Consider the following 56,690-nt stretch of genomic DNA (forward strand, 5'->3'; position numbering starts at 1 on the left):
AGTCCGGCCGCACCAAAATCGTCTCGAAGTGAAACCGGAGAACCCATGGCAAACCTCCATCCGTTTGCCATCTTGAATCAGAAAAACACCGTTCCGGAAAGCCCCTATATGAGTCCCACTCACAGAGACTTGGTATAAGTCTTCGGGATTGTGACGGCCGCTGTCGCCGCGGAACGACGGGTCCGAAGATCCAGGGATCGCCGGCTTGCCGTCGATCTCGGTGCGGTAAGCCCGCGAATAGGTCTCGTAGTCGAAGCCCGGCGTATCGCCCGGACCGTCCCAGGTGATGGTCGCGCTGTAACTATGCGTTTTCGGTTCGCTCATCGAAACCCCTCCGGAGCCGCGTGGCTCCCCCTCTATTCGTCCGTTTCTTCGCGCAGTCGTGCGGCTTGGCGCTCCAATTCATCGGCGGCGGCGCGGCGACCCTCGGCGTCGAGCTTGTTGAGGTCGACATGCAAACGCAAGGCCTCGCTCTCGGCATGAATAAACGATGGTCCCGAATCGATGTCGTCATAGATGCCGGTTACCGCATAGGTTCGCACCGGATGGGGAAAGCCCTTGACCGTGATCGGCTCCTGCTCTTCGGCGGCAATCTCGTTCTTGACCAAGGCGTGGGTTTCGTGGGCCATCATGATGCCATCGACCGGGGCCGCGCCTTCGAGGCGCGCGGCGAGGTTCACTTCGCCGCCGATGATGGTGTAATCCATGCGCTCCTCGCTGCCGAAATTGCCGACATTGCAAAAGCCTGTGTTGATGCCGATGCGCACGTGAAACCGCCGCTCGAGGCCGCGGTCCCGCCATTTCGCCCGCACGCCCACCATGCAGCGCTGCATCGCGATCGCCATGCGCACGCAGGCCAGCGCGTCCTCCTGCACACCCTTCGTCGTCGGGTCGCCGAAGAACAGAAGCATGGCATCGCCGACGTATTTGTCGATGGTGGCGCCGTGAGCGAGTGCGATTTCGGACATCTCGGTCAGATAATCGTTGAGCAGATACGCCAGTTCCTCGGGCTCGAGATCGTCGGTGGTGGCGGTGAAATCCTTGATATCGGAAAAAAAGACCGTGAGCTTCTTGCGCGTGGTCGAAATCGCCACCTCCTGCTCGCCGCGGAAGATCGACTCGTAAACCTGAGGTGACAGGTACTTCGACAATTTCGATGACAGTTCGGCCAGCACCCGGTTCTTTTCGTCGAGCGCGTCGATCGCCGCCTTTCGTTGTTCGACCATCTTGTTGAAGGCAAGACCGAGCTTGCCGAGTTCGTCGTCGGCCTTGATCTCAATGCGGTGATCCAAATTGCCTTCCGCGTATTGATCGATACCGAATACAAGCAGCCAAAACGAGCGAACGATCTTTCGCGTCGTGACCCAAGTCGACAGCCCGACGACGGCGAGGATGAATAGGGCCATCACCAGGATGACCAGGAGGGCCGTCCAACTGGCGCCCTGGGTCTGGGCATGGGCCGTCATCTTACGATCGAGGACGACCATCTGGACGTGATCGTCCATGACGTCGTCGAATTCCTCGATCTCGCCCCGGAAACGGGCCAGCGTATCGTTCAAGTGATCGGTCTGCTGAATCATCACCGTACCCAGGGCGGCCGCGGCGGCGAACTCCGCGCTGATATGGTCCAGGACGTTGGTCTCGGCGCTCGACATGGGGGTCGTCCGATATTGCGATTCGAAGCGCTGGAAATCGGACATCGCGTCTTCGAACTCGCGTCGCTGCTCTTCGTCCGGTTCGTGCATATAACTCTCGACCGCGGCGAAGGCCTCGTCGGTGTTGATCTCCATCTCCAAAGCCGCAGCGAGTTTCGTCACGTGATCCGGGTCCGACCGTTCGAAGCCCGGCTGCAGCGTGTCGTCGATCAGCGCATCGATCTCCCTAATCTTCTGACGCACGGTCGTCAGATCGGCGGTTCGTTTGGCGACCGTGGCGATGATCTCCTCTCCGGACTGCTGGTAAGCGCGCTGCAGCGCAAGAACCGAATCTCCGAGAGCCTCGTCGGGACCGCCTTTCGTCAGGGTAGAAAACTGTTCGGCGTAGCGGGCGAAATCCATGTTCGAATCTTCGAACCGATCGATTTGACGCGGATCCGGATGGGTGACGTAGTTGAGTATCGAGTAGGTCGCCTCGCCGGCGTTGATTTCCATCTCCAAGGCCGCCCGCTCCAAAGGATCCTCAACCTCGATGATCTGGCGCACGATGTTGACGATGCCAAGAAGCAAATAACCGGACACGATGGCGCTGACCACCAGCACGACGAGCAGCATTGCGAGCGAGCGCCACATCTGTCGGACGATCGACTTGTTGCCGCGATCCTGGTCGGCGGACGGCGGTTTCGTCCCGGCCGGCCCCGGCCCCTGCGATGTCACGTCCGTTTCGGCACCCATTTGTTCATTGGCCGTCAGCAGCGGTGCAATCCCCCTGAACCTAGCGCCCAGGGAATCCGACGGGCAAACGAATTCCGGACGAGAGCCTTATCGAATCATACGGAACCATTCTGCCGCCGGCATTTTTCGCCGTGACCAGGAAAGCGCCGCAGAGCGTATCCCGCATCCGGTCAAGGCGGTTGACGCCGTCATGGCGAAAAAGGCCGCGGCCCGACGGGGTTGCGTTTGGGCGGCCATCCGCGGCGTTGCCGCCCTCACCCGATGCTTCGGCATCGCGTTTCGGACGGCGCCTTGCGGCCTGGCACGCCCAAACCGCAACAGAATTGATCCCGTATGATTCGATAAGGCTCTAGGCCGGTCAAGGGGTCGAGTCTATACATCCCGGATGGCGGTAGCGGAAATTCTCGAAATCCTGATCTACATTGCCTTGGCGGGTGTCGTCGCCGCGCTGTTGATCGGCGTGGTATCGATGTTTCGTGGCGGTGACTTCAACCGCAAGTACGGCAATCACTTCATGCGCTGGAGGGTCGGCCTGCAAGCCACCGTCGTCCTGCTGCTGGTGTTGCTATGGCTGGTCAATCGCAGCTAGCCCGGGTTTCTCACCACGGATCGCGGTCGTGTCGCGGATCAACCAGCACAGCGCAACGATGGCGCACGGGATCGTCGGCTCGATGTGCCGGGGCACGTTGTCGGTGATCAAAGCGTGGCTGACGACGACGTAGAGCGACGGCAGCAGAAAGACGAGGACCGGCCGGCGGCGTCGGCGCCAGGCCCTGATCGCGGCCCACACCATCGCCGGCAACAGCAACACCGAGAACATTCGGGCGGCGAAACCGATTCGCCGATCGACGGCATCGATCCCAGTCCATTTTCCGGCGGTTTCGTAGGCCATCCCCCGCCACATCAACAGCCCGGACACGGCGACGTGCTTGACCGGGTTCTCCGCCATCACCTGCAGCGGCGTCAGCATCTTGACCAGGTTGCGATAGCGCCCGCCCAGAGCATCGATGTTGGCCTGCTGACGCGCATTGACCACGCCGCGGTCATATTTGATGCGCACGTGATAACCGTCGACGTTGTGGGTCGACAGCATTTCGTATTGGCCGGGCTCGAGATAGGCGGCGGCCAGGTCCTCGCCGACATAGGGCGCGTAATAGACCAATCCGGCGAACGCCTCGTCCCAGGTCATCATGTCGTATTCGGCGCGGCGCAACAGCAATCCATGGCCGCGCTGGGTGAATTGGACCGTATCGACGACGACGATATTGCGCGCCACCCATGCCGAGGCCATGGCGAGCGCGATCAAGACGATCCAGGAGAGCGGAACGAACGCGGCGCTGTGGCGACCGCGGCTGAAAAACGTCATCGCAATGAGAATGGCGAGGCCGCCGAAAATATAGAATAGGAAGATCGCCTTGGTCAGCACCAGGAGGCCGAGGCTGACCCCGGCCACGATCGCGACCCAGCGGCGGCCGGGATTCTGCGCCAGCAATGCGATCGCGAAGGCATGGGCGGTCAACAAGAGGGTGGCCAAGGGTTCGGATACGAAGGTCGCCGCGGCATAAAAGATCGCGTTGCCTTGGAAAAGAAACAGGGCCACGGCCAATACCGCCAACCAGCCGCGACCGCAGAGCCATACCGCCGCCGCGTAAATCAGCAGCGCGATGGCGACGAGCAGGAACATGTGCATGAAAACGAGCCCGTCCCGGAGGTCCGGACAGCTCGACGGAGATTCGAGCAGGCACGCGATATCGGGCGGCGGCGCCCCGAGCAGAGCCGCCATGCCTATTGCCAAATATGCCGGATAGGCAGGTTCGCGGATGATCGTCGGCTGCGCCTCGCCGTCATCGGTGGCACGCCAGGCGAAGCTGCCGGTGGTCGCCAGGTTAAAGGCGATGTCGGTAAATTGACCGCTCAGATCGAAAACCGAGCGCCGGTCGATGTTGGTCCAGGTGACCAGCAGAACGCATGCGATGAGAATCGCAACCGCAACGCGGTCGGCGCCAATTGCCCGAAACCGTTTCTGATCCGCGTGCATCAAGCGGCATACTCGACATGGTCGCGCTAGCGCCGAGACTTATGCATTATTCCCCGGCACGGGAACAGGCGAGTCTCGCCACTCAACGAAAGGGCGCAGCATGGTCAAGCTCGACAAAATCTATACCCGCGGCGGCGACGGCGGTGAAACCTCCCTCGGCATGGGCGCGCGGGTCGCCAAACACGACCCGCGGGTCGCCGCCTACGGCACCACCGACGAAGCCAATGCGGCCGTCGGGCTCGCCCGTCTCCACACCGGCGGCGACACCGACGCTTTGCTGCGGCGGATCCAGGACGATCTGTTCGATCTCGGCGCCGACCTTTGTGTGCCCGACGACGGGTCGGACAAGTCCGCCAAGGCGCTGCGCATCTCGGCCGCCCAGGTCGAGCGTTTGGAACACGAGATCGACGACATGAACGCCGCACTCGAACCGCTGAGTTCGTTCATTCTACCCGGCGGCAGCGCGGCGGCGGCCCACGTCCATGCGGCACGCACCATCGTTCGGCGCGCCGAGCGGCTGATGACGGAACTCGCCACCAGCGAGCCGGTCAATGCCTACGCGCTGCAATACATCAACCGTTTGTCGGACCACCTGTTCGTGCTGTCGCGCCACCTCAACGAAGACGGCCGCGGCGATGTGCTGTGGCGACCGGGCGCCAACCGGTGACGTCGGCGACGCGTTTGGCGGCTACTGCGCGCGGCGGCGCAGGTAGTTGAGCAAATCGATGCGGGTGACCAATCCGCGATAGGCATCGCCCTGGAAAATGAGCGCGACATAACCGTCGCGCAGCAACGCCACCAGGTCGCCGAGCGGCGCGCTGCATTGCAAGGTCTCGAGCCGCGTCGTCATCGAATCGCGCAGCGGCTTGGCGAAATCCCGTTCGTGGCCGAACACCGCGCTCAGCAGGTCCATTTCATCGATGATGCCAACGATCGCGCCGTCCTCGAACACCGGCAGCTGAGACACGTTGTACAGTTTCATCCGTCCGTAGGCGGCGAGCAAAGTATCGTCCGGGGTGACGGTAAAGTCCTCGTGGCCCTCGTGCCGGCGTGCGATGAGGTCGCACAGATTGCCTTCCTGCTCGCGCTTGACGAAGCCCTGATCGAGCATCCAATAATCGTTGTACATTTTGGACAGGTACTTGTCGCCGCGATCGGGAATGATGACGACGACGCGTTTCGGTTCGCTCTGCTCGCGGCAATAGCGCAGCGCCGCCGAGACCAAGGTACCGGTCGACGAACCGCCCAGCACACCCTCTTTGCGGACCAGTTCGCGCGCCGCCGCGAAGCTTTCGGCATCGCTGACCCGGTAGGCCTTGTCGATCAGGGACAGATCGCCGATCGGCGGCAGGTCGTCTTCGCCGATACCCTCGACCAGCCACGCCCCCGGCTCGATCAGCTCCCCGGTTTCGACATAGTCGACCAGGATCGAGCCAACGGGGTCGGCCAGCACGACTTCGATATCCGGCTGAACGCCCCGAAAATACCGGCCGAGACCGGTCAGCGTCCCACCGGTGCCAACACCGAGGACGAGGGCATCGATATCGTGATCCATCTGGGCCCAGATCTCCGGCCCGGTGCCTTTTTCGTGCGCCCGCGGGTTATGTACGTTGCCGTGTTGATAGACGTAGAACGCGTTCTCCGTCTCATCGGCGATACGTCGCGCCATGGTTTGATAGTTTTCGGGGTGTCCGGGCGGCACATCCGAGCGCGTCACGATGACCTCGGCGCCAAACGCGCGAAGGTGCTGAATCTTCTCCTGGCTCATCTTGTCGGGGATGACGATGACCATGCGGTAGCCCTTGAGCGCCGCCACCAGCGCCAGCCCCACGCCGGTATTGCCCGACGTCGCCTCGACCAAGGTGCCACCCGGCTTGATTTTTTCCTCCCGTTCGGCGCCCTCGACCATGGTCATGGCGATGCGGTCCTTGATCGAGCCGCCCGGGTTGTATTGTTCGAGCTTGCCGAACAGCCGACAGGGTCCGGTATCGAGGTTCTTGAACTCGACCACGGGTGTGCCGCCGATCATCGCCAGCGCGTCGCTGACGACCGGAGGAGGAGGTCCCTTCACCGGCCGGGCCGTCTGCTTTTCGTTATCACCATTCGCTTCCCACGCCGCGTTCGAAGGGGACGATTATAGCCATCGCGGCGGCGCCGGACAGAGGCGATTCGACGGCTTGAAAATCGGCCCGCCGTTGATTGACACGCATTTGTCATCGACTTATTGTGCACCCGCGAAAAGGCTGCTGGGACGCGCGCGTTTGGGGCTCCGGTGGCGTCCTTTTCCAGTACAATCGAGGAAATTGCGTAGAGGCGGGAGATGAAAGTCCTCGTTCCGGTCAAGCGGCTGATCGACTACAACGTCAAGATCCGCGTCAAACCCGATGGCTCCGGCGTCGAGACGGCCAACGTCAAGATGTCGATGAACCCATTCGACGAAATCGGCGTCGAGGAGGCGATACGCCTCAGGGAAGCCGGCGTGGCCGAAGAGGTCATTGCCATCTCGCTCGGTATCCAGCAGTGCCAGGAAACGATTCGCACGGCGCTCGCGATGGGCGCCGACCGCGGCATCTTGGTGCATACCGACGATGAATTGCAGCCGCTCGCGGTGGCCAAATTGCTCAAGGCGATCGTCGACAAGGAAGGCCCGTCACTGGTCATCCTCGGCAAGCAGGCCATCGATGACGATTCGAATCAGACCGGCCAGATGCTGGCGGCGCTGCTGGGCTGGGCGCAGGGTACCTTCGCCTCCAAGGTCGTGATCGAAGGCGATACCGCCAAGGTGACCCGCGAGGTCGACGGCGGTCTCGAAACAGTGTCGCTCAAGATGCCGTGCATCATCACCACCGACCTCCGCCTCAACGAGCCGCGCTACGCCTCGCTGCCCAACATCATGAAAGCGAAGAAGAAGCCGATCGACGTCTTGACCCCGGCGGATTTGGGCGTCGACGTGGCGCCGCGGCTGAAGACTCTCAAAGTCGGAGAGCCGCCCAAGCGCGAGGCCGGCATCAAGGTCGAAAGCGCGGCCGAACTGGTCGATAAACTCCGCAACGATGCGAAGGTGATCTGATGGGCATTCTCGTCCTCGCGGAACACGACAATGCGTCCCTGTCGCCGGCGACGCTGAACGCGGTTACCGCGGCGCGGCAGATCGGCGGCGACATCGACATCCTGGTCGCCGGAGAGAATTGCGCCGGCGCCGCGGAAGAAGCCGCCAAGGTCGCGGGCATCGCCAAGGTCTTGGTCGCCGACGGCGCCCATTACGGGCACCGGCTGGCCGAGAATCTGGCGCCGCTGGTAGTCGAGCTGGCGCCCAATTATAGCCATGTCCTGGCCGCCGCGACCACCTCCGGCAAGAACGTCCTGCCGCGCGCCGCGGCCCTGCTCGACACCCAGATGATCTCCGAGATCATCGCCGTCGAGGCACCGGATACGTTCGTCCGTCCGATCTATGCCGGCAATGCCTTGGCCACCGTACAATCGACCGACGCGGTCAAAATCATCTCGGTCCGCGGCACCGCCTTCGAGCCGGCCGCCGCGGACGGCGGTGCGGCGACGGTGGCGGCGATCGACGGCGCAGGCGATGCGGGACTATCCTCATTCCTCGGCCAGGAGCTCACCGAATCGGTGCGCCCCGAGCTCACGACCGCACGGATCGTGATCTCCGGCGGCCGCGGCATGCAAAGCGGCGACAATTTCAGCCTGCTTGACGGAATCGCCGACAGGCTCGGCGCGGCGATCGGCGCGTCGCGGGCCGCGGTCGATGCCGGCTTCGTGCCCAACGACTACCAAGTCGGCCAAACCGGTAAAGTGGTCGCGCCCGATCTTTATATCGCCGTCGGTATTTCGGGAGCGATCCAGCACCTCGCCGGCATGAAGGACAGCAAGGTTATCGTCGCCATCAACAAGGACGAGGAAGCGCCGATCTTCCAGGTCGCCGATTACGGCCTAGTCGCGGACCTTTTCAAGGCGTTGCCGGAACTCGAGGCGGAGCTCAACAAATAGCCGGTTGGACGGCAACGACAGCATCTGGGTAATCGAGCCATGATAGAGAAAATCGGGGTGATCGGCGCCGGTCAGATGGGCAACGGCATCGCCCATGTCTGCGCGCTGGCGGGTTTCGACGTCGTCTTGTCCGATATCGATGACGCCAGGCTCCAGCAGGCGATGCAATCGATTGAAAAAAATCTCAAGCGGCAAGCCAAACGCGGCACTATCGGCGACGGCGATGTTACCGCCGCCCTTGGCCGGATAGGGACGACAACCGGTTTCGATGATTTTGGCGCTTGCGACGTGGTCATCGAATCGGCGACCGAAAACGAAGAAGTGAAACGCGACATCCTCAAGTCGCTGTGCCCGGGTCTGAAGCCCGAGGCGCTGCTGGCATCGAACACCTCGTCGATTTCGATCACCCGTCTCGCCGCGGCCACCGACCGGCCGGAAAAATTCATGGGCATGCATTTCATGAACCCGGTGCCGGTGATGGCCCTGGTCGAGTTGATCCGGGGGCTGGCAACCTCGGACGAAACCCACAAGGAGATCCGCGCCCTGGCCGACAAGCTGGGCAAGACGGTGGCCCTCGCCGAGGATTTTCCCGCCTTCATCGTCAATCGCATCCTGCTGCCGATGATCAACGAGGCGGTCTACACGCTTTACGAGGGTGTCGGCACGGTCGATTCGATCGACAAGGCGATGCGACTCGGCGCCAACCATCCGATGGGGCCGCTCGAGCTCGCCGATTTCATCGGCCTCGACACCTGCCTGTCGATCATGAGCGTGCTCTATGACGGTCTCGCCGACAGCAAATACCGACCGTGCCCGCTGCTCGTCAAATACGTCGAGGCCGGTTGGATCGGCCGCAAGGCGGGGCGCGGCTTCTACGACTATTCCACCGACACCCCGGTCCCGACCCGCTGACCGCCGGGGCGTCGCCCGCCGCGCCTCACCACAACATCAGCGCGCCCTGGCCGGCGGCGAGGGCATAATAAAGCCGCAACCGCAGGACGTATTGCCGGCCGCGAACCATGCGCGTTTCGATACGGGCATTGAAATCGCTGCCGCTGTCGTCGTCGCCGGCGACATAGGCCGGCGCGCCATCGCTGTCATCGAACAGCACCATGATGCTGTCGAAGGCGCCAAAGGTCTGGATCACGTAGCGACGGCTCTCCTCGGGGTGGATTCTGAAATTCAGCTGTTCGCCGGCGCCGATGGCGACCGGCGTCGATTCGAAGGCGGTCAATTCGGGAAGCTCCGCGTCCTCGAGCGGCGGGTAGAATGCCTTGACCCGATCGGTGTCGATCGGAGATAGGCCTGGCTTCGGCACCAGGGCGAATTTCTTGAACGTCGCCGGCTCGATAATCAGGCCCGATGGAAACGAATAGTGCATGACCGAGTCCTGGTCCCACACCGAGCCCTCAACCTCGGAAACGTCGATCTTTCGGATGATGTTGAAGAAGGTCTTGCTGCGGCTCCAATTGTTGGGCGGACCGGCGAACGTTTGGTAGACCTTTTCTTCGTCCCAGACGATGCCGGAATTGGGATTCTGGTGCTCGTGGGGGAAGCCGAGCGCATGGCCGATCTCGTGAAGCGCCGTGTCATGGCCGTGCAGCGTGGTCAGGTCCCAGCCCAGGTTCATTGTCCGGTCGTGGGGGTCGGGCACGAGATCGATGATGTCCCGGCCGACATAGGACCACGACACGCCGGGCTCGAAGGCGATGCGGATTTCGGCGTCTTGCGGATCGTCGACCTCGGCGAAGCGGAGGCCGATGCCGAGGTCCTTCCACTCGCGGAACGCATCGCGCATCGCCTTTTTTTGCTTGTTGTTGCCCTTCCACGCCTTCGGTGCGTCGAGGAAGTGATATTGCAGCGCAGTACCGTTTACCCACTTCTTCTCGATATCGCGGATGAGCGACATGCGTCGCGGCCCGAGCCCATCGGGCAGGGCGCGGTCGGGGACCGGCGGCAGCTCGCAAAGCTGAACGGCCTTTGCCTTGCCGGGTGATTTCCTGGTGGCGGCCTTCTTCTTGGAAGCCATGGTATCCTCCTCAATCACCGGCATCTGGACGACGGCAGGGAGTGTAGCCGATCCGGGTACGATCCGAAAATGTGCAACTTAGGGCCGTCCCGGGCGGCAACAGGGATTCATCTGTTTTCCCACCGCCGGTCTGCTACAGTTGGGCGGCAACGTGCCTGCCCGGATCGGCGGGGCGGATCGCAGGTATTCGGTACGGAAATTTCAAAAGAGGAATAAATTGATGCTGAACTACGCCAAACGCGGTCTCGCCGCCCTACTCCTGCTCGCTCTCGCTGGTTGTTTGAGTTCGGGCGCGACCGATCTGGAAAAACGGCAAAACACCGTCGATCTGGCGACCCAAACGATCAACGAGTTCATCGCCGACCCCGACAAGACTTGGTTCCGCCAGCACATCGGTGGGGCCAAGGGCGTCCTGATCGTCCCGCGCCTGGTCAAGGCCGGGTTCATCTTCGGCGGCTCCGGCGGCAACGCCGTCCTGCTCGGACGCGGCGCCACCAAGGACGATTGGAGCTATCCCGCGTTCTACTCGCTTGGCGCAGTGACCTTCGGGCTGCAGATCGGCGGCGAGGTTTCCAACGTGCTGATGCTGGTGATGACGCAGAGCGGCATGGACGCGCTCCTGTCGACCGACGTCAAGTTGGGCGCCGATGCCAGTATCGCCGTCGGCCCGGTGGGAACGGGCGTGGCGGCGCAGACCGCCGATATCCTCCTGTTCTCGCGCGACAAGGGCCTGTTCGGCGGCCTTACGGTAGAGGGTTCGGTGGTCAGCCCGCGCCCCTCCTATAATGAGCAGTATTACGGCAAGCCGGCGCGGTCGAGCGACATCACCATCGTCCGCGACGTCAGCAATCCCGGCGCCGACGCCCTGCGCAAAGCGGTCGCCGACGCATCGCTGTAAGACGACTTCATTCTGAACCGGGTCGCCTGCGCGATTGCCGCTTCGGGCGACCCGGCGCCATTTCGACATCGTTCTCGACCCCGCCGCCGCGATTCGATCCGTGGCGGCGCTGACTGTGGCCGGCAGGTAATCCTTGCACGCCGCGCGAGTCCTGCGGCGTCTCTCCCGTGCCGGTTTCATGAGGGCTGCGAGCTGTCGGAGCGGCACCGTATGGCCCGCTCCTCCGATCTGCCCGCCCCTGCATGATATACGTCAATGCAGGCGGCCGGCGGCCGCCGCTAGATGCGGGGATTCGGAAACTTCGCTAGGGAAGGCTTGTCACGATGGTGCCGGCCCGCCACTCCGCCGCGTCGGTCGACGCCCGCCATGCGACGCTGACCGCGTCGGGTCTGACGAAGGTCTACCGCACCGGCGACGTCGAGGTGCATGCGCTGCGCGGGCTCGACTTCGTGCTTTACGAATCCGAACTCGTCGTTCTGCTTGGCCCGTCGGGGAGCGGCAAATCGACCCTGCTCAACATCCTCGGCGGCCTCGATAAGCCGACTTCCGGGCATGTCTACTTCCGGGACGAGGAGCTTACCGATTACGACGACGGGGCGCTGACCCGCTTTCGCCGCGACCATGTCGGCTTCGTCTTCCAGTTCTACAACCTGATCCCCAGCCTGACCGCGCTCGAGAACGTCGCCCTGGTGACCGAAATCGCGCCGGCGCCGATTGCCCCCGCCGAGGCCCTCGCCCTGGTCGATTTGGGCGACCGGCTGAACCATTTCCCGGCCCAGCTATCGGGCGGCGAGCAGCAACGGGTCGCCATCGCCCGCGCCATCGCCAAGCAGCCCGATATCCTGCTCTGCGACGAGCCGACCGGCGCCCTCGACAGCGAGACTGGCATCCTCGTGCTCGAGGCGATCGACCGGGTCAACCGTGAGCTGGGCACGACGACGGCACTGATCACCCACAACGCGATCATCGCCGAAATGGCCGACCGGGTGCTGCTGTTCGGCGACGGCCTCATCGTCGAGGAGCGGCCGAACGCCGCCAAGCGCGCGCCGCGCGAGATGAGCTGGTAAGGCGATGAGCGCCCTCGATCGGAAACTCCTGCGCGACCTGTGGCGGCTGCGCGGGCAGGTATTGGCGATCGCCCTTATCATCGCCTCGGGCATCGCCGTCCTGGTGATGTCGCTGTCCGCAGTCGAGGCGCTCGACGAGACCGCGGTCGCCTATTACGAGCGCTACCGCTTCGCCGATGTTTTCGCCAATGTGAAGCGCGCGCCGGAGCGTCTGGTCGGGCGCATTGCCGCGCTCCCCGGCGTGCAGGCGGCCGACGCGCGGATCACCGAACTGGCGATCATCGACCTGGAGGAGGTTGAGCAGCCGGTGCTCGCCACCTTCGTCTCGATCCCTGAGCGACGCGCGCCGATTCTCAACCGGCTCGCCCTCCGCCAGGGACGCCTGGTCGCCCCCGGCCGCGCCGACGAGATCGTCGTCAGCGCGCCCTTCGCCGAGGCCCATGGGCTGATGCCGGGCGACCAAATCCGCGCCATCCTCAACGGTCACCGGCGCGACTTGCAGATCGTCGGAATCGCGCTATCGCCGGAATTCGCCTACGCCATCGGCCCCGGTTCGCTGATGCCCGACGATAGGCTTTACGGCATCATCTGGATGGGTCACGAGGCACTGGCCTCGGCCTACGATCTCGATGGCGCCTTCAACACCATTGCCTTGTCGCTGTTGCCCAATACGGGATCCGCCGATGTCATCGATCGGCTCGACCGGCTGCTCGCGCCCTATGGCGGTATCGGCGCCTATGATCGCGACGACCAGATCTCGAACTGGTTCCTGATGAACGAGATCGATCAACTGCGGAACATGGCGGGCATCCTGCCAACGATCTTCCTCGCCGTCGCTGCCTTTCTGACCAACATGGTGATGTCGCGCCTGATCGCCACCGAACGCGGTGAAATCGGCCTGCTCAAGGCGTTCGGCTACGGCAACCTGGCGGTCGCCTGGCTCTACATCAAGATGGTCATCGTCATCGTCGCGATCGGCATCGCGGTCGGTTGGGTGACCGGTTTCTGGATGGGACGCTGGCTGGTGCAGGCCTATGGCGAATTGTTCAGTTTCCCGTTCCTCCTCTATCGGCCCGGCCCAAACGTCTTCGCCATCGCCGCACTGGTCAGCCTGGCCGCCGCATTATTCGGCACGATCGGCGCGGTGCGACGCGCCGCTGCACTGCCGCCGGCCGAAGCGATGCAGCCACCGGCGCCGCCGCTCTATCGCCGGACCGGGATCACCAAGTCCGCCTTCGCCCGCTGGCTCGACCAGCCGACCCGTATCATCTTGCGCCAGGTGTTGCGCTGGCCGGTCCGCTCCTTGCTGACCAGCTTCGGCATCGCCGCGGCGGTGGCGGTGCTGATCACCGCCCTACAATGGAACGACGTCATCGACCGCATGGTCGATTTCTACTTCTTCCGCTCCCAGCACCAGGACGTGACGGTCGGGCTGGTCGAACCGCAATCGAGCGCGGTCATCGGCGAGTTCGCGCGAATGCCGGGCGTGGGCCACGCCGAACCGATGCGGTTCGTCAGCGTCCGCTTCCGCGTCGGCAATCGGACCCATCGCGAATCGATTCAGGGCATCACGCCCGATGCGCGACTCAGCGTACTCTACGACACCGCGGGCAACGTCGTGCGCGTGCCGCCGGAGGGCCTCGTGCTGTCGACAAAGCTGGCGGAGATCCTCGGCGTCGGGCGTGGCGATGCGGTCCAGGTCGAGGTGCTGGAAGGGCGGCGGGCGGTCCGCCAAGTCCCGGTCGTCGATCTGTTCGAAACCTATATCGGCACGCCGGCCTATATGGACTTGGCCGCCGTGAACCGATTGATGCGGGAGCGGCCGGCGACCAACATCGCTCATCTGACCGTCGATCCCGCCCATGCGCCGGCATTGTTCGCGAATCTCAAGGACCAACCGAAGGTGTCCGCGGTGCTGTCGCGCCGCGCGGCCGTCAACACCTTCAACGAGACGATGGGCGAAGTGATGCTGACCTATGTCGGTTTCTTCGTCGTCTTCTCCTGCACCCTGGCCTTCGGCGTCGTCTACAACAGCGCCCGGATCATGCTCTCCGAACGGGGTCGTGAACTCGCCACGCTTCGCGTCTTGGGTTTCAGCCGCGCCGATATTTCTTACATCCTGCTCGGCGAGGTCGCGCTGCTGACATTTGTCGCCCTGCCACTCGGCTGCGCCGCCGGCTACGGCCTCGTATGGTTGATCGCGAACCGCTTCGAAACCGAGCTGTTCCGGGTGCCGATGGTTATCCTGCCGTCGACCTACGGATGGGCAATGCTGATCGGCTTGGCGGCGACCGCGGTCTCGGCGGCGATCGTACGGCGGCGGATCGATAGGCTCGATTTGATCGCCGTCCTGAAGACACGGGAGTAACCGATGGCGAAGTGGAGGTGGCGGCGAATCTCGGTCTGGGGCGTGCTGGTCCTGGCGGTCGCCGCGGGAATTGGCTATGCCTTCCGACCCCAGCCGGTGCTCGTCGATATCGCCATGGTGGGACGCGGCCCCCTCGTCGTCACCATCGACGAAGAGGGCGAGACGCGGGTCAAGGACGTGTTCGTTGTCTCGGCGCCGGTGATGGGTCGGGTGCTTCGCATCGAGGCCGAAGTCGGCGATGTCGTCGTCGCCGGCGACACCGTGGTCGCCGAGATCGAGCCGGTCGCCCCCAGCTTCCTCGACATGCGCAGCCGCGCCGAGGCCGAGGCGCTGCTGCGCGCGGCCGAAGCCGCCCGCCAGGTTGCCGCGGCCGACCTCAGACGGGCCCGGGCCGAACTCGACTTTGCCGGCATCGAGCGCGACCGCGCCGAGAAGTTGCTGCGCAAGGAGTGGATCGCGGAGAGCGCCTACGATGCCGCCGAGCGCGCCTATGACACCCGCCAGGCCGAGGTCGAAACCGCCGAAGCCGCGCTCGAGATGCGCGCGCACGAGCTCGAAACGGCGCGCGCCCGCCTGCTTTCGCCGGCCGACGCCGGGGACGTGGAAGAGCCCTGCAAGTGCGTGCCGATCCGGGCCCCGGTCAGCGGCCGCGTGTTGCGTGTGTTCCACGAAAGCGCCGGCGTCGTCCAAGCCGCAGAGCCGCTGCTCGAGATCGGTGATCCGGAAAATCTGGAAATCGTCGCCGACCTGCTCTCCGCCGACGCGGTGAAGGTCCGTCCGGGCCAGCACGTATTCGTTGAGGAATGGGGCGGCGGGGAGCCGCTGGCGGGCCGCGTCAGGCGAGTAGAGCCGTTCGGCTTCACCAAGGTTTCCGCACTCGGCATCGAGGAACAACGCGTCAACGTCATCATCGATCTCGAGGATCCGGTGGCCCAACGATCCCGCCTGGGCCACGGCTATCGCGTCGAAGTACGGATCGTCTTGTGGCACGACGAAGACGTTTTGAAAGTCCCGCAAAGTGCCTTATTCCGCCACGGCGACTTCTGGTCGGTGTATGTCGCCGAGGACGGCCGGGCACGGCTCCGTGAGGTGACGCTGGGCCACGCCAACGGGCTGGAAGCGGAGATCATCGACGGTCTCGCCGAGGGCGCGTCGCTGGTGCTGCATCCCAGCGACCGTATTGCCAGCGAGGTTCGTATCGCCGAGCGCGACTGAGGCCGCGGTGATTTTAGTTCGCCGGCGCGTCGGCCGCTTCTTGGGGTGCGCTGGCGCCGAGGAGTCCCAGGTAGTGATCGACCAGGGCCAGCGCCTGGTCGGAGCTCCACTCAGCGGGGCCGGCCAGGATACCGACGGCACGGCCTTGGCGGTCGAGAATGAAGCTGGTCGGCAGCGCCGGCGCGGCGATGGCGCGAAAGCTACGCATGTTGTCGTCGACATAGATGCCGAGGTGCTCGATGCCGCGCTGTTCGTAGAAGCGCTCGACCTGGGGCACGCCCTTGCGGTCGAAGGATAACGCCAGTACGACGAAGTCTTCGCCGCCGCGCAGCGCTTGCATTTGGTCGAGGTCGGGCATCTCGCGAACACAGGGCGCGCACCAGGTCGCCCACAGGTTGAGCAGGACCACGCGGCCGGCGAAATCGCCGAGGTCGAGCTTCCGCCCATCGGCGTCGACGAACGACAGTTTGGGCATCTCGCGCGGCGGATCGATGGCCTCGAATGGCTCGAACGAACCCGTGAGGTTATTGGGATCGAGCGCTTCGGCGCTTGATTGAACGGCGGGAATGGTCAAAATCACCCCAAATGCCAGGGCAGTGAGCCAATTGGCCATTCTGTGTCTCCTGTTCCCTGTCGCTCGTCTCGCGATCTTAGAGGACCGGCCCCGATGACCGCAAAGCGGAAAAAGAACGCCGATCCGGTTGCCTCCGGTCCGCCCGCGGCGACCGCCGCCAGCGCGCTGTGGGGCGGCCGTTTCGCCGCTGGACCGTCGGCCGCGATGACCGAAATCAACGCTTCGATCGGCTTCGACTGGCGCCTCTATGCCGAGGACATCGCCGGTTCGCAGGCTCATGCCGAAATGCTGGTCCGCCAAGGCATCGTCAGTCCTGAAGATGGGGACGCCATCGCCCGCGGTCTAGAGGCCATTCTTCACGAGATCGAGAGCGGTGAGTTCGCGTTTTCCACCGCCCACGAAGACATCCATATGAATATCGAGGCCCGGCTCGCCGACCTCATCGGCCCGACTGCCGGCCGGCTCCACACGGCGCGCTCGCGCAACGACCAGGTGGCGACCGATTTCCGTCTTTGGGTGCGCCAGGCGGCGGCGGCGCTCGACACCCAGTTGCACGACCTGCAGGCCGCATTGCTCGACCGCGCCGACGAACACGCGGCGACGGTGATGCCCGGTTTCACGCACCTGCAGCCGGCGCAACCGGTCACCTTCGGCCATCACTTGTTGGCCTATGTCGAAATGACCGGACGCGACCGCGGCCGTTTCGCCGATTGCGCTCGGCGCCTCAACGAATGCCCCCTCGGCGCCGCCGCCTTGGCCGGGACCAGCTTCCCCATCGACCGCGACATGACCGCCGACGCGCTCGGCTTCGAGCGGCCGATGGCGAACTCGCTCGATGCCGTTTCGGCGCGTGATTTCGCCGTCGAGTTCCTTGCCGCGGCGGCCATCGCGGCGACCCATCTGACGCGCCTCGCCGAGGAGATCACCCTATGGTCGGGGCCGGGCTTCGGCTTCGTCACCCTATCCGACGCCTTCTCCACCGGCAGCTCGATCATGCCGCAAAAGCGCAACCCCGACGCCGCCGAGCTGGTGCGTGGCAAGAGTGGCCGCGTGGTCGGCGCCCTGATCGGGCTGATCACCGTGGTCAAGGGGCTGGCCCTGGCCTATGCCAAGGACCTCCAGGAAGACAAGGAGCCGGTTTTCGACGCCGCCGATACCCTGTCGATGTGTATCGCGGCCACCGCCGGCATGATCCGCGACCTCGAAGTCGACGCCGCGGCGATGCGCGCGATGGCCGATGCCGGTCACGCTACCGCGACCGACCTCGCCGATTGGCTGGTCCGCGCGCTCGACATGCCGTTCCGCGATGCGCATCATGTCACCGGGCGGATCGTCCGGCTGGCCGACGAAGCGAATTGCGGTCTCGCCGACCTGCCCCTGACCGACCTGCAGTCGGTCGAGCCGCGCATAACCGGAGAGGTGTTCGACGTGTTGACGGTGGAAAGCTCGGTCGCCAGCCGCACCAGCTATGGCGGTACCGCCGCCGGCAATGTGCGCGCCGCGGTCGCCGCGGCGCGGGAGCGATTCCAGTGACCCGGCGCGCCCTGCTCCGGGTGCTGATGCTCGGCGGGATCGCCGTCGCCGCCGCTGCCTGCGGCGTCAAGGGGCCGGTCGAGGCGCCGCCGGACAAGCCGGGAACGCCCTTCCCACGCCGCTATCCCCAGGAAGAGCGACCGCTATGACCGGCTTCGCCTATCGCGGCGGCGCGATGATGGCCGAGGATGTCGCCCTGGCGCGGATCGCCGCCGAGGTCGGCACGCCGGCCTATTGCTATTCGCAGACCGCGATCGAGGACCGGTACCGGGAATTCACGGCGGCACTGTCCGGGGTTGCCGAGCTCATCTGTTTTGCGGTCAAGGCCAATTCGAACCTCGCCGTGATCCGCACGCTGGCCGATCTCGGCGCCGGCGCCGACGTGGTGTCCGAGGGTGAGTTGCGCCGTGCCCTCGCGGCCGGGGTGCCGCCGCGCCGCATCGTCTTCTCCGGCGTCGGCAAGTCGGCGGCCGAAATGTCGTTCGCGCTCAAGGCCGGGATCCGTCAGATCAATGTCGAGTCGATCCCCGAGCTCGAGGCGCTGAACGAAGTGGCCCAGGCCGCCGGCCGCAGCGCCGAGATCGCCATCCGGGTCAATCCCAATGTCGACGCCCGGACCCACGAGAAAATCACCACCGGCCTGCGCGAGAACAAGTTCGGCATCGACTTCGCCGATGTCGCCGCCGCGGCAGAGCGCGCGGCCGCCCTGCCGGCGATCGAGCTGGTCGGCCTGGCCGTTCATATCGGCTCGCAACTGACCGAGCTCGCGCCTTACGAAGCGGCCTTTACCACCCTCGCCGAGCTGGTACGCGAACTGCGCGACGGCGGCCACGATATCCACCATCTCGATCTCGGCGGCGGTCTCGGGGTCGACTATGCGGGCGAAGCGCCGCCCGCGTTCGACGACTACGCGGCAATCGTCCGCCGCACGGTCGGAGATCTCGGCTGCGCGCTCGCCTTCGAGCCGGGCCGCGTCCTGGTCGCCGAAGCAGGCGTGCTGCTGGCCCGGGTGTTGGTCGTAAAGCAAGGCGGGTCGCGGACCTTCGTCATCGTCGATGCGGCGATGAACGACCTCGTCCGACCCTCGATGTACGATGCCTACCACGCGATCGACACCGTCGACGATCCGGGCGGCGCCACTCGCGCCGAGGCCGATGTCGTCGGCCCGGTGTGCGAAAGCGGCGACCGGCTCGGTCTCGCCCGCCTCCTGCCGCCGCTCCGTGCCGGCGACCTGATTGTCGTTCGCAACGCCGGCGCCTATGGTGCGGTGATGTCGTCGACCTACAATTCGCGGCCCCTGGTCCCGGAAGTCATGGTCAGGGGCGACGCCTACGCGGTCGTCCGGCCGCGCCAAAGTTATGACGCAATGTTGGCCCAGGATTTTCTGCCCAAATGGCAGCAGGAACCGGCGGCAACGATGCGGAAGGCAACCGGATGAGCGCGAACGAATCCGGCCGCGGTGCACGGCCGGCGGGCGGCGTGGCGCGCAAGCTCGGGCTCGCCCGGTTGGCATTGCTGTGGGAGCAGCTGTGGCCGGCGCTGTGGCCGGCGGCGGCGGTGATCGGCGTGTTCCTTGTTATCGCCCTGTTCGACCTCTTGCCGCTGCTGCCCGGCGCGGCCCATACGGCCATCCTGGCCGCGTTCATCGCCGCCTTGGCGTTTGCATTGTGGCAGGCGCGCCGTGCCTGGCGGTGGCCCGATGGCGGCGCGGCGGAACACCGGATCGAGACCGCCAGCGGTCTCGCCGACCGGCCCCTGGTGGCGCTCCGCGACGGGCTCGCGGCGGGCGGCGGCGACCAATTTTCCGAAGGATTGTGGCGGGTCCACCGTGCCCGCATGCGGGAACGGATCGCCGCCCTCAGGGTCGGCGCACCGCGTCCCGGCCTGGCCCGTCACGACCCGTGGGCGCTGCGCGCGGCCTTGCTCTTGGTCTTGATCGTCGCCGTCGTCGCTGCCGGCGCTGACGGTCCCGATCACCTCGCCCGGGCCGCTCAGCCCGATTTCAGCGCGGCGCGTTACAACGAGGTCGTCAGCCTCGAATTGTGGGTGACCCCGCCCGTCCATACCGGCAAGGCGCCGCTGTTCCTCGATCAAGGCGCCGCCACCGAGGCCCCGTTGTCGATCCCGGTCACCAGCAATGTGGTTGCGCGCCTCCATGGCAAGGGTCAGACACCGGCGCTCGAATTCGGCGATGGGGTTGTCCCGTTCAGCCCCTTGGACGCCGAATCCTTCCAGGCCGAAGCGACCATCACCGGCGACGGCCGGCTCGCCGTCCGCCGCGGCGGGATCGATTTGGTCGGATGGGACCTCAAGGTGATCCCCGACCAGCCCCCGATCGTCGTCTTCGCCCTGCCCCCGGGGGCGAGCCAGCGCGCCCATCTCAGCGTCGCCTATTTCGCCCGCGACGATTACGGCGTGGCGGCGGTGCGCAGCACCATCCGCCGGGTCGACGGCGAGGGAAATATCATCGAGGACGAGGCGCCGATCGAGCTCGACCTCGGGCTTGTCGACCTTGGCCGGGCCGAGGTCGAGGCCACCGCCTATCACGATCTCACGCCCCACCCCTGGGCCGGTCTCGAGGTCAGCATCACGCTCGAGGCCGAGGATGCGATCGACCAGATCGGGCGGAGCGAACCCATCCTGGCGAACCTGCCGGCGCGCGTGTTTCAACATCCGGTCGCCCGCGCCATCGTCGACGAGCGGCGCAAGCTGTCGGTCGATGGGCGCGCGGAAAACCGCCGCAACGTGGCCTATGCGCTGCGCGACCTGTCGTCGCGGCCGAAACAATTCTTCGATGACAAGGTCGTATTCCTGGCGCTGGTGACCGCCAGCGCGCGGCTGGTGCTGTCGGATGACGATTCCGCGATCCCGGCGATCCAGCAATTGCTGTGGGACACCGCGTTGCGCATCGAGGACGGCGAGGTGTCGCTGGCCGAACGCGATTTGCGGGCCGCGCAGCAGGCGCTGATGGAAGCGCTCGAAAGCGGCGCCACCGATGCCGAGCTCGACCAGTTGATCGACGCCCTGCGCAGCGCCCTCGACCGTTACCTCCAGGCGCTGGCCGAGAACATGGCGGACGACCCTCAAGGGATGACCCAGGAGATGCCGTTCGATCCCAACTCGACGGTGCTCGAATTCGAAGATTTGCGCGATCTCCTCGAGCAGGCCCGCGAATTGGCCCGCAGCGGCGCGCGCGACGCGGCCAAGGACCTGCTGGCGCAATTCCAGGATATCCTCGAGAACATGCAGCCGATGATGCAGCAGCAAAGCCAGGCCGGCGAAGGCCAGCTCGGCGAAATGCTGCGCGACCTCAGCGACCTGATCCGGCAACAGCAGGACCTGCTCGACGACACCCATCGCAATTGGCAACAGGGCGGTCGCGATCAGTCCGGCATGGAAGGCCGCGAGTCGCAACAGGGAGCGGCATCGCAGGAGCAGCTGCGCCGTGACCTCGGCGACCTGATGCGCCGCTTCGGCGAACGCTATGGCCAGATCCCCGACGAATTGGGCAAGGCCGAGGGCTCCATGCGCCGGGCCGAGGATGCCTTGAAGCGCGCCCTGCCCGGCCGTGCCATCCGGCCCCAGGGCGAGGCCCTCGATTCGATGCGCGAAGGCGGCCGCGTCATGGCGCGCGGCCAGCAGGGCATGGCCCAAGGAGCGACCGGCGAAGGCAACGGTTTCCAGCGCGATCCCTTCGGCCGGCCGATGCCGGGCTTCGGACGCCCCGACACCGAGAACGTCGACATTCCCGAAATCGGCGAGATCCAGCGCGCGCGCCAGATCCTCGACGAGCTGCGTCGCCGCGCCGGCGAGCGCGGCCGGCCGCAGGACGAACTCGACTACATCGACCGCCTGCTGCGCCGGTTTTGAGCCGTCTCGCGACGCGCTTTATGACTGCGACGGATGTGGCGACAAGCCGCATCGAGCACGCCAACGACACGCCGCGGTGCTTTCCTTACGGCGCCGAGTTCCTATCTTAAGGACGTTCCGCACCCCAACCGTGGTAGCGCTGTCATGCCGGGTCCGCTTGCAGGCGTCAAAATCATCGACCTCACCGCAATGGTGTCGGGGCCGATGGCGACGATGATCCTGGCCGACCAGGGCGCCGATGTGATCAAGATCGAGAACCCGCGTGGCGGCGACTTCACCCGCGCGATGTCCAACGGGCGCGGCGGTTTTTCCGCCACCTTCCTCAACAACAACCGCAACAAGCGCTCGCTCGCGCTCAACCTCAAAGACCCGCGCGGCCGCGACCTGTTGATGCGCCTCACCAAGGGCGCCGACGTGGTGATCCAGAACTTCCGCCCCGGCGTCGCCGAGCGCATGGGCCTCGGCGAGGATGCGATCCGCGCGGTCGCGCCGGATATCGTCTACGTTTCGATCAGCGGCTTCGGCGAAAGCGGTCCCTACGCCAACAAGCCCGTCTACGACCCGCTGGTCCAGGCGCTGTCGGGGCTGAGCACGATCCAGGGCGGGTCGGATGCGTTGCGGCCGCGTCTGGTGCGGACCATTCTGCCCGACAAGCTGACCGCCGTCACCGCCGCCCAGGCGATTACCTCGGCGCTGCTGGCGCGGGCTCGGAGCGGCGAAGGACAGCACGTGCGATTGTCGATGCTCGATTCGGTGGTCGCCTTCCTGTGGGGTTCGGACATGGACGGCCAGACCTTCATCGGCGACGGCGCGCCCGACCAGGAGGCACAAAGCTTCATCGACCTCATCTACGAGACCGCCGACGGCCATATCAGCGTCGCCGTGCAGTCGGACAAGGAATGGGCGGGCCTGGCGCGCGCCGTCGACCGGCCGGACTGGGTCGCGGATCCGCGCTTCGCGACCGCGGCCCTGCGCCAGCAGAACATCGACCTCCGTCTGGAACTGACCCAGGTGGCGCTCGGCCCGATGACCTCGGCGGAAGCGCTGATCCGGCTGGAGGCGGAGGACGTCCCCTGCGCGCCGGTCTTGCGGCGGCGGGACGTGGTTACGCATCCCCAGATCGTGGCCAACGAAACCCTCGTCGAAAGCGTTCATCCGACGGCGGGACACCTGCGCCAGGCACGCCCGGCGGCGCGCTTCTCGGCGACCCCGGCCGGACATCGCCACGGGGCGCCCCGGCTCGGCGAGCACAGCCGCGAAGTGCTGGCCGAGATCGGCCTCGGCGACGACGATGTGCGGGACCTCGCGGCGGCCGCGATCATCGGCCTCGACAGCGGCGGCGAGGCCTGATGATCGATTTCCACTACTGGCCCACGCCCAACGGCTGGAAAGTGGCGATCATGCTCGAGGAGTGCGGCCTGCCTTACCGCATGATTCCGGTCGACATCGGCCGCGGCGACCAATTCGATCCGGCGTTCCTCGCCGTCAGCCCCAACAACCGGATGCCGGCGATCGTCGATCACGATGTCGACGGCGAGCCGATTACGGTGTTCGAATCCGGGGCGATCCTGCTCTACCTCGCCGAGAAGTTGGGGAAATTCCTGCCCGGCGACGCGCGCGGTCGCAAGGAGGCGCTGGAATGGCTGTTCTGGCAGGTCGGCAACCAGGGACCGCTGGCCGGCCAGCTCAGTCACTTCGTCAATTACGCACCACCCGACCAACATTATGCGCGACAACGCTATGCCAACGAATACCACCGCTGCCTCGGCGTTCTCGAGCGCCGCCTGGCCGACCGTCCCTATATCCTCGGCGACGCCTACACGATCGCCGACATCATCTGCTGGCCATGGGTGCTGATCGCCAAGCCGCTGGGCCAGCCGCTCGACGAATTTCCCAACGTCGCGACGTGGCGACAGCGGGTCAAGGAGCGCCCGGCGGTGCAGCGCGGTGTCGATCTCGGCAAGGAACACCGCCCCACCGGCCCGCCGTCGGCCGAAGCGCGCGAGGTGTTGTTCGGACAAACCGCCAAGACCGCGGACGAACGGGGCGGCTAGTGGGCAGCGGCCCGGAGTGGCTCCGCCAAGCCTCGGTGGACGGAGGCGGCGGCGCGCGCAGCCGTGCCGCGACAGTGCGTTCTTTGCGGTCCCCTTGAGTGGCGTTAGGATGCATCATCAACCCTCAATGGCCCACAATCAAGGACCGGACCAAAATCCTGCTCCCGGTGGACGATCATCACGGCAACCCCCTAAATAGGGCAGCGAAAGCGTTCCGAAGTGCCGCAACGACGCAACCATGACGGCGACCCGGTGACCCTAGCGAACGACGAATCAATCGTCCGTTTCGACGGCGTCGGCGTGCGCTACGGCGCCGGCGAAGAGATCCTCGGCGACATCACCTTCGCGCTGCCGCCGGCCTCGTTCCACTTCCTGACCGGGCGCTCCGGGGCCGGCAAATCGACCCTGCTCCGGCTCATGTACATGGCGCACGCACCGACGCGCGGCACGGTCCGCCTGTTCGGACGGCAGCCGTCGGAGGTGGACCGGCGGGAACTGCCCGGCCTGCGGCGCCGGATCGGCATCGTGTTTCAGGATTTCCGCCTGCTCGACCATCTGACGGCGGCGGAAAACGTGGCCCTGCCGTTGCGCGTCGCCGGTGCCAAGCGGCGGAAAATTCGCGAGCACGTGACCGAATTGCTGCGTTGGGTTGGGCTCGACGGCAAGCTCGATGCCCTGCCGCCGACGCTTTCCGGCGGTGAACAGCAGCGCATCGCCATCGCTCGCGCGGTGATCAACCGGCCGCGGTTGTTGCTCGCCGACGAGCCGACCGGCAATGTCGACGACGAGACCGCCGATCGCCTGCTCTATTTGTTCCGCGAGCTCAACCGGCACGGCACGACCGTCGTCGTCGCGACCCATAGCGAGCCTTTGGTGGCACGATTCGATTTTCCGCGATTGCACCTCGACGGCGGGCGGATTCATCACGACCTTGCCACCATTGAAGAGGGCGTCTGAATGACGCCGGCGGGCACGGTTCTCGACCTGCGCGGCGATTCGACGCGCCGTTACCTTCCCCTGATCGTTGCCTTCATGGTCTTCCTCGCCACGCTGGCGGTGGCGGCGGCGATCATGACGACCGCGGCGGTCGACCGCTGGGGCGAAAATCTCGTCGGCACGCTGACGGTGCAAATCCCACCGGCGGCGAACGGGGCCGCCGCAACCCAGGACGCCGTGGACACCATCGCGGCGCTGTTGCGGACCACCCCCGGTATCGCCGAAGCGCGCGCCTTCGACGCGGCGGAAAGCCGCGCCCTGCTCGATCCGTGGCTCGGCACCGCGGTCGGCGATACGACCCTGCCGCTGCCGCGGCTTATCGATGTCCGGCTGCGCGGCGGCACCGTTCTCGATATCGAGGCCCTGCGCATCCGCATCCACGAACACGCGCCCGGTGCGCTGGTCGACGATCACAGTCAATGGCTCGGCGAGCTTACGTCGCTGACGCGCTCGGTTCAGATCGCGGCCGCCGCGGTCGTCGGCGTGATCGTGCTCGCCGCCGTGTTGACCGTGGTCTTCGCGACCCGCAGCGGCATCGAAGTCCACCACCCGACGATCGAGGTCCTCCACTATATCGGTGCGCCGGATTCCTATGTCGCGCGGCTGTTTCAGCGCCAGTCGCTGTTGCTCGGGCTGCTCGGCGGAATCCTCGGCTTTGCCGCGGCGGCGCTGGTGTTGGTGATCGCCGGCCGGGTCTTTCCCCGGGTCGAGATAACGACCTTGCCGGCCTTCACCCTTTCGACGACGGATTGGATCGTGCTCGCCGTCGTCCCCGTCGCTGCGGCATTGATCTCGACAATCGCCGCGCGCCTCACCGTCCTGCGCGCTTTGCGGCGGATGATGTAGCGATGAGGCTCGCCCTCCTCGACCGTGACGGCGTGCTCAACCACGACCGGCCCGATTCGGTGCGGCGGGCCGAGGATCTGATTCTCATTCCGGGCGCCGCAGCGGCGGTCGCCCGGCTCAATGCCGCCGATTGGCGGGTCGCTGTGGTGACCAACCAAGCAGTCGTCGGTCGCGGTTTCATGAGCCCGGCCGAACTCGAGCGGACCCACGCCAAGCTCGCCGCCGAACTCGCCGCCGGCGGCGCCCATCTCGACGCGGTCATCGCCTGCACCGACGCCCCGGAGAACGCAACTGTGCGCCGCAAGCCGGGGCCCGGCATGCTGTTGGAGGCGCTTGACCGGTTCGGCGCCACGCCGGAGACTACGCCGATGATCGGCGACAGTCTGCGCGACCTGGAGGCGGCGGCGCGAGCCGGGTGCCGGCGGTTTCTGGTCCGCACCGGCAAGGGCCGCGCGACGGAGGATGGCGGCCTGCCGGCCGCCGTGCAGCCGGTGGTCGTCGTCGACGACCTCGGTGCGGCGGTCGATATCCTGTTTCGGGAATCGCCGTGAGCAGCCGCGACGGCCAAGCGAAAGCCCGTGTGCTGGCGCGTCCCCTGCGCTGGTTGCTGCCGTCGCTGGCGGTGATCGTCGTGCTTTGGCTCGGCGGGTTCTACCTGTTCACGAGCAGCCTGCCGATGGCGGTCGACGACGAGACGATGCCGGCCGATGCGATCGTCGTGCTCACCGGAGGCAGCGAGCGGCTCACCGAGGGTCTCGATCTCCTGCACCGCGGTCTTAGCAAGAAACTGCTCGTCTCGGGCGTCTATCGCGGCGTCGAGGTCGCCGAATTGATGCGCATCATGCGCGGTTCGCCGGCTGATTTCGATTGCTGCGTGGTGCTCGGTTACGATGCCGACAACACCCGAGGCAACGCGATCGAAAGCGCCGCCTGGATGGAAAAGGAAGGGTTCCGCACGCTGCGCCTGGTCACCGCCAGCTATCACATGCCGCGCAGCCTGTTCGAGTTTCGGCGCGCGCTACCGGAGGCCACCATCATCCCTCATCCGGTCTTCCCCGACCGGGTCAAGCACGACGAGTGGTGGCGTTGGCCGGGGACGACGATGCTCTATGTCAGGGAGTACAACAAGTACCTGTTGGCCCGGCTGCGGGCGCTGGTCGACGATCTATTGGGCACCGGAGCGACGGCATGACGGCGCTGCGGTCGGCGCTGTTCAACGTGCTGTTCTTCGGCGCGACGGCCGCCGTCTGCATACTCGGCCTGCCTGTCCTTCTGTTGCCGCAGAATGCCGTCTTGCGCCTCTCCGAGCTGTGGACCAGCACCACGATCAAGCTGTTGGCCATCACCTGCGGTCTAACCTACGAAGTCCGCGGCCGCGACCGACTGCCACCGTATCCGGTGATCTTCGCGGTCAAGCACCAATCGGCCTGGGAGACCTTGGCCATGCAGGTCATCCTTCGGCGGCCGGTCTATGTGGTCAAGAAGGAATTGATGGCGATCCCGCTGTTCGGCTGGTATCTGCGCGGAACGGGGCAAATCCCGATCGATCGTCGCGGCGGCGCGGGCGAGATTCGCATGATGGTCCTACGCACCAAGGCCGCGCTCGCGGGAGGGCGGCCGATCCTGATTTTCCCCGAAGGCACCCGCGCCGCGCCCGGTGCGACCGGCACCTATAACCCGGGCATCGCCGCGCTCTACAAGCAGATCGGCGTCGCGGTCGTCCCGGTGGCGCTCAATTCGGGACTCTATTGGGGCCGGCGTGCCTTCCACAAGCGGCCTGGCACCATCGTCGTCGAGATCCTGCCGCCGATCCCGCCGGGCCTCGCACCGCGCGCGTTTCTCGCCGAACTGGAATCCCGCATCGAAGGCGCGACCCGCAAATTGGAGGTCGAGGGTTCGGCCGGCGGCGGCTTTCGCGGCGACCCTGGACGATGATCCGCAGCCCGCGTCTAATAGCGAGGAAAAGAAACCCGGGAGTCGTGTGGATAACCTGAAAAATTAATATTTTTCAAAGTAGTATGATAAACAAATTGTGGATAAGTATGCGAACACATCGAGAACATTAGCATTGCGCCGGACCCTGCGAGCCGGTAAAATACGACCGCCTCAAGGGTCCGGGTTCTTGCCGCTTCGCCGGCCCGCCTGTCGCCGCATTTGACCACATTCGGGAACGATCATGGTGCAGGTCGCCTCCATCTCCCAACAGATTTGGGACATGAAATACCGCCTCAAGGGGCCCGACGGCGCGCCGACCGACGGCGCCATCGAGGACACCTGGCACCGGGTCGCGGCCGCCCTCGCCGAACCGGAAACGGACCGGGCGGTATGGACCGAACGCTTCTACGAGACGCTGACCGATTTCAAGTTTTTGCCGGCTGGGCGCATTCTCGCCGGCGCCGGCACCGGTCGTGACGTCACCCTGTTCAACTGCTTCGTCATGGGCGCCATCCCCGACGACATGGGCGGCATCTTCGAGCATTTGAAGCAGGCGGCGCTGACCATGCAGCAGGGCGGCGGCATCGGCTACGACTTCTCGACGCTGCGGCCCAAGGGCGCCCCGGTCAAAGGCGTCGGCGCCGACGCCTCGGGGCCGCTGACGTTCATGGACGTGTGGGACGCCATGTGCCTGACCATCATGAGCGCCGGCTACCGCCGCGGCGCGATGATGGGCACCATGCGCTGCGACCATCCGGATATCGAGGCCTTCATCGCGGCCAAACACGAGGCCGGCCGGCTGCGCATGTTCAACCTGTCGGTCCTGGTCACCGATGCCTTCATGGCCGCGGTCAAGGAGGACGCGCCGTGGGAGCTGTCGTTCAACGGCACGATCCACAAGAACCTGCCGGCGCGCGAGCTATGGGACAAGATCATGCGGGCGACCTACGCCTATGCCGAGCCCGGGGTGATCTTCATCGACCGCATCAACCGCCGCAACAACCTCTATTATTGCGAGGAAATCCACGCCACCAATCCATGCGGCGAGCAGCCGCTGCCGCCTTACGGCGCCTGCCTGCTCGGTTCGATCAATTTGGCGCGCTTGGTGCGCGATCCGTTCACGGCCGATGCCGAGCTTGACTTGGAAGCGCTCGAAACCCTGGTGCCGGTGGCCGTGCGGATGATGGACAACGTAACCGACATCTCGCAATTTCCGCTGCCGCAGCAGCAGGAAGAGGCGATCGCGAAACGACGGATCGGCCTCGGCGTGACCGGGCTCGCCGACGCCCTGATCATGTGCCGGGCCCGCTATGGCAGCCAGGAGGCGGTGCGGCTCACCGAAATCTGGATGCGGGCGGTGCGCCGCGCCGCCTATATGGCGTCCGCCGCTTTGGCCGAGGAAAAGGGCGCCTTTCCGCTGTTCGACCGCGACAAATTCCTCGCCGGCGAAACCGTTGCCGAGCTCGACGAGGACGTCCGCGCGGCGATCTCCCGCCACGGCGTGCGCAATGCCCTGGTCACCTCGGTGGCGCCGACCGGAACGATCTCGATCTTCGCCGACAACGTTTCCTCCGGGCTCGAGCCCGCGTTCAGCTTCAAATACACCCGCAACGTGTTGATGCCCGACGGCCAACGCCGCGAGGAGGAGGTCAGCGACTACGCCTTCCGCCTGTTCCATCGCCTCAACGGCGAGAGCACGCCGCTGCCCGACTACTTCGTCGACGCCCAGCGCCTCGCCCCCGGCGACCACGTGGTGATGCAGGCCGCGGTCCAGAAGTACGTCGACAGCTCGATCTCGAAGACCATCAACTGCCCGGAGGACATTTCCTTCGACGACTTCAAGGACGTCTATATCCAGGCCTACGACCTCGGTTGCAAGGGCTGCACCACCTATCGCCCCAACGAAGTCACCGGCGCCGTTCTCGAAGTCGCCAAGACCGTCGACGAGGACGACGACAGCCAGGCCGCGCTGCCGCTCGAGGTGCCGCCGTCGCGGCCCGCCGACCCGTTCGAGGCCGGCGGTGTTGTCTATATGACGCAGCCGCTCAGCCGGCCCGAGGAACTGCCCGGCCGGACCTACAAGATCCGCTGGCCGGACACCGACCACGCCATCTACATCACCCTCAACGACGTCATCCAGGACGGGCGGCGGCGGCCGTTCGAGATCTTCATCAACTCCAAGAACATGGAGCATTACGCCTGGACGGTGGCGTTGACGCGGATGATCAGCGCCGTGTTCCGCCGCGGCGGCGACGTCTCGTTCGTGGTCGAGGAGTTGAAGGCGGTGTTCGACCCGCGCGGCGGGCAGTGGATGGGCGGCCATTACGTGCCGTCGCTGCTGGCCGCCATCGGCGAGGTCATCGAGCGTCACATGCGCGACATCGGATTTCTCGCCGCGACCGACAGCCTGCGCCATCCGGAAGCGGCGGCGGTCAACGACCCCGACGGCGTCCGCGCCGGCGCCCCGGGCATGCGGTTCTGCCCCAAATGCAATCAGCCGGCGCTGATCCGCCAGGAAAACTGCGACATCTGCACCAGCTGCACCTATTCCAAGTGCGCCTGAGGCGGTCGTCTCGCATCGCGCCGGCCACTATCCGACATATTCCTCCCACCGCCGCGTGATCAATTCGGTCCGGCGCCGTGGCGTTGAAAATGCTCCCACTCCCCCGGCCTGTCGTAGCGGAATTCGGCCTGGTCGGCGGGATGGGAATGATAGTGCCCGACGATCGCGTTGCACCGCGCCAGCCTGACGCCGCGTTTCTCCAACATCGACCACCACACGCCGTCGCCGATCACGCGGATCGGCGTGCCGTCGCCGAAAGTCATCGGGTAGGGTGGGAAGGAATCGTGCAGCGCCATGCGCCACAGGGTTGCCGGACCGAACGTCTCGCGCCCCGCTCCGCAGCCGAGACGCACCGGTCCATCTTCGGGTCGGGCGGGGTGTTTCACCGATACGGCAAGGGTGTCGAGGGGCCGGCAGGGGCCGACATCGTCGGTCGTCGCCTGATCGTAGCAGATCCGCCAATCGCCGCCGACCAGGCCGGTTCGTGGATCGCGCATGAGCCGTTCGAAATCCGCCACCGCGTCTGTGCACAATCGGTCGTCGAGGTTCAGATTCATCACCAGCGGCGTGGTCACCGCGACGAGCGCCAGGTTCCACGCCTGGTAGATCGTCAATGGCTCGCCGGTGGCCAGGTAGGGGCGGTCGAAATCCGCCGGCGGCGAAATCCCGCCGTCGAACACGTAGATGCTCTCCACCGGCACCGTTTGGGCCTCGAGGTTTCCTCGATGGCCGACGAGCAATTGGCGCCAATCCGGGTCGCCGTGCCACACGGCGCAGATGACGGTGGTCTTGGGCCCCGCGTCGGTGAGGCTGCCGCGACCGAAAACGGAGCCGGTTATCGTCACCATCGAAGGATACCCGGCGGCCCGCGGCGCGGTCGCGATTCAGCCAATGTGCTGTTCGAAGAAGGCGAGCGTCCGCTCCAAGGCGAGCGCGGCGGCGGCTTCGTCGTGGCTGCCGCGGCGGTCGCAGTTGAAGCCGTGGCCGGCATCTTCATAGACATAGATCGTGACATCGAGATGGGCGAGGCGAATTTTTTCGACGTCGCTGAGCGGTATGGCCGCGTCGCGGTCGCCGAAATGAAGCATGGTCGGGCATTTCGGATCACGGTCGTTGAGTTCGATGATGTGACCGCCGTAGTAACCGACCGCGGCGGCGAAGCCACCCTCGGTGGCACCGAGCCAGGCGACCGATCCGCCCCAGCAATAGCCGACGATGCCGACCGGGCCCTCGGGCGATAAGCGATCGCGCGCCGCGGAGATATCGGCCGCAACCGCTTCCCAGCCGACCTGACCGCGCATCTCGCGTCCTTTCGCGACGCCCTCGGAATCGTAATCCAGTTCGACGCCGCGCTCGAGGCGGTCGAACAGCGCCGGCGCCAATGCCGCGTATCCGACCGCCGCGAAACGATCGCAGACGTCGCGAATGTGACCGTTGACGCCGAAAATCTCCTGGGCGACTACCAGCCCGCCACGTGCGGCACCCGCCGGCCGCGCCAGATAGGCCTGTAACCGGTGACCGTCCGCCGCCGTAAGTTCAAGCGCCTCGCCCATAACGTCGTCTCCAATCACGATGGTCGAGCGATACCGCATACCATATTCATGCCGCCGATCATCGCCAATGTTGCGGATTGGCGCCGGTCAAACGGCGCCGCGCACCGCGGCGACGCGATCGAGGAGGTCGTGCAAGGGGCCGTCATTGATGCCCAGTTCGTCGAGATGGCGGACCGTGTTTTCGAGATACTCCGCACAGGCGCCGCGCTCGCCATGGCCCTGCACGACCATCTGCACGAGCTCGTCGACAGGTAGGCCGCCGGCATAGCGTTCGTGTTTCGGGTCGGCGGTATAGGTATGGGCAACGACGCGCCGGCCGTCGTCGAGCACCACCGGCAGCGCCTTCGGAATATAGATGTAATGGACCATCTCGCGGTCATGGAGATAGGCCAAGGTTGCGTCGCGGCGCTCGGCGGCGACCCGATAGGCGATACCGCGGCACGAGCCGCCGCGATCGAGACCGAGCACGAGGCCGGGTTTTTCGGGGGTGCCCCGGTAGCGGTAAGAGGTCAGGCAGAATGCCCGGTGATAACCGCGCAGCAGCGCCGGCGCCCGTTCGCAATGGTCGAAGCCGGGATGCCACATCAGCGACCCGTAGCCGAACACCCAGATATCCTCGGACTGAAACATGGCTGCTGTATACGATCACCGGCCGCCGCCGTAAACATGCCGCCACCGCCGGACAGATTCCGGCGGCGATGGCCGCGTGCCCATGAATTGCTCGTTCCGCCGCGCTTCGTTCTGATTTAAACACTCGGCCATGTCCGCGCGCCGCGCCATGCCCCTGACCGTCCTCGCCGTGATCGCCTTTGCCGGCGCCTATGCCGGCTATTGGTATTACGCCAAGGGCGCGTTGCACGACGGCGTCGATTTATGGATCGCCCAGCGCCGCGCCGAAGGCATCGACGTGCGCGTCGGCGCGCTGTCGATCACCGGCTTCCCGTTCGCCCTCGACGCCGAGGCCCGGGACGTCGTCGCCGCGCAGGCGGGCGGACGGGTTGCGTGGGAAGGCCGCGTTCCCATTCTGCATATGGTTGGCGCACCGTGGGACTTCCGCCGTCTCGCCTTCGCGACCGGTGGTCCGGCCGAGTTGATCGTCGTCAACATCGTCACCGGGCAGCGCGCCGCGATCACGGCCGCTCGCGGCGAGGGCAGCGCGGCTTTCGAAGCGAGCGGCCGGCTCCGTTTCCGCGAGCTCCGCCTGTACAAGATCGGGGCCGAAGGCAGCGAGCCCTTTCTGCCGATGACGGCGGCGGTCGCGGATTTCGGCGTCAATCAACGGGAACCGGACGCGGTCGAGGTGTCGCTACGCGCCGTCGACATGACGATGCCGCCTTTGCCCGGTCCCCAACTCGGCCAAAGTCTGCAGACTCTGGCGGCAACAATCGTCTGGCAGGGAGCCATCCCATCGCTGCCGACCCAGTCCGCGCTGGCCGCATGGCGGGCGAACGGCGGCAGGGTCGATATTCGATTTCTCGAAGCGGTATGGGGACCGCTGGGTTTCACCGCCAGCGGCGAGGCGCGCCTCGATGCCGACTTGCAGCCGACCGGCACCCTTTCGACGACGACGCAAGGTTACCGCGAAGCGGTGAACGCGATCGAAGCCGCCGGCCAGATGTCGCCACGGCAGGCGGCGCAGACCCGTCTCATGCTCGACCTCATGGCGACGCGGCCGGGGAATGGCGGGCCGCCGCAACTCGACGTCGACCTCAACCTTGTCGATCGCCGGCTGTCGGCGGGCGCGCTGCCGTTGGCGGTGCTGCCGCGCATCGACTGGCCGTTGAGGTAGGGCGCGACGGCGACGGCCAGTGCGGTCAGTCTCGGTCGCCCGTCGGATGCGGAGGCTCGACCTCGTCATAGGCTTGCTTGGCGTCGATCACCGAACGGCGGATATCGCGCGTGCGTTCGAACAGTTGTTCCAGCTTGTCGCCCTCGCCCCAGCGGATCGCCCGCTGGAGCGCCGATAAATCCTCCGAGAAACGGCCCAGCACTTCGAGGACGGCGTCGCGGTTGTTGAGAAATACGTCGCGCCACATGATCGGATCGGAGGCCGCGATGCGGGTAAAATCGCGGAAGCCGCCGGCCGAGAATTTCGCCACCTCGGCGCGCAACTGGCCCTCGATGTCGGTTGCCGTGCCGACGATGGTATAGGCGATGAGGTGGGGCAAATGCGAGGTTATGGCGAGAACCAGATCGTGATGCTCGGCATCCATGGTTTCGACATCCATGCCGCAGCGCCGCCACATCTCCGCCAGCCGGTCCAAGGCTGCCGCGTCCACCCCGGGCGGCGGCGTCAGCACGCAATAGCGGCCGTGAAACAATTCGGCGAAACCGGCCTCGGGACCGGAATGCTCGGTCCCGGCCACCGGGTGGCCGGGTATAAAATGGACCCCCTGTGGAATCCGCGGCCCGACGTCTTCGATGACGCAGCGCTTGGCCGAGCCGACATCGGTGACCGTGGCGCCGGGTTTCAATGCGGGAGCGATTGCGGTCGCCAGATCCCGGTAGGTGCCGAGCGGCGTACACAACACGACCAGGTCGGCATCGGCGGCGGCCGCCGCCGGGTCCTGGCTCGTGGTGTCACAGAGTCCGAGACGCCGAGCGGTTTCCAACGTCGCTGCGGTGCGCGCGCAGCCGACGATGTGACCGGCGAGGTCTTCGACACGCAGTGCCCGTGCCAGCGACGAGCCGATGAGACCGATGCCGATGAGCGCCACCCGCTCGTAGAGAATTCCCGCGGCCATCTCTCAACTCATGAAATCGTTGAGCGCGGCGACGACATCGGCCATTTCGTCTTCGAGTCCGACGGTGATCCGAAGGCATCGGGGTAGGCCGTAATTCGCGACCTTGCGCGGGATTATGCCGCGGCCGTTGAGAAAGTCGTTGGCCGCATCGGCGTTGCGATCGCCGTCGGGAAACTCGACGAGGATGAAATTGCCGACGCTGGGATGGGCGACAAGCCCGATCCGGGCCAGCTCGGCGCTCAGCCACGGCAGCCAGATATCGTTATGGGTCCGCGCCGCGTCGGTAAACGGCACGTCGTCGAGGGCGGCTTCCGCCGCCGCCAACGCCGCCGCCGACACGTTGAACGGGCCGCGCACGCGATTGAGCACGCCGGCGACCTCCGCCGAACCGTAGGACCAGCCGATGCGCAACGCGCTCAGCCCATAGATCTTCGAAAAAGTGCGGAGAGCGACGACGTTGGGGGCCGTCCGCGCGAGCTCCAGGCCGGAGGCATAGTCGTTGCGCGTCACGTATTCGGCGTAGGCGCCATCGACCACCAACAGCACTTCCGGCGGCAGGCCCGTATGGAGACGATCGAGTTCATCGCGGGTGATGAAACTGCCGGTCGGGTTGTTGGGATTGGCCAGAAACACCAGCCGCGTCTTGGGCGTCACCGCGGCGAGCAGCGCGTCGACGTCGCTCCGCAGCCCGCTCTCGGGCGCGGCAACCGGCGTGGCGCCGGTGACGCGGGCGGCGATCGCGTACATCAGGAAGCCGTGCTCGCTGTAGAGCACTTCGTCGCCGAGGCCGGCATAGGCCCGGCACAACAGGGAGATCAACTCGTCCGAGCCAGCGCCGCATACCACCCGCGCCGGATCGATACCGTGGTGGCGCCCGAGCGCCGCACGCAGGGCATTCGCTCCGCCATCGGGGTAACGGTGGAGGCTCTCGGACTGCGCACGATAGGCGTCCCGGGCGCGCGGGCTGGCGCCGAGCGGGGTCTCGTTGGAAGCCAGCCGGATGACGCGGTCGATCCCCGGCAGCGCCGCCCGACCGCCGACATAGGGCGCGATGTCCATGATTCCCGGTCGCGGGCGGGGGGCATTCATGGGCCGCCTCCCGGCGCACCTGGTTCGGCCGTCAGGTTCACCGGCACCGGGTAGCCGCCGAGCGCGTGCACCTTGTCGATCTTGGGCGCAAAGCCCCCGACGAGACGCTGGACGGTCGCGTCATCGGCCGCGAAATGTCCGCCCAGCTCGACCAAATGCTGCCATGACACCGGGTGCTCCGGGTCCCGCCACGCGGCGTAGAGGAATTGACTGAATCCGCCTTCGGCCAGCGCGGTACGAAGCCGCCCGCGGCTGATATGTTCCTCGGATTGGAAGACCAGAAAGCTGTGATCGTCGCCGCTATCCTCGAAATCGACACGCGCAATGACCAAGGCGGCTAGATCGTCGCGGTGCGCTTCCGCGGTCTCGATCGACGGCAGACGCGACACGATTCGCGTCCGGTCCGGGTTATCGGAGATCAGGTAACGCCACCACGGTTCCGGGTCGTCCTCGTCGGGCATCGGCAGAACGCCGACGCTGGCCGAACCGTCGCGCACGGCGGCGACGACGTGACCCGCTCTTGCTAACGGGGTGATCGGCGTGAAGGCGCCGAAATGGGCGCGGGCGAGGCGGCGGTAGTCGGGGGCCCCTTCGGGCTGCAACACGGCCACCGAATACGGTCCTTGGAGTCTTGTCAGCGCGGCGAAGATTTCGCGCCAGATGTGCAGGACCGAGGCCACCTGAAAGACGCCGTCGTGGCGCGCCGCCAAGCGGCGCAGGACCGAAGCCTCGCGCGCCGGGCGCAGAAACACCACCGATGTCTGGCCTTTGGCCGCACCCACCCGTTTGGCGACCGCGGCCCGCTTCATCAGCAGATCGTGGATGTCATCGTCAATCTCATCGATTTCCCGGCGCAGCGCACCGAGGCTCTTGCCGTCGTCGTCCATCGTCGGGGTGGCCGTCGAAAAAGGTGGTTACTCTTAGTCGGTGAACCGTTTGAAAGCAAAGAAAAGGTGGCCGAAAAGGCGGTGGCCGGCGGGCTCCTATCCTGGCGGCCGGGAGTCGGCCGAGGAGCGCAGCCGTGCCGCGCCGACCGGATATCGCGCCTGTCGTGCCGGGACCACGAGCCGGGCCCGCCGCGGCTCCGGGGTCGCGGCATAGAGCTGTTTCGAGGCCTCGACCAAGGTCACGCCGGCGAAACCGGGGAACCAGCGGCTGCCGACATTCTCCCAGGCGACGGCCGAGGCCAGCCACGGTCGTTGGCGTAGCGGGGGAACGTAGAGCGCGTGTGCCGACTGGGTCGGCGTAAACATGTTGTCGCGCAAAACGCGGGTCAGCTGTGCCACCGAATAGGGGTAGCCGAGACCGAACGGGGTCTTGTCATAGCGCGCCCACACCCCGCGGCGGTTGGGAACCACGATCAACAGCCGGCCGTTGCCGGACAAGACACGCCATAACTCCCTGAGCGTCGCACCCATCGATTCGCTGTGCTCGAGCGCGTGGACGGCGAGAATGCGGTCGACCGAGAGATCGGGCAACGGCAGGTCGCTCTCATCGGCAAGCGCTGTGGCGTTGGCATCGTCGGCAGGCCAGTGCAATACCCCCTGCGCCGGCGGCATGACCGCGATGACCCGCGCCGCGGTTTCCTTGAACGGGCGCAGATAGGGCGCCGGATAGCCGAGACCGAGCACCGCCAGGCCACGGACGTCCGGCCACATCCTGGCGATCGCCGCGCGGATCATGCGCCGCGCCACCGCGCCCCGGCCGCTGACATAGAAATCTCTGAGATCGACCACGTCCTGCCGCATCGGACCCGCGCCTCACCTGTCTCCCCGCCAATTCGACCGTTCCAGTCTATCACATCTGGGCGGGCATGGCGTTGGGTGTTATACCATCGCCCCACACAATCCCCAGCGATCCGAAGGATCCCAATCCATGAAGCTGCGTTACGCTCCCACCTCGCCCTATGTCCGCAAGGTCGTGGTCTGCCTTCACGAACTCGGCCTCGACGACCGAGTCGAGCGCATTGCCACCAACGTCTGGGATCCCGAAACCGACATCGGCGGGACCAATCCCCTCGGCAAGGTTCCGGCACTGGTCCTGGATGACGGCATGGTGCTGTTCGATTCTCCCGTCATCTGCGAATACATCAACGACCTCACCGGCGGAACGCTGTTCAGCAGCGGCGACGACCGCTGGTGGGCGCTACGGCTCGAGGCCCTCGCCGACGGCATTCTCGACGCCGCCATCCTGCGTCTCCTCGAAGGCCGGCGGCCGGAAAATCTCCAGTCCGCCGATTGGTCGGCGCGCCAGAGGCGTGCCATCGACCGGGCCTTGGACGTGCTGGAAGCCGAAGTCGAACATTGGGGCGAAACACCGACCATCGGCCACATCACCGCCGGCTGCGCCTTGGGCTATCTCGACTTCCGTTTCGGCCATGAGGACTGGCGCCCGGGACGCGCCAAGCTCGCGTCCTGGTATGAGGCGTTCGCCGCCCGACCGTCGATGCAGGCCTCGGTTCCCAAAGACCCGCCGGCTTGAACTTACCAAACGGGAAACGACTATGGATTTGTCCTCGTTCGACGCCCTCACCTTCGATTGCTACGGCACCCTGATCGACTGGGAGAGCGGAATCGCGGCCGCGCTTCGCCCGTGGTCCGAAAGACGCGGCCTCGGCCTCGACGACGGCGCCCTTGTGGCGCTGTTTTCGAGGCACGAATCGGCGGTGCAGGAGGCGCGGCCCGACGCCCTCTATCCGGAGATCCTGGCCGGCGTACTCGACCGCATGGCGGCCGAGATCGGCGCCGAGGCGGATGCCGCCGACCGCGCCGCCTTCTCCGGTTCGGTCGCCGATTGGCCGCCATTCGCCGACAGCGCCGCCGCTCTCGCCCAGTTGCACAAGCATTACAAGCTGGCGGTGTTGTCGAACATCGACCGGGAAACATTTCGTCCCAGCAACGACAGGCTGGGGGTCGCGTTCGACCTCATCGTCACCGCCCAGGATGTCGGCAGCTACAAGCCCGCGCTCAACCACTTTCACGTCGGCATCGCGGAACTGGCGGCGATGGGCATTCCGCAGGATCGTGTCCTCCACGTCGCCCAGAGCCTGTTCCACGATCACGTCCCGGCCAAATCGCTCGGCCTCGCGACGGTGTGGATCAACCGCCAGGCCGGCCAGGATGGAGCGACCCCGCCGCCGCCGGTCGACGTGACGCCGGACCTCGAATTCCCGACCTTGCAGGCCTTCGCCGACGCGGTCGAGGCGACGCCCGAATAGGGGAGACATGAACCTCGATAGCTTCGCGCGTATCGAGCTCCAGGATGCTCCGACGCCGTTCGAGCCGCTGCACCGCTTGTCGGCCGACCTCGGCGGTCCGTCGATCTTTGCCAAACGCGACGATTTGTTCGGTATCGGCGGCGGCGGCAGCAAATGCCGCAAGCTGGAATTCGCCGCGGCGGCGGCGCGCGCCGAGGACGCCGATGTCATCATCACCGCCGGCGGCTATCAGTCCAATCATTGCCGGCAGACGGCCGCCGTGGCGGCCAAGCTGGGCCTCGATTGCGAGCTCGTCCTGTCCCGCAACGTGCCCTATGACGGCGCGGATTACGGCGTCAGCGGCAATTTCCTTTTAGACCGCCTATTCGGGGCCAAGCTCCACCTTCATCCCGGCGGCACCGACCGCGATGCGGCAATGGCTGAGCTTGCCGCGGAATCGCGGGCGGGCGGCCGGCGGCCTTATATCGTCCCGGTGGGCGCGTCCTATCCGCTCGGCTGCCTCGGCTATGTGCGGGCGGCGCAGGAGATCGAGGCCCAAGCCGAGGCGGGTGGGCTCGACATCGATTGCATCGTCGTCGCATCCTCGAGCGGTGGAACGCTGGCCGGCCTCGCCGTGGGTTTCGAGCTCTCCTCCCGGCCGATTCGATTGATCGGCATCGATGTCGACCGCGAGGCGGAGAATCTCGACCGCGTCGTGCTGCCATTGGTGCGGGAAACGCTCGACTTGCTCGGAAAATCCCCACATCTCGACTGTGTGGCCGTCGATTTTCTGTCCGGCTATGCCGGCGCCGGTTATGGGCGACCGACGGAGACGATGGTCGAGGCGGTCGAACTGACCGCGCGCCGCGAGGGCATGCTGCTCGACCCGGTCTACAGCGGAAAGGCGATGGCAGGGCTTATCGATCTGTGCCGCTCCGGCGAGCTGAAGCGGGGCGAGACGGTGGTTTTCCTGCATACCGGCGGTGCGCCGGGGCTATTCGGCTATCGCGCCTATTTCGACTGACGATCAGTACCGCCATCGACGAGGTGTTGGACCGCGACCCGTGCCTCGTCTTGGCCAAACCCGCTTCTCGGCAAGGTTCCCTAGCCTATCGCTAGCGAACTTCGACGTACCAAAATTAGTCGTTTCCGCCGAAAATCCCGGAATGCTGGAAAAGGACCTCGAAATGCCAATCGAAAAAGTAGAGACGCTCGTTGTTGGCGGCGGCCAAGCCGGGTTGGCTATGAGCGAGCACCTGAGCAACTGCGGCATAGATCACCTCGTTCTGGAGCGGAATCGAATTGCCGAACGCTGGCGCTCGGAAAGATGGGATTCTCTGGTTGCCAATGGTCCGGCCTGGCACGATCGGTTCCCGGGCATGGAGTTTTCGGATGTCGAGCCCGATGCCTTTGCCCCCAAGGAGAGGGTTGCGGACTATTTCGTCGCCTACGCAGAACGGATCAATGCCCCTATCCGCTGCGGCGTGGAGGTAAAGGAAGTGCAAAGGAACGATGGCCGGCCCGGCTTTCGTGTCGAAACGTCGGATGGCGTGATCGAGGCCACCAACGTTGTTGCCGCCACCGGACCTTTCCAACGCCCTGTCATTCCAGCAATTGTTCCGGAAGATGCGGGCATCATGCAGATCCATTCCAACGCCTACCGCAATCCCGACCAGTTGCCTGAGGGTGCGGTGCTGGTGATCGGAGCGGGATCTTCGGGGGCGCAGATCGCGGACGAACTGTTGCGTGCGGGAAAGCGTGTTTACCTCTCGGTCGGACCGCACGACCGCCCCCCGCGAAGCTATCGCGGGCGTGACTTCTGCTGGTGGCTGGGGGTCCTCGGCAAGTGGGATGCCGCGGCCATGGAACCGGGCACGGAACATGTCACGATTTCGGTGAGCGGTGCCTATGGCGGCGATACGGTCGACTTCCGGCGTCTTGCTGCGCAGGGAATGACGCTCGTCGGTCGGACGGAAACATTCAAAGACGGTGTGATGACCTTCGCGCCGGACCTTGCAGACAATATTGAGCGAGGGGATGCCAACTATCTGTCGTTGCTGGACGAAGCCGACGCTTATGTTGACCGCAATGGTCTCGACCTTCCGGAGGAGCCTGAGGCCCGCAAGATCGATCCGGACCCGGACTGCGCGACCAATCCCATTCTCGAGTTGAATCTGGCGGAGGCTGAAATAACCTCGATAATCTGGGCAACCGGCTTTGCCGTTGATTTCAGCTGGTTGAAGGTTGATGCGTTCGACGACAATGGCAAGCCAAAGCATCAGCGCGGTATTTCGGCCGAGCCCGGGGTCTATTTCCTGGGATTGCCATGGCAGTCTCGACGGGCGTCCTCGTTCATCTGGGGCGTCTGGCACGACGCCAAGTTTCTGGCAGACCATATTTCCACGCAACGCAAGTATCTGGAGCACCATGCTTCAGCGCAACGCGCGGCCGGAGTCGTTTAGCCACAAGGCAACAGCAGCGGAAAGGCCATGGCAGGGCTTATCGATCTGTGCCGGTCCGGCGAGCTGAAGCGGGGCGAGACGGCGGTATTCCTGCATACCGGCGGTGCGCCGGATTGTCAGGCTATCGCGCCTATTTCGACTGACGATCCTTGCCGCGATCGACGAATCTCTGCTTTACCTTGGCGGCGAATTCCCGGGGATCGTCCCGCGGATCGGTCTCCGACGCGATCTCCCGCAAATCGTCACGAGCGGCTTCGAGCTTCGGCTTGGTCTTGCGCCATGCCGCTGTCGCCCTCGGCTTGACCTCTTTCTCGACGACTTCGGCCACTTTGGCACGAACCCGCGGATCCTTGCTCAGCTTGGCTGCGGCCTGGACGAGAAAGTGGCGCAGGATCGGCATCTCGGACGGCTTTCCTTCGATGGGCCAAAGTGCACTATGGCGCGATAAATGAAGCGTGCAGGCTTCGCCCAATTTCGTACCACGCGTCCGCCCGCTGCGCTATCCTCGATGAACCGACGGGGAGCACACCGGCAATATGGTCACGCTTGGCCCGATCACGCCGATCGTCAGAGTTTTCGATGAACGCAAGGCGCGCGAGTTCTATGTCGACTTCCTCGACTTCACCGTCGCCTGGGAACATCGGTTCGGAGACAACTTTCCGCTCTATATGGCGGTCACCCGGGACGGCTGCACGATCCACCTCTCGGAACATCATGGCGATTGCCCCCCCGCGCCTCGATCCGGATCGAGGTCGAGGACGTGGAAGGCCTGCAGCGGCAGCTTGCCGGCAAGGACTATATGTTCGCCAAGCCGGAATGCGAGGAAATGCCCTGGAATTCGAAGGAACTTGTCGTCACCGATCCGTTCGGCAATCGCCTCGTCTTCTTCGAGCCGGCCGACCGGTGATAGCGACCGTTCGATTGCCGCGACGGCCGTTTTCCCAAATCCAGAGACCCGCTCCTTGATACCGCGCCGGAGACGGCCACCGCGGATATCCCGGTCATGGCCGGTTAAGACCGGAACCCGGCATGCGCATGCCGAATCCCGGCCCGTAATCCGAGGCCGGGCTGGACCCGTCGCGAGGCCGACAGGCCGTTAAGGCCTAAGCCGAACGGCTCTTCAGGATGTCGCGGATTTCCTCGAGGAGGACTTGTTCCGCGGGCGGCGCCGGCGGCTCCGCCGGAGCTTCCTCTTCCACCTTCTTGAGGCGGTTGATCTGTTTGATCAGCAAGAAGATCGCGAAGGCCACGATGACGAAGCTGATTATGGTGTTGATGAACAAACCGTAATTGAGTGTCGTGGCGCCGGCTTCCTTGGCCGCCTCGAGAGTCGGGTAGCTGCCATCGCCCGACAAGACGATGAAGAAGTCGGTGAAATCGACGCCGCCGAGCAGCATACCGATCGGCGGCATGATGACATCCGACACCAGCGATTTGACGATCGTGCCGAATGCGGCGCCGATGACGATGCCAACGGCCATGTCGACGACATTGCCGCGCATGGCGAAATCTTTGAATTCCTGAAGCATGGGCAGCCCCTTTTTTGGTCGAGATCAATGACGGGTTTTGGCTCGACGGCCAATTAATCTAACAATTGTTCTCTAACATGTGTTGTCGGATCACGAAATAGCGGCATCGGCGCATGCCTAGCCTGGGGAACGGCGCCCGGTCGAATCGATCCGTGACCGTGCCAAATCGATCACCCGCACCGTCTCCGACCACAAGCCCAAGGCGTCGATTGCGTCGCGCCCGAACCATGCCGCCTCGGCGGCATCACCGCCGGCCACGGCCTCCCCGGCCCGCCACACGGCTGCCACCTCGACCAGCGTGTAGTGGTATTCGACCGCACCGGTGTCGTCCCGTGTGATCGAATCGACCACATCGACAATAGAGATGGGGTCGGCGTCGATTCCGGTTTCCTCGAGAACTTCGCGGCGCGCCGCCTCGAACACGGTCTCGCCCAGCTTTTGGGCGCCGCCCGGCAAGCCCCATTGACCCTGGCGTGGCGCCTTGGCGCGGCGCACCAGCAGCACCTCGCCGGCGCGCCAAACGACGACACCGACGCCGACCAGCGGGCGTGCCGGATAGCGACGCGGCGAAGATGCAATCATGAGGCCGGACGCAGAGGGCTAGCTTTGGAACTCGCCAAAACCGCCCCCGGTCCGCGGCGAGACACGATGCGGCCGCGCGCTCGTCGACCGGTCAGTGCATATATTGACCGCCATTCACCGACAACGTCGAGCCGGTGATGAACCCGGCATCGTCGGCGGCGAGGAACAGCACGCATTTGGCGATTTCCTCGGGTTCACCGAGGCGGCCCACCGGGATCTGGGCGACGATCTGTTCGAGGATCTTCTCCGGCACGGCGCGCACCATCTCGGTGCCGATATAGCCCGGCGCCACGACATTGGCGGTGATGCCCTTACGCGCGTTTTCCTGGGCCACGGACTTGGTGAACCCGATCAGGCCGGCCTTCGCCGCGGCATAGTTCGACTGGCCGAGCTGACCTTTCTGGCCGTTGACCGACGAGATATTGACGAGGCGCCCGAAACCTCGTTCGCGCATTCCTTCGATGACACAGCGGGTCAGGTTGTACGCCGAATCGAGGTTGGTGCGGATGACGTCGCCCCACTTGCCGGCGTCCATTTTGTGGAGCGTCGTATCCCGCGTGATGCCCGCGTTGTTGACCAGCACGTCGATCGGACCGAGCTCGGCTTCGACCTTCGCGACGCCCGCCTGGCAGGCATCGAAATCGCCGACATCCCATTTGTAGGCGTTGATTCCGGTCGCCTCCTTGAACTTCGCCGCCGCTTCGTCATTGCCGCCGTAATTAGCCGCCACCGTGTATCCCGCGTCCTGGAGCGCCGCCGAGATGGCCGCGCCGATCCCGCGCGTGCCCCCGGTTACCAATGCTACACGTGCCATTGTCCTGTTCCCTATCTTGTCTCTGAAATCATTTCCGGCCAAATTGCCAGGGCGGCGCATAGCATGCGCCGATCAACCGCGACATTGACATGTATCAAAATCCGGACCGCCCCGATAGGGACGGCCCGGTTCAGCTGTTTATCGGATCGCCGTGCCGGTTAGCGCTCGACGCACATGGCGATACCCATACCGCCGCCGATGCAAAGCGTCGCAAGGCCCTTCTTGGCGTCGCGCTTCTCCATCTCGTGAAGCAGGGTGACCAGCACCCGCGCCCCCGACGCACCGACCGGGTGGCCGAGCGCGATGGCACCGCCATTGACGTTGACCTTGGCGGTATCCCAGCCGAGATCCTTGTTGACCGCACAGGCCTGGGCGGCGAAAGCCTCGTTGGCCTCGATCAGGTCGAGGTCGTCGACCGACCAGCCGGCTTTCTCCAGCGCCATTCGACTGGCGGGAATCGGGCCCGACCCCATGATCGCGGGATCGACGCCGGCGGTGGCCCAAGACACGATGCGGGCCAGCGGCTTGACGCCACGCTTCTCGGCCTCGTCCGCGCTCATCAGTACCAGCGCGGCGGCGCCGTCGTTGATGCCGGAGGCATTGGCCGCGGTCACCGTGCCGTCCTTGGCGAAGGCCGGACGCAGACCCGAAACCGATTCGATCGTGGTGCCGGGCTTGGGATGCTCATCGGTGTCGACCACGACCTCACCCTTGCGGGTCTTGATGGTGACCGGGACGATCTCATCCTTGAACCGGCCGGCCTTTTGCGCCGCTTCCGCCTTCTGCTGCGAGGCGACGGCGAACTCATCCTGCTGCTCGCGGGTGATCTGCCACTTCTCGGCGACATTCTCTGCGGTGTTGCCCATGTGGTAGCCGTTGAAGGCGTCCCACAGGCCATCCTTGATCATGGTGTCGACCAGGTTGGTATCGCCCATCTTGGTGCCGTTGCGCAGATGCACGACATGCGGCGCCTGGCTCATGCTCTCCTGGCCGCCGGCGACGATGATATCGCTGTCGCCCATGCTGATCGCCTGGTAGCCGAGCGCCACGGTGCGCAAGCCGGAGCCGCACAATTGGTTAATGCCGTAGGCTGTCTTTTCGGCCGGAATACCGGCATTGATCGCGGCCTGGCGGGCCGGATTCTGGCCCGCCCCTGCGGCCAGGATCTGGCCCATGATGACCTCGTCGACGTCCTCGGGCGAAACCTTGGCGCGAGACATCGCCTCGCGAATCGCGACCTCACCCAAATAGTGGGCGGAAACCGAGCTCAAGCCGCCGTTAAAGGCGCCAACCGGCGTGCGCGCGGCGCCGGCAATCACGATGTCGGACATGGATTTCTCCTCCTGAATGCATTTAACGATGATTCCCGCATCGCGGGCCTGCCATCTCGCAGGTGCAAAAAACTAGCCAAAATGTAAGTCCCGCCCTGTGCCGAAGCAAGGAAATCGTAACACCGGCTTCATGCGGCATCGTGGCGCACCCAGTCGGTCAGCGGCGCCCATACCGCCTCGGGACCGGCATGACCGACGACCATGCCGATATGGCCCAGCGGCGGTGTCATCTTCGCCGCCCCGGGGATGGCGTCGATCAGCGCCGCGGCCGAGGCGGGCGGCACGATGCGATCGGCGCCGGGCACGATGCCGAGGGTCGGCAGGCGGAGTTCGGCGGGCCGTATCGGCGCGCCGGCGACCCGCCACTGCCCCGCCCCCGGGGTGTTGCGGCCGTACCAGTCGTCGAGGCATTCCCGCGCCACCCGGGCGGCCAACGGGACGCCATCGTTGAGCCAGTCCTCGAGGGCGACGAAATGCGCCGCCTTGGCCGATTCGGGGTCGAGACGGCCGAAGGCGAGGAACTTCTTGACCGCGAGGTAGGGGTCGAGCGCGCAGAACAGCACTTGGATCAGATCGGTCGGCATCTCGCCGAGCTGCTCGACCACCGGCCAAAACGGCGCAACACCTGTCGCCAGCGCCTTCGCCGCCGCCGCGTCGTCGGCATGGAAATCCCAAGGGGTGGCCAAAAGGGCCAGGCGCGAAATGTCGCGATGACGGCGCAGGGCCAGGGCCAGGGCCAGATTTCCACCCATGCAATAGCCGATCACGGCGACTTTGCCGCCGGCCGCCGCGCGGGCCGCGTCGAGGGCCCGCTCAAGACGCCCGGCGATATAATCGCTAAGGTCGAATTCCCGCTCCGCCGGGCCGGGCCGGTCCCAGTCGATGACCAGGGGCCGCAATCCGGCTTCGGCCAAGTGGCGGATCAGGCTGCAGCGCGACGACAAATCGAGGACATGAAATCGATTGACCAAGGACGGCACGATCAAAACGACCGATCCCGCGCCGCCCGCGTCATAGTCGAACATGCGGGTCGTCCCCTCGCGCCACAGGACGGGCGGATCGGCGACATCGCGGCGCCAGGGATGCCGGCGGTAGGCTTCGATTCCGGCCAGAAAATCGCCCAGCCGGCGCCGTATCTCGGCATCGACCGCGGCGTCGAAACCGTTACTTGGCGCGTCGTTTAGGCGTTGCCGAAGGCTTGCGGCGCTTTCGCTCAACCGGGGCTTCCAATCGAGCGATCCGCTCTTCAACAGCGGCAAGGCGGCGCGCGAGGTCGTCCAGGTCCACGCCGCCAGGCCGAGATGCATCGGCAACGGGCGGGGCCCCAGCCGCGGCGGCGGCGGTGTGGGTGGATGGCTGTTGCGCTGCGGCATCGGTCTCGTTCGGCGGTTGCGGCATGATTCCGGCCCACAGGCCGGGCACGGCGGCGGCGTTGGTCGTCCACAGGCTGATCAGCCGGCTGACGGCGTCGGCGGTCTGCGGATCGGCTGCCACCGCCGCCATCTGACTCTGCCACAGATCCAGGTAGCGGCGGGCCAATTCTTCCAAATCCGGCGGATCAGACATGGCCGGAGTATAATCGCCCCAAATGCCACTGACCAGAACGGCGGCGGGCGCGGGTGGTCCCATCGCAGTGCGATAGGGGTCTTGCGCGGCGCAACATTTTGCGTGCAAAGCGACGCCCGAAGATGGTCTAATATGCGGCGCACAACAACGAAGGCCTGACGATGGCGCGGGAAAACGGCGACCCGACGGCGCCGGTGACGATCAAGAAATATGCCAACCGCCGTCTCTACAATACGGCGACCAGCAGCTACGTGACCCTCGACGACCTGTGCCAGATGGTCAAGGAGGGGATCGACTTCGTCGTCTACGACGCCAAGTCGGGCGACGACATTACCCGCCCGGTCCTGACCCAGATCATCGTCGAAGAGGAAAACAAGGGTCAGAACCTGCTGCCGATCAACTTCCTGCGCCAATTGATCGCGTTTTACGGCGACAGTTTGCAGGCGGTCGTGCCGGGATATCTCGAGCAAAGCATGGAAGCCTTCTCCCATAACCAGGAGCGCATGCGGAGCTATATCCAGGAGGCCTTCGACGGCATCTTCCCGTTCGGCTCGTTCGAAGAGATGGGGCGCCAAAACATGGCGATGTTCGAGCGCACCATGAAGATGTTCGCCAACCCCTATACTGGCAAGGACCCCGGCGGCGCGGAAGACGGGACGTCGACCGAATCGACGAACGGCCCCAGCGGCGACGATCTCAAACAGCTCAAGGCTCAGATCGACGCCCTCCAGGACCAATTGCAGAAGCTTTCCGACAAGAAGTAAGGATCGTCGGGCGGGGCGCCGGAGCGCCGACAGGTCGATCGCCGTCGGGTTCCCTGGCCCGAGACACAAGGGGCAATTTGGCCGTCCGCAAGATGGGCTACGAAATTATTCGATATCGCGATGAATTCCGGGACCAGGTCATCGGCCTGATGAAAAATCATTGGGGGCCGGACGAGGCGACCAACGCCGCCTGCTTCAAGTGGAAATACGAAGACAATCCCTATCTCGACGGACCCCTCCTTTACTTGGCCCTGGATGGCAAGCGGCTTGCCGGAATGCGGGGATTGTTCGGCGCGGCGTGGCAGATCGGGGCGCGCGGTACCGGTTTCCCCCTGCCCTGCAACGCCGATACCTACGTCGAACCTGCCGACCGCAGACACGGCGTCTATCACCAGCTCACCAAGCGCATGATCGCCGACCTCTCGGCGCTCGGCATTTCCCATGTTCTCAACTTCACCCCTTCGGAGGCCAACGCGCTCAATTCGATGCTGTTCGGCTGGCGCCCGCTGGGGCCCTTTAGGTCGATGACCCGGCATCGTTCCGAGGATGACCCGGGCGGGCCGGATCCGGTATCGCCGCCGGGGACGCCGGAGGGCCGTGATGAAATTGTGATCGATACGACAGCTCGTCCGCAGGAAATGGCCAGTCTGATCGCTCGCTGCACCGCGGACGGCCGCATAGGCCACGTCAGGAATGAAGCCTACTTCGGGTGGCGATACGGCAATCCGTTTTCGAATTTCCGCTTCGTCTATTGCCGCAGCCGCGAATTGGACGGCTATCTGATTCTGTATCAAGCGGCGGACCGGCAAACCGACCAATTGTGGATCGCCGACATCGCCGCCCCATCGAAAGCGATCGAGGCGAAACTGCTGAACGCCGCGATCGGGTTCGGTGACCGCAACCGGTTGCGGGTGTGGTCGGCGACGCTCTCCGACGAAACGCGGCGCTCATTCCTTCGTTTGGGCTTTCGGCCGGACAATTCGAGTGCTGAGCGACTCCGGTACGCCACCGGTCCGCTCATTCGCGCCATGAACCACGGCGGCGCCGATGGCGAATGGGATCTGGGCGGCGTCGATTTGCGCCGGCTGGCGAATTGGGACCTGCGACGGATTTACAACGACGCCATGTGATCGCCCCCGGCCCGGTCGGCGAATTTCAGGTCTGTCCCCGCCTTGGACAGCCAATTCGTTCTATGGCGCCGTGAGACGGTCCCGTCCCGTGTCGATCACTTCGATATGCGCCGGCATCGCTACATTCTTTTCGAGGTCATGCTCCAAGAGAACATGGTCGTCGTCGCGGAATACTTCCCGAAAGCCGGCGAAGCGGTAGGTCACCATCATGATCCGGTTGCGTCCGGTGTGCCGGAATTCGGCTTGAAGTCGGGCTCCCGCATCCCTGGCACGGCGCATGATTTCACTGAGCAGCGTTACCCCGACACCGCGCGACATGACCCGGCAGGAAACGACCAGAAGCTTGAGGGTCCAGACGCTTTCGCCAACCTCGACAACGACAAGACCGACCTTGCCGTACCAGCCAAAGCGGTCGTTCAGTTCCGCCACCAGCATCAAATGATCGGACGACTGCCGGAAGGCGTCGAGCTCATCGAGCGTGTAATCATAACCGGTGGAGTTGAGCTGACTGGTCCGCGCAACCAGCTCTTCAACACGCCCCAAATCCTCGGTTTGGGCCGGGAAGATCGAGAGCTCCATGCCGAGCGAGGCCTGAAATTCGGTCGCCGGCCCGTCAAACAGCTCTTCGGCGGCGCGACGCTTAAAGTCCTGTTGGTACATATGGCGTCGCCGGCCGCGTTCCGGTGTCTGCGGACCCGGTCTCAGTCGTGGGTGGTCGAGCAGGTTCAGCAGGTCTTGTCTGGCGTCGACGCACAAGACCTCGGGGTGGGCATGGCTGACCTCCGCGCGCTCATAGGCCTGGTCGTCGACGAACGCAAAGGTGTCGAGGCCCAGGTTCAGCGATTGCGAAATTTCTGCGAGTGAGTTCGACTTCGCCGTCCAATCAATGTGTGGACACAAAAAATAGTCGGCCAGGCCGAAGACCGTGAGTTGCTCCCACGCGGCCGCGTAATCGCCTTGGCTGGCGATGGCATGCAGCACGCCGTGACCATCGAGGATCCGAATCAGCTCGGCCGAATCCGCGCGCAGGCTGACCGGCCCCTCCAATAGGACGCCGTCCCACAGCGTGTTATCGAGATCCCACACCAGGCACTTTATCGGCTGCGCCGCCGGCGATCCGTCCATCACGTGCTCTCCGCCGGCGGCGGACCGGACCCGACGGGATGCTGGCGATAGGCATGACCGGCGATCGACAGCTGACTGATCTCCGAGCTGCCCTCGATGATCTCCATGACCTTTGCGTCGCGCAGGATGCGGGCTACGGGATAGCGGTCGCTGCAGCCGTTGGCGCCGAGCAGCTGAACCGCGTCGACGGCGGCCCGCATGGCCGCTTTCGAGGCGAAATACTTGGCGATAATGGTTTCCATGACGGCGTTCGGGTCTCCCGCCTCCCTCAGCGTGCCGGCGCGCCGACACAGCAGGTCGGCGGCGTGCTGGCCGGTGAGCATATCGGCAATGATCCGGCGCACCAGTTGATGCTGGCTCAACTCGGCGCCGAACTGAGACCGCTCGCTGGTGTACCGCGTCGCCGTGTCCAGACAGGCGCGGATCATGCCGACGCAACTCCACGCCACGCCGTAACGGCCATGATCGAGGGCAGTCGCCGCGACCAGCGAGAAACCGCTTCCCGGCCGGGCCAGCACCTGATCCGCCGCAACCACACAACCGTCGAAATCCAAGGTCGCCAACATCGCGCCGCGGGCGCCCAGCATGCCGGCGATCGGGGTGACCGAGAGACCTTCGCTCCGGCGATCGACAATGAACGCCGTCGCCTCTCCCTCGCACTGCGCGAGGACCAGGAACAGATCGGCGATTTGCCCCAGGGTGATCCAGGTCTTCGTCCCCTGCAGCCGAAAGCCGTCGGTCACCGGCACCGCGGACAATTCCGGATGGGCCGCATCGCTGCCCACCGCGGGTTCGCTCAGCGCAAAAGCGGCGATCCGGTCGCCATTCGATAGCAGGGGCAGGTACCGATCGCGTTGCGACGTCGACCCGCAGCGATGGATCGCCTGAGCCACCATGCCGTGGGCGGTCAGCAGACTGCGCGTCGCCGCGCACGCATAGCCGACCTCCTCGTTCAATAGGCCATAGACGGTCATGTCCATGGCCTCGCCGCCCCATTTCTTCGGCAGCCATGGCGTGAGATAGCCCGCGCCCGCGATCTTGCGAATGACGTCGTGGTCGAGTTTCTCTTCACGATCGAACCGCGCGGCATGGGGCGCGATGGTCGCCTCGACGAAGGATCGAAACTCCTCGCGCCTTGCCACGCCTGGTTCGCCGTTCTCGATCATGTCTCAGCCTTGCGATAGTGCGCTTTTGCGGGTTACGAATTCCGCCAGTTCGTTGACCGAGCGAAAATTGGCGAGGTCGAGATCGTCATCCTCGACCACGACGCCGAATTCCTGCTCGGTGAAGGCGACCAGCTGCACGGCAAACAGCGAATCGACCACGCCGGCCTCGAATATGTCGGTGTCGTCATCGATGTCGTCGCGCCGCATTGCGCGCCGGAAGTATGATTTCACTCGCCCCTTTATCGTCGCGGGCATTCGGCCACCCATGTGTCAGTAAGCGAAGAACCCACGACCGCTCTTGCGGCCGAGATTGCCCTCTTCGACCATTTTCTCAAGCAGCGGACAAGGGCGGAATTTGCTGCCACCCAAACACGCCTCCAATACTCTTAACGAATCGAGGATCGTATCCAACCCGATGAGATCCGCCGTTTCCAGCGGCCCCATCTTGTGATCGAAGCACGACTTGAAGATGGCGTCCACGTCTTCGGCCACGGCAACGCCTTCGTGAATGAGAAAAATCGCCTCGTTGATGGTCGGCATCAACACGCGGTTCGAGACGAAACCCGGAGAATCGCGCACGACCACATACTTCTTTCCCACCTCATCGAGGAATCGGCCGGTTTCGCGCAGGGTATCCGGCGACGTCATTTCGCCCGGAATGACCTCGACCGTGTCCTTGAGCGGGACCGGATTCATGAAATGGACGCCGATCAGCCTTCCCGGCAGCCCGATGAACGATCCGAGCCGGGTTATCGGAATACAGGACGTATTGGCGATCAATATGCAAGACGGCGCGACCACCTTTTCGAGCGCCTCGAAGACCTCGCGCTTGAGGTCAATATTTTCGTTGACGTTTTCGATGACGAAATCGGCGTCGGCGAGCGTTTGATAGTCGGTCGAGAGGCCAAGCCGCGCCATTGTCGCGTCGACCGTCTCGGCCCTCTTCGACTTTGTGAACATGGCCCGCGCGCCGAGACTCCGCCGGATGCGCGTCGCCGCCGCATCGAGCGCCGACGATTCAATATCGACCAGAACCGGCCCATATCCCTGTTGCAGGAGGTCTTCGCAAAGGCCGGCACCCATGATACCGGCCCCAACCACCCCGACGACCCTTTCTTGGTCTTTCATTGCCCGTTCGCAGCCACTTTCGACCCGGCGACCTTACCATCCAGGATACGGCACCTCCACCGGTGCGGCGCAGCCCGTCCGGCATTCGAGAACCGAGACCGCTCCACCGTCTGACGTGGATTTTTGGTGCGTGGCCACAGGCACCAGGTCAAAAAATGTCCGCGACACAAAAAAAACCTACTATTTGGTGACCGGCGTCACAGATTTGGACCCAAAGTATGGTTAATACTCCCATCGACGAGCCGCTGATGGCTCGCCGACTTGGACAGGAACCGACCCGTGCACATACAAAATTATGTCACCGCCGTTGCCGATTTGACCGTTCTGACGATCGGGTTCGCGCTTTTTGCTGTGCCGTTCGGGTTGGTTCTGTTCTCGCCTCTGATCATGGGCCTGTGACGCGGCGCGGAGATATCCGCCGTTCGACGCCATCCCCTCCCCCGACGAGAGATATCGCTAGGTAGGTGCGGTCGATTCTGCCGCAGCGACCAAGGCGTCGCCCGGGGACGGCGAGGCGCCGCCCCCGTCAACGCCGCTCGCGCTAGGCGGCCTCACGGATGGTGTCACCGAGAGTTCCGAACAGCTCGTCGATCTGCGGCTTTTCGATGATCAGCGGCGGCGACAGGGCGATGATGTCGCCGGTGGTGCGAATCAGAACACCCTTTTCGTAGCATTTGAGGAAGATATCGAAGGCGCGCGCCGTCGGCTTGTCGGCGATCGGCTCGAGCTCGATACCGGCGATCAGGCCGAGATTGCGCAGGTCGATGACATTGCGGGTGCCTTTCAGCGAATGCACCGCGTCGGCCCAATAGTCATCGAGCTCCCCGGCGCGTTCGAACAGCCCGTCCTCCTTGTAGATGTCGAGGGCGGCGAGCCCCGCGGCGCAGGCCAGCGGGTGCCCCGAATAGGTATAGCCGTGGAACAGATCGATGACGTTGTCGGGACCGTCCATGAAGGCGTCGTAGATACCCTTGCGGACGAACACGCCGCCCATCGGCACGGTGCCGTTGGTCAGGCCCTTGGCCACCGTCATCATGTCGGGCACGACGTCGAAATATTCGGCCGCGAAGGACTTGCCGAGACGGCCGAATCCGGTGATGACCTCGTCGAAGACAAGCAGAATGCCGTGGCGGTCGCAGATCTCGCGCAAACGCTTGAGATAGCCCTTGGGCGGGATCAGCACGCCGGTCGAGCCGGCGACCGGTTCGACGATCACCGCCGCGATCGTGCTCGGGTCGTGCAGGGCGACGATCCCCTCCAACTGGTCGGCGAGTTCGGCGCCCCATTCCGGGATGCCGCGGCTGAATGCATTCTTCTCCAGGTTGTGGGTATGCGGCAGGTGGTCGACGCCGGGCAGCAGACTGCCGAAGAACTTTCGGTTGGCGGAGATGCCGCCGACCGAAATGCCGCCGAAACCGACGCCGTGATAGCCGCGCTCGCGCCCGATCAGGCGGGTGCGCTGGCCGTCGCCGCGAACGCGGTGGTAGGCGAGCGCGATCTTGAGCGCGCTATCGACCGATTCGGACCCCGAGTTGGTGAAAAACACGTGGTCGAGGTCGCCGGGGAGCATCGCGGTCAGGCGCGCCGCCAACTCGAAGGCCGCCGGATGGCCCATTTGAAAGGCCGGCGCATAATCCATCTCCTTGACCTGGGCCGAAACCGCCTCGACGATCTTTTCGCGACCGTGGCCCGCATTGACGCACCACAGGCCGGCCGTGCCGTCGAGAATCCGGCGCCCGTCATGGGATGTGTAATGCATGTCCTTGGCCGAGACCAAAAGCCGTGGATTGGCCTTGAATTGCTTGTTCGCCGTAAACGGCATCCAGAACGGCTCTAGATTGTTGGCGGTAAGCCGTGTCGCCGCTTTTGTCGTCATGTCGTCATCCTGAGAAAGAGTGTCGGTTGTCGGTCATATGGGGCCAAGTATGACCCGGTTGCAAGACAAGAGCGCCCTTGTGGATGCGGTCATCTGACGCGCGACGGTGGCCGGTTCGTGCCGCACTTGTTAGGCTGGGCCGCTGAAACCGGATGATGAGGGCGACCGGAATGCATTGCTGCCTCGCGAGCGAACACCCAGGAGCGGGCGCGGGCGCATGAAGATTTGTATCTTTGGCGCCGGCGCAATCGGTGCCGCCGTTGGCGCGCAATTGCACCGGGCCGGCAGCGACGTGACGCTGATCGCCCGCGGCGCCCACCTCGCCGCCATGCGGGAAAAGGGCCTGACCGTGATTCGCGGCGACGACCGCATCACCGTTTCGCCGCCCTGCACCGACGATCCCGCCGCCGCCGGACCGCAGGATCTTGTCATCGTAACCGTCAAGGCCCATACCGCGCCGGCCATCGTCGACATGATGCAACCCCTCCTCGGCCCGGAAACGGCGGTGGTGACCGCGATGAACGGGATCCCGTGGTGGTACTTCCACGGATTGTCGGTACCGGGCGGCGCGCACTGGCTCGAGAGCGTCGACCCCGGCGGCGTGCAATGGCGCGGAATCGGCCCTCAGCGCGCCATCGGCGGTGTCGTCTATACGGCGGGTGAGGTCGTCGAGCCGGGCGTCATCGCGCAGGGTCAACGCAGCCGGATCGACATCGGCGAACCCGACGGCACCCTATCGCCGCGCTGCCGCGTACTCGCCGAAGCCCTGACGGCGGCCGGGATCGAGGCACCGGTGCGGCGACGCATTCGCGACGACATCTGGCTCAAGCTGTGGGGAAATCTGTCGTTCAATCCGGTCAGCGTCCTGACCCACGGAACCCTACGCGGCATGGCCGCTGATGACGGCGTCCGCGCCGTCTTGCGGGGGATGATGACCGAGGCCCGTGCGGTTGGTGAAGCCTTTGGCGTTGGGTTCGAGATGGACGTCGAGGCGCGCATCGAGATGGCGGCCGATGTCGGCCACCATCGCAGTTCGATGCTTCAGGACTTGCTGCAGGAGCGGTCGATGGAGATCGGCCCCATCGTGACCGCAGTCCAGGAAATGGCGCGCCTGGCCGATATCCCGACGCCGACGATCGACATGGTGTTGGCCCTGGTCAAGCACCGGGCGGCCACCGCCAAGGGAACCGCCTGACGGCCACGCGAGCGCCGTGTGACAGCTCAGGCCGCGGTCGAAGCCGAGCTCCGTAAGCAACCGAATTATCGATATTTTCTCTAAGTTTTTACCGTTCCGTAAGGAACCGCACCTAGGATCGCGGCAGAGCCCGGAACTTGGGAAGGCACCAATATGCGTACCATCAAATGGCGTCGCGCCCTGGCCATGACAGCGGTGTGTTCGACCCTGGCCTTGAGCGCCTGTACGACCGATCCGGTCATGGAATCGATGACCAAGGACCCGCGCTTGTCGCCGCAAGAGCAGACCATCGCGACCGCGCAGCGGTTCATGCGCCTAGGCGACGCGGCGATGGCAGCCGGTGATGCGCGTACCGCGGTCGGGTTCTACAGCCGGGCGGTGCGGCTCGAATCCGATGACTATCCAATGTTGATCCAGCTCGGCGACGCGCTCAATGATCTCGGCGCCTATGCCTTCGCAGCCGAGGCCTATCAGAAGGTGCTCGAATTCGCGCCACGCGACCCCGAGGCACTGCGCGGCCTGGGCAATGCCATGCTGGCCCAGAACCGTCCGTTGCTGGCGCGCGAGAAATACGAAACCGCGCTGGAGGTCTCCGCAGACCCGCGGCTACTCGGCGCCATCGGCATCACGCTCGATATGACCGGCGACCACAAGGCAGCGCAATCCTATTACCGCAAAGGCCTGGAACAGGCCCCCGGCAATCTGACACTCAACAACAACCTCGCCCTGTCGTTGACGCTCGACGGCCAGCACGGCGAGGCCATCGATATCCTGAAGCAGGTCGCCACCGACCCCAACGCCAATCTGCGCCATCGCCAGAACCTGGCGCTGGTATTCGGGCTCGCCGGCCGTACCAAGGACGCGCGCATGGTCTCGGAAATGGATTTCGATCCGCAGACAGTGGCCGAGAATCTGGCCTACTACGAAGTACTGCGAGATTTGCCGGACAAGGCCAAATATCTCCTCGGCCCCAATCGCCAACGATTCGCGGTGACGAAGGAGCCTCAGACGCCGGTACCTCCGGCGCGCGCCAGCGCCAAAGCGGCGGATACGCCGGCG

Annotated in this window: 53 protein-coding genes and 1 pseudogene (1 of these 54 running past the window's edge); 31 read left to right on the forward strand and 23 right to left on the reverse strand. The window is 65.0% G+C overall.

The genetic code is table 11. From position 1 onward, the window contains the following. Nucleotides 1–356 precede the first annotated feature (356 nt). Nucleotides 357–2,390 carry a HAMP domain-containing protein gene (locus tag GY791_09720; GenBank protein MCP4328696.1) on the reverse strand — a complete coding sequence of 678 codons (2,034 nt, stop codon included), beginning with the start codon at nucleotides 2,388–2,390 and terminating at the stop codon, nucleotides 357–359. Between the two features lie 385 nt (nucleotides 2,391–2,775). Here GY791_09720 and GY791_09725 point away from each other — a divergent pair, with 385 nt between their 5' ends. Then, the gene (locus GY791_09725; protein MCP4328697.1) at nucleotides 2,776–2,979 is read left to right on the forward strand and encodes a twin transmembrane helix small protein; all 204 of its coding nucleotides are present in this window, start codon (nucleotides 2,776–2,778) and stop codon (nucleotides 2,977–2,979) included. Here the strand turns inward: GY791_09725 and GY791_09730 are convergent. Beyond that, on the reverse strand, nucleotides 2,956–4,431 hold the full coding sequence (locus GY791_09730) for a hypothetical protein (protein ID MCP4328698.1): 1,476 nt from the start codon (nucleotides 4,429–4,431) through the stop codon (nucleotides 2,956–2,958). The genes GY791_09725 and GY791_09730 overlap by 24 nt on opposite strands. Before the next feature lie 97 nt (nucleotides 4,432–4,528). Here GY791_09730 and GY791_09735 point away from each other — a divergent pair, with 97 nt between their 5' ends. After that, nucleotides 4,529–5,095 (forward strand): cob(I)yrinic acid a,c-diamide adenosyltransferase, encoded by a 567-nt coding sequence (locus GY791_09735; protein MCP4328699.1) that lies wholly within the window; start codon nucleotides 4,529–4,531, stop codon nucleotides 5,093–5,095. A 21-nt stretch (nucleotides 5,096–5,116) separates the two neighbouring features. On the opposite strand, the gene GY791_09740 is transcribed toward GY791_09735, so the two are convergent. Continuing rightward, the gene (locus tag GY791_09740; protein MCP4328700.1) at nucleotides 5,117–6,457 is read right to left on the reverse strand and encodes a pyridoxal-phosphate dependent enzyme; all 1,341 of its coding nucleotides are present in this window, start codon (nucleotides 6,455–6,457) and stop codon (nucleotides 5,117–5,119) included. A gap of 291 nt (nucleotides 6,458–6,748) precedes the next feature. Between GY791_09740 and GY791_09745 the strand changes: the two genes are divergently transcribed. The 3 genes from GY791_09745 to GY791_09755 are packed head-to-tail and all read left to right on the forward strand — an operon-like array spanning nucleotide 6,749 to nucleotide 9,345. Continuing rightward, complete coding sequence (locus tag GY791_09745) at nucleotides 6,749–7,498, forward strand: electron transfer flavoprotein subunit beta/FixA family protein (protein ID MCP4328701.1); 750 nt, start codon at nucleotides 6,749–6,751, stop codon at nucleotides 7,496–7,498. Next, the gene (locus tag GY791_09750) at nucleotides 7,498–8,433 is read left to right on the forward strand and encodes an electron transfer flavoprotein subunit alpha/FixB family protein (protein MCP4328702.1); all 936 of its coding nucleotides are present in this window, start codon (nucleotides 7,498–7,500) and stop codon (nucleotides 8,431–8,433) included. The genes GY791_09745 and GY791_09750 overlap by 1 nt, the downstream gene beginning before the upstream one ends. A 39-nt stretch (nucleotides 8,434–8,472) precedes the next feature. Then, nucleotides 8,473–9,345, forward strand: a complete 873-nt coding sequence (locus tag GY791_09755) for a 3-hydroxybutyryl-CoA dehydrogenase (GenBank protein MCP4328703.1) — start codon at nucleotides 8,473–8,475, stop codon at nucleotides 9,343–9,345. 25 nt (nucleotides 9,346–9,370) lie between these two features. On the opposite strand, the gene GY791_09760 is transcribed toward GY791_09755, so the two are convergent. Next, a complete protein-coding gene (locus GY791_09760; GenBank protein ID MCP4328704.1) occupies nucleotides 9,371–10,462 on the reverse strand; it encodes a hypothetical protein in 1,092 nt (363 codons plus the stop codon). A gap of 220 nt (nucleotides 10,463–10,682) precedes the next feature. On the opposite strand from GY791_09760, the gene GY791_09765 reads away from it, so the two are divergent. The 4 genes from GY791_09765 to GY791_09780 all read left to right on the forward strand — a co-directional run bounded on the left by GY791_09765 (nucleotide 10,683) and on the right by GY791_09780 (nucleotide 16,010). Next, on the forward strand, nucleotides 10,683–11,360 hold the full coding sequence (locus tag GY791_09765) for a lipid-binding SYLF domain-containing protein (GenBank protein ID MCP4328705.1): 678 nt from the start codon (nucleotides 10,683–10,685) through the stop codon (nucleotides 11,358–11,360). A 323-nt stretch (nucleotides 11,361–11,683) separates the two neighbouring features. Then, the gene (locus GY791_09770; GenBank protein ID MCP4328706.1) at nucleotides 11,684–12,427 is read left to right on the forward strand and encodes an ABC transporter ATP-binding protein; all 744 of its coding nucleotides are present in this window, start codon (nucleotides 11,684–11,686) and stop codon (nucleotides 12,425–12,427) included. Between the two features lie 4 nt (nucleotides 12,428–12,431). Continuing rightward, nucleotides 12,432–14,795, forward strand: a complete 2,364-nt coding sequence (locus GY791_09775; GenBank protein ID MCP4328707.1) for an FtsX-like permease family protein — start codon at nucleotides 12,432–12,434, stop codon at nucleotides 14,793–14,795. 3 nt (nucleotides 14,796–14,798) lie between these two features. Then, complete coding sequence (locus tag GY791_09780; GenBank protein MCP4328708.1) at nucleotides 14,799–16,010, forward strand: HlyD family efflux transporter periplasmic adaptor subunit; 1,212 nt, start codon at nucleotides 14,799–14,801, stop codon at nucleotides 16,008–16,010. A 13-nt stretch (nucleotides 16,011–16,023) separates the two neighbouring features. On the opposite strand, the gene GY791_09785 is transcribed toward GY791_09780, so the two are convergent. After that, the gene (locus tag GY791_09785) at nucleotides 16,024–16,623 is read right to left on the reverse strand and encodes a TlpA family protein disulfide reductase (GenBank protein ID MCP4328709.1); all 600 of its coding nucleotides are present in this window, start codon (nucleotides 16,621–16,623) and stop codon (nucleotides 16,024–16,026) included. A 54-nt stretch (nucleotides 16,624–16,677) separates the two neighbouring features. On the opposite strand from GY791_09785, the gene argH reads away from it, so the two are divergent. The 12 genes from argH (at nucleotide 16,678) to GY791_09845 (ending at nucleotide 30,381) form a co-directional block, all read left to right on the forward strand. Beyond that, nucleotides 16,678–18,117, forward strand: a complete 1,440-nt coding sequence (argH, locus tag GY791_09790) for an argininosuccinate lyase (protein ID MCP4328710.1) — start codon at nucleotides 16,678–16,680, stop codon at nucleotides 18,115–18,117. Continuing rightward, nucleotides 18,114–18,266, forward strand: a complete 153-nt coding sequence (locus GY791_09795; protein MCP4328711.1) for a hypothetical protein — start codon at nucleotides 18,114–18,116, stop codon at nucleotides 18,264–18,266. Before argH ends, GY791_09795 begins: the two co-directional genes overlap by 4 nt. Further along, the gene (gene lysA / locus GY791_09800; protein MCP4328712.1) at nucleotides 18,263–19,555 is read left to right on the forward strand and encodes a diaminopimelate decarboxylase; all 1,293 of its coding nucleotides are present in this window, start codon (nucleotides 18,263–18,265) and stop codon (nucleotides 19,553–19,555) included. Before GY791_09795 ends, lysA begins: the two co-directional genes overlap by 4 nt. Beyond that, entirely contained in the window at nucleotides 19,510–21,987 is a 2,478-nt protein-coding gene (locus GY791_09805; protein MCP4328713.1) for a TIGR02302 family protein, read from the forward strand. The genes lysA and GY791_09805 overlap by 46 nt, the downstream gene beginning before the upstream one ends. Nucleotides 21,988–22,131: 144 nt before the next feature. Next, nucleotides 22,132–23,337 (forward strand): CoA transferase, encoded by a 1,206-nt coding sequence (locus GY791_09810; GenBank protein ID MCP4328714.1) that lies wholly within the window; start codon nucleotides 22,132–22,134, stop codon nucleotides 23,335–23,337. After that, on the forward strand, nucleotides 23,337–24,041 hold the full coding sequence (locus GY791_09815; protein MCP4328715.1) for a thiol:disulfide oxidoreductase: 705 nt from the start codon (nucleotides 23,337–23,339) through the stop codon (nucleotides 24,039–24,041). The genes GY791_09810 and GY791_09815 overlap by 1 nt, the downstream gene beginning before the upstream one ends. A gap of 276 nt (nucleotides 24,042–24,317) precedes the next feature. Further along, entirely contained in the window at nucleotides 24,318–24,998 is a 681-nt protein-coding gene (gene ftsE / locus GY791_09820; protein ID MCP4328716.1) for a cell division ATP-binding protein FtsE, read from the forward strand. Further along, entirely contained in the window at nucleotides 24,999–25,883 is an 885-nt protein-coding gene (locus GY791_09825) for a cell division protein (GenBank protein ID MCP4328717.1), read from the forward strand. 2 nt (nucleotides 25,884–25,885) lie between these two features. Then, nucleotides 25,886–26,434 carry an HAD-IIIA family hydrolase gene (locus GY791_09830; protein ID MCP4328718.1) on the forward strand — a complete coding sequence of 183 codons (549 nt, stop codon included), beginning with the start codon at nucleotides 25,886–25,888 and terminating at the stop codon, nucleotides 26,432–26,434. Between the two features lie 125 nt (nucleotides 26,435–26,559). After that, a complete protein-coding gene (locus GY791_09835) occupies nucleotides 26,560–27,075 on the forward strand; it encodes a YdcF family protein (protein ID MCP4328719.1) in 516 nt (171 codons plus the stop codon). Continuing rightward, nucleotides 27,072–27,818 (forward strand): 1-acyl-sn-glycerol-3-phosphate acyltransferase, encoded by a 747-nt coding sequence (locus GY791_09840; GenBank protein MCP4328720.1) that lies wholly within the window; start codon nucleotides 27,072–27,074, stop codon nucleotides 27,816–27,818. The genes GY791_09835 and GY791_09840 overlap by 4 nt, the downstream gene beginning before the upstream one ends. Before the next feature lie 241 nt (nucleotides 27,819–28,059). Continuing rightward, nucleotides 28,060–30,381, forward strand: a complete 2,322-nt coding sequence (locus tag GY791_09845) for an adenosylcobalamin-dependent ribonucleoside-diphosphate reductase (protein ID MCP4328721.1) — start codon at nucleotides 28,060–28,062, stop codon at nucleotides 30,379–30,381. 59 nt (nucleotides 30,382–30,440) lie between these two features. On the opposite strand, the gene GY791_09850 is transcribed toward GY791_09845, so the two are convergent. The 3 genes from GY791_09850 to GY791_09860 all read right to left on the reverse strand — a co-directional run bounded on the left by GY791_09850 (nucleotide 30,441) and on the right by GY791_09860 (nucleotide 32,564). Then, nucleotides 30,441–31,229: a glycosyltransferase family 2 protein gene (locus tag GY791_09850; GenBank protein ID MCP4328722.1), complete on the reverse strand. Its 789-nt coding sequence runs from the start codon at nucleotides 31,227–31,229 to the stop codon at nucleotides 30,441–30,443. A 36-nt stretch (nucleotides 31,230–31,265) separates the two neighbouring features. Continuing rightward, complete coding sequence (locus GY791_09855) at nucleotides 31,266–31,934, reverse strand: dienelactone hydrolase family protein (GenBank protein MCP4328723.1); 669 nt, start codon at nucleotides 31,932–31,934, stop codon at nucleotides 31,266–31,268. 87 nt (nucleotides 31,935–32,021) lie between these two features. Continuing rightward, on the reverse strand, nucleotides 32,022–32,564 hold the full coding sequence (locus tag GY791_09860; GenBank protein ID MCP4328724.1) for a gamma-glutamylcyclotransferase: 543 nt from the start codon (nucleotides 32,562–32,564) through the stop codon (nucleotides 32,022–32,024). A gap of 148 nt (nucleotides 32,565–32,712) precedes the next feature. Between GY791_09860 and GY791_09865 the strand changes: the two genes are divergently transcribed. Then, complete coding sequence (locus tag GY791_09865; GenBank protein MCP4328725.1) at nucleotides 32,713–33,723, forward strand: DUF2125 domain-containing protein; 1,011 nt, start codon at nucleotides 32,713–32,715, stop codon at nucleotides 33,721–33,723. Nucleotides 33,724–33,748: 25 nt separating this feature from the next. Here GY791_09865 and GY791_09870 read toward each other — a convergent pair whose 3' ends face one another. From GY791_09870 to GY791_09885, 4 genes are all read right to left on the reverse strand, one after another. Continuing rightward, nucleotides 33,749–34,678, reverse strand: a complete 930-nt coding sequence (locus GY791_09870; GenBank protein ID MCP4328726.1) for a prephenate/arogenate dehydrogenase family protein — start codon at nucleotides 34,676–34,678, stop codon at nucleotides 33,749–33,751. A 3-nt stretch (nucleotides 34,679–34,681) separates the two neighbouring features. Beyond that, nucleotides 34,682–35,767, reverse strand: a complete 1,086-nt coding sequence (locus GY791_09875) for a histidinol-phosphate transaminase (GenBank protein MCP4328727.1) — start codon at nucleotides 35,765–35,767, stop codon at nucleotides 34,682–34,684. After that, nucleotides 35,764–36,654: a chorismate mutase gene (gene pheA / locus GY791_09880; GenBank protein ID MCP4328728.1), complete on the reverse strand. Its 891-nt coding sequence runs from the start codon at nucleotides 36,652–36,654 to the stop codon at nucleotides 35,764–35,766. Before pheA ends, GY791_09875 begins: the two co-directional genes overlap by 4 nt. Before the next feature lie 96 nt (nucleotides 36,655–36,750). Continuing rightward, entirely contained in the window at nucleotides 36,751–37,515 is a 765-nt protein-coding gene (locus GY791_09885; GenBank protein MCP4328729.1) for a class I SAM-dependent methyltransferase, read from the reverse strand. A 127-nt stretch (nucleotides 37,516–37,642) separates the two neighbouring features. Between GY791_09885 and GY791_09890 the strand changes: the two genes are divergently transcribed. The 4 genes from GY791_09890 (at nucleotide 37,643) to GY791_09905 (ending at nucleotide 41,425) form a co-directional block, all read left to right on the forward strand. Continuing rightward, the gene (locus tag GY791_09890) at nucleotides 37,643–38,248 is read left to right on the forward strand and encodes a glutathione S-transferase (protein MCP4328730.1); all 606 of its coding nucleotides are present in this window, start codon (nucleotides 37,643–37,645) and stop codon (nucleotides 38,246–38,248) included. Nucleotides 38,249–38,270: 22 nt separating this feature from the next. Next, on the forward strand, nucleotides 38,271–38,984 hold the full coding sequence (locus tag GY791_09895) for an HAD-IA family hydrolase (GenBank protein ID MCP4328731.1): 714 nt from the start codon (nucleotides 38,271–38,273) through the stop codon (nucleotides 38,982–38,984). 7 nt (nucleotides 38,985–38,991) lie between these two features. After that, complete coding sequence (locus tag GY791_09900; GenBank protein ID MCP4328732.1) at nucleotides 38,992–39,987, forward strand: D-cysteine desulfhydrase family protein; 996 nt, start codon at nucleotides 38,992–38,994, stop codon at nucleotides 39,985–39,987. Between the two features lie 163 nt (nucleotides 39,988–40,150). Continuing rightward, the gene (locus GY791_09905) at nucleotides 40,151–41,425 is read left to right on the forward strand and encodes an NAD(P)-binding domain-containing protein (GenBank protein ID MCP4328733.1); all 1,275 of its coding nucleotides are present in this window, start codon (nucleotides 40,151–40,153) and stop codon (nucleotides 41,423–41,425) included. A gap of 130 nt (nucleotides 41,426–41,555) precedes the next feature. Here the strand turns inward: GY791_09905 and GY791_09910 are convergent, their stop codons facing one another. Beyond that, nucleotides 41,556–41,825 (reverse strand): hypothetical protein, encoded by a 270-nt coding sequence (locus GY791_09910; protein MCP4328734.1) that lies wholly within the window; start codon nucleotides 41,823–41,825, stop codon nucleotides 41,556–41,558. A 136-nt stretch (nucleotides 41,826–41,961) separates the two neighbouring features. Between GY791_09910 and GY791_09915 the strand changes: the two are divergent. Continuing rightward, nucleotides 41,962–42,332 (forward strand): annotated as a pseudogene (locus GY791_09915) (VOC family protein). A gap of 196 nt (nucleotides 42,333–42,528) precedes the next feature. Here GY791_09915 and mscL read toward each other — a convergent pair. From mscL to GY791_09940, 5 genes are all read right to left on the reverse strand, one after another. Further along, nucleotides 42,529–42,954 carry a large-conductance mechanosensitive channel protein MscL gene (mscL, locus tag GY791_09920; protein MCP4328735.1) on the reverse strand — a complete coding sequence of 142 codons (426 nt, stop codon included), beginning with the start codon at nucleotides 42,952–42,954 and terminating at the stop codon, nucleotides 42,529–42,531. 117 nt (nucleotides 42,955–43,071) lie between these two features. Next, on the reverse strand, nucleotides 43,072–43,536 hold the full coding sequence (locus GY791_09925; GenBank protein MCP4328736.1) for an NUDIX hydrolase: 465 nt from the start codon (nucleotides 43,534–43,536) through the stop codon (nucleotides 43,072–43,074). A 91-nt stretch (nucleotides 43,537–43,627) separates the two neighbouring features. Then, nucleotides 43,628–44,350 carry an acetoacetyl-CoA reductase gene (gene phbB, locus GY791_09930; GenBank protein MCP4328737.1) on the reverse strand — a complete coding sequence of 241 codons (723 nt, stop codon included), beginning with the start codon at nucleotides 44,348–44,350 and terminating at the stop codon, nucleotides 43,628–43,630. A 158-nt stretch (nucleotides 44,351–44,508) separates the two neighbouring features. After that, a complete protein-coding gene (locus GY791_09935) occupies nucleotides 44,509–45,681 on the reverse strand; it encodes an acetyl-CoA C-acetyltransferase (GenBank protein ID MCP4328738.1) in 1,173 nt (390 codons plus the stop codon). A gap of 128 nt (nucleotides 45,682–45,809) precedes the next feature. Beyond that, nucleotides 45,810–47,054 (reverse strand): alpha/beta fold hydrolase, encoded by a 1,245-nt coding sequence (locus GY791_09940; protein ID MCP4328739.1) that lies wholly within the window; start codon nucleotides 47,052–47,054, stop codon nucleotides 45,810–45,812. Between the two features lie 354 nt (nucleotides 47,055–47,408). On the opposite strand from GY791_09940, the gene phaR reads away from it, so the two are divergent. Next, nucleotides 47,409–48,011 carry a polyhydroxyalkanoate synthesis repressor PhaR gene (phaR, locus tag GY791_09945; GenBank protein ID MCP4328740.1) on the forward strand — a complete coding sequence of 201 codons (603 nt, stop codon included), beginning with the start codon at nucleotides 47,409–47,411 and terminating at the stop codon, nucleotides 48,009–48,011. A gap of 77 nt (nucleotides 48,012–48,088) precedes the next feature. Next, complete coding sequence (locus GY791_09950) at nucleotides 48,089–49,141, forward strand: GNAT family N-acetyltransferase (protein ID MCP4328741.1); 1,053 nt, start codon at nucleotides 48,089–48,091, stop codon at nucleotides 49,139–49,141. 60 nt (nucleotides 49,142–49,201) lie between these two features. Here GY791_09950 and GY791_09955 read toward each other — a convergent pair whose 3' ends face one another. From GY791_09955 to GY791_09975, 5 genes are all read right to left on the reverse strand, one after another. Continuing rightward, entirely contained in the window at nucleotides 49,202–50,266 is a 1,065-nt protein-coding gene (locus tag GY791_09955; protein MCP4328742.1) for an HAD-IIIC family phosphatase, read from the reverse strand. Then, complete coding sequence (locus GY791_09960) at nucleotides 50,266–51,432, reverse strand: acyl-CoA dehydrogenase (protein ID MCP4328743.1); 1,167 nt, start codon at nucleotides 51,430–51,432, stop codon at nucleotides 50,266–50,268. Before GY791_09960 ends, GY791_09955 begins: the two co-directional genes overlap by 1 nt. A gap of 3 nt (nucleotides 51,433–51,435) precedes the next feature. Next, entirely contained in the window at nucleotides 51,436–51,687 is a 252-nt protein-coding gene (locus GY791_09965; protein ID MCP4328744.1) for an acyl carrier protein, read from the reverse strand. Between the two features lie 15 nt (nucleotides 51,688–51,702). Next, nucleotides 51,703–52,560 (reverse strand): 3-hydroxyacyl-CoA dehydrogenase family protein, encoded by an 858-nt coding sequence (locus GY791_09970; protein ID MCP4328745.1) that lies wholly within the window; start codon nucleotides 52,558–52,560, stop codon nucleotides 51,703–51,705. A 541-nt stretch (nucleotides 52,561–53,101) separates the two neighbouring features. Beyond that, a complete protein-coding gene (locus GY791_09975) occupies nucleotides 53,102–54,436 on the reverse strand; it encodes an aspartate aminotransferase family protein (GenBank protein MCP4328746.1) in 1,335 nt (444 codons plus the stop codon). Nucleotides 54,437–54,653: 217 nt separating this feature from the next. On the opposite strand from GY791_09975, the gene GY791_09980 reads away from it, so the two are divergent. Together GY791_09980 and GY791_09985 are read left to right on the forward strand one after the other, a co-directional pair. After that, entirely contained in the window at nucleotides 54,654–55,631 is a 978-nt protein-coding gene (locus tag GY791_09980) for a 2-dehydropantoate 2-reductase (GenBank protein MCP4328747.1), read from the forward strand. 153 nt (nucleotides 55,632–55,784) lie between these two features. Next, nucleotides 55,785–56,690 carry the 5' portion of a tetratricopeptide repeat protein gene (locus GY791_09985; protein MCP4328748.1) on the forward strand. Its footprint extends 390 nt past the window's final position, so 906 of the gene's 1,296 nt are visible here — the first part of the coding sequence; the start codon lies at nucleotides 55,785–55,787; its stop codon lies beyond the right edge, outside the window.

Source organism: Alphaproteobacteria bacterium (assembly GCA_024244705.1).
GTDB lineage: Bacteria > Pseudomonadota > Alphaproteobacteria > JAAEOK01 > JAAEOK01 > JAAEOK01.

Coding starts and splice junctions, on each gene's coding strand:
- GY791_09720 (MCP4328696.1), bottom strand. CDS start 2,390: ATGGGTGCCGAAACGGACGTGACATCGCAGGGGCCGGGGCCGGCCGGG.
- GY791_09725 (MCP4328697.1), top strand. CDS start 2,776: ATGGCGGTAGCGGAAATTCTCGAAATCCTGATCTACATTGCCTTGGCG.
- GY791_09735 (MCP4328699.1), top strand. CDS start 4,529: ATGGTCAAGCTCGACAAAATCTATACCCGCGGCGGCGACGGCGGTGAA.
- GY791_09740 (MCP4328700.1), bottom strand. CDS start 6,457: ATGATCGGCGGCACACCCGTGGTCGAGTTCAAGAACCTCGATACCGGA.
- GY791_09745 (MCP4328701.1), top strand. CDS start 6,749: ATGAAAGTCCTCGTTCCGGTCAAGCGGCTGATCGACTACAACGTCAAG.
- GY791_09750 (MCP4328702.1), top strand. CDS start 7,498: ATGGGCATTCTCGTCCTCGCGGAACACGACAATGCGTCCCTGTCGCCG.
- GY791_09755 (MCP4328703.1), top strand. CDS start 8,473: ATGATAGAGAAAATCGGGGTGATCGGCGCCGGTCAGATGGGCAACGGC.
- GY791_09760 (MCP4328704.1), bottom strand. CDS start 10,462: ATGGCTTCCAAGAAGAAGGCCGCCACCAGGAAATCACCCGGCAAGGCA.
- GY791_09765 (MCP4328705.1), top strand. CDS start 10,683: ATGCTGAACTACGCCAAACGCGGTCTCGCCGCCCTACTCCTGCTCGCT.
- GY791_09770 (MCP4328706.1), top strand. CDS start 11,684: ATGGTGCCGGCCCGCCACTCCGCCGCGTCGGTCGACGCCCGCCATGCG.
- GY791_09775 (MCP4328707.1), top strand. CDS start 12,432: ATGAGCGCCCTCGATCGGAAACTCCTGCGCGACCTGTGGCGGCTGCGC.
- GY791_09780 (MCP4328708.1), top strand. CDS start 14,799: ATGGCGAAGTGGAGGTGGCGGCGAATCTCGGTCTGGGGCGTGCTGGTC.
- GY791_09785 (MCP4328709.1), bottom strand. CDS start 16,623: ATGGCCAATTGGCTCACTGCCCTGGCATTTGGGGTGATTTTGACCATT.
- argH (MCP4328710.1), top strand. CDS start 16,678: ATGACCGCAAAGCGGAAAAAGAACGCCGATCCGGTTGCCTCCGGTCCG.
- lysA (MCP4328712.1), top strand. CDS start 18,263: ATGACCGGCTTCGCCTATCGCGGCGGCGCGATGATGGCCGAGGATGTC.
- GY791_09805 (MCP4328713.1), top strand. CDS start 19,510: ATGGCAGCAGGAACCGGCGGCAACGATGCGGAAGGCAACCGGATGAGC.
- GY791_09810 (MCP4328714.1), top strand. CDS start 22,132: ATGCCGGGTCCGCTTGCAGGCGTCAAAATCATCGACCTCACCGCAATG.
- GY791_09815 (MCP4328715.1), top strand. CDS start 23,337: ATGATCGATTTCCACTACTGGCCCACGCCCAACGGCTGGAAAGTGGCG.
- GY791_09825 (MCP4328717.1), top strand. CDS start 24,999: ATGACGCCGGCGGGCACGGTTCTCGACCTGCGCGGCGATTCGACGCGC.
- GY791_09830 (MCP4328718.1), top strand. CDS start 25,886: ATGAGGCTCGCCCTCCTCGACCGTGACGGCGTGCTCAACCACGACCGG.
- GY791_09835 (MCP4328719.1), top strand. CDS start 26,560: ATGGCGGTCGACGACGAGACGATGCCGGCCGATGCGATCGTCGTGCTC.
- GY791_09840 (MCP4328720.1), top strand. CDS start 27,072: ATGACGGCGCTGCGGTCGGCGCTGTTCAACGTGCTGTTCTTCGGCGCG.
- GY791_09845 (MCP4328721.1), top strand. CDS start 28,060: ATGGTGCAGGTCGCCTCCATCTCCCAACAGATTTGGGACATGAAATAC.
- GY791_09850 (MCP4328722.1), bottom strand. CDS start 31,229: ATGGTGACGATAACCGGCTCCGTTTTCGGTCGCGGCAGCCTCACCGAC.
- GY791_09855 (MCP4328723.1), bottom strand. CDS start 31,934: ATGGGCGAGGCGCTTGAACTTACGGCGGCGGACGGTCACCGGTTACAG.
- GY791_09860 (MCP4328724.1), bottom strand. CDS start 32,564: ATGTTTCAGTCCGAGGATATCTGGGTGTTCGGCTACGGGTCGCTGATG.
- GY791_09865 (MCP4328725.1), top strand. CDS start 32,713: ATGCCCCTGACCGTCCTCGCCGTGATCGCCTTTGCCGGCGCCTATGCC.
- GY791_09870 (MCP4328726.1), bottom strand. CDS start 34,678: ATGGCCGCGGGAATTCTCTACGAGCGGGTGGCGCTCATCGGCATCGGT.
- GY791_09875 (MCP4328727.1), bottom strand. CDS start 35,767: ATGAATGCCCCCCGCCCGCGACCGGGAATCATGGACATCGCGCCCTAT.
- pheA (MCP4328728.1), bottom strand. CDS start 36,654: ATGGACGACGACGGCAAGAGCCTCGGTGCGCTGCGCCGGGAAATCGAT.
- GY791_09885 (MCP4328729.1), bottom strand. CDS start 37,515: ATGCGGCAGGACGTGGTCGATCTCAGAGATTTCTATGTCAGCGGCCGG.
- GY791_09890 (MCP4328730.1), top strand. CDS start 37,643: ATGAAGCTGCGTTACGCTCCCACCTCGCCCTATGTCCGCAAGGTCGTG.
- GY791_09895 (MCP4328731.1), top strand. CDS start 38,271: ATGGATTTGTCCTCGTTCGACGCCCTCACCTTCGATTGCTACGGCACC.
- GY791_09900 (MCP4328732.1), top strand. CDS start 38,992: ATGAACCTCGATAGCTTCGCGCGTATCGAGCTCCAGGATGCTCCGACG.
- GY791_09905 (MCP4328733.1), top strand. CDS start 40,151: ATGCCAATCGAAAAAGTAGAGACGCTCGTTGTTGGCGGCGGCCAAGCC.
- GY791_09910 (MCP4328734.1), bottom strand. CDS start 41,825: ATGCCGATCCTGCGCCACTTTCTCGTCCAGGCCGCAGCCAAGCTGAGC.
- mscL (MCP4328735.1), bottom strand. CDS start 42,954: ATGCTTCAGGAATTCAAAGATTTCGCCATGCGCGGCAATGTCGTCGAC.
- GY791_09925 (MCP4328736.1), bottom strand. CDS start 43,536: ATGATTGCATCTTCGCCGCGTCGCTATCCGGCACGCCCGCTGGTCGGC.
- phbB (MCP4328737.1), bottom strand. CDS start 44,350: ATGGCACGTGTAGCATTGGTAACCGGGGGCACGCGCGGGATCGGCGCG.
- GY791_09935 (MCP4328738.1), bottom strand. CDS start 45,681: ATGTCCGACATCGTGATTGCCGGCGCCGCGCGCACGCCGGTTGGCGCC.
- GY791_09940 (MCP4328739.1), bottom strand. CDS start 47,054: ATGCCGCAGCGCAACAGCCATCCACCCACACCGCCGCCGCCGCGGCTG.
- phaR (MCP4328740.1), top strand. CDS start 47,409: ATGGCGCGGGAAAACGGCGACCCGACGGCGCCGGTGACGATCAAGAAA.
- GY791_09955 (MCP4328742.1), bottom strand. CDS start 50,266: ATGGACGGATCGCCGGCGGCGCAGCCGATAAAGTGCCTGGTGTGGGAT.
- GY791_09960 (MCP4328743.1), bottom strand. CDS start 51,432: ATGATCGAGAACGGCGAACCAGGCGTGGCAAGGCGCGAGGAGTTTCGA.
- GY791_09965 (MCP4328744.1), bottom strand. CDS start 51,687: ATGCCCGCGACGATAAAGGGGCGAGTGAAATCATACTTCCGGCGCGCA.
- GY791_09970 (MCP4328745.1), bottom strand. CDS start 52,560: ATGAAAGACCAAGAAAGGGTCGTCGGGGTGGTTGGGGCCGGTATCATG.
- GY791_09975 (MCP4328746.1), bottom strand. CDS start 54,436: ATGACGACAAAAGCGGCGACACGGCTTACCGCCAACAATCTAGAGCCG.
- GY791_09980 (MCP4328747.1), top strand. CDS start 54,654: ATGAAGATTTGTATCTTTGGCGCCGGCGCAATCGGTGCCGCCGTTGGC.